Below are 57,671 nucleotides of genomic sequence, written 5' to 3' on the forward strand. Positions count from 1 at the left end.
TGATTAGTGATATACCATATAGCGACAAACCAAATACGCAACTCTGTGCGTGTTTTATCAAAAATAGTACCTGCTGTTACTGTGGTTTGGTGTTTACAAGAACGACACACCCAGCGTTTACGGCTTGAAAAAATAACGTTACTCACGGCATTGCATTTAGGACAGATGATACCATCAGGCCACTTTAGTTTTTCAAGATAGGCACGACAAGCTTCTTCAGAATGGAACCAATCAAGAAATTGGCTTAAAGTTGTCGGGTAATCGGTGCCTGCAACAGGCATGTTGTTGTGATGATCCATATTGGAATTTTGGCAGACATGGAGCTAAGGGGATACCCCATATATAAAAACAGCATCAGCGGTCATACTTTCAGGCACTCATTTGCAACACACTTACTACAAACAGGCCGTGATATTCGTACCACTCAAATCTATACGCATGTTATCGGTCAGCATTTTGCGGGCACTTTCAGCCCGCTCGATGAATTAGCCCAATAATGCTTTTGCCAACAGCTCAAAGCTACGCTTTCTTGATTCAAAATCATGTGTCACTGTAACTAAACCTATTTCATCTGTTTTCCAATATTCTGATATTTGTTCAAGCTGGTTGACGCACTCTTGTGGGGAGCCAAGGGTTACAGAATTAATTAAGCTTTCGTAGTAGCTCTGGTCTGATACGGGCAGCTGTTTTAGCTTATTTGTTGCCTCTTCTGGGCTTAGCCAAGGGTGACGCACACCGTGGCGAAAGGCCATGACTTTCCAATAAGCTTGGGGTGCTGCAAGGTAGAGTGCCTCTTCCCGTGTGGATGCACATAACGCCGAGATGGTAATCATGGTATGGGGTGTTCCGTCGTGCCCTGATTGTTGATAAGCGTTTTTATACTCATCCATGATCGCGACGGTTTGGTCATCCGGGCTAATAAACAACCCTAGCGACATACTAAAACCCATCTGCCCGGCAAAGGCGGCACTGCCACCACTGGTGCCTAGCATCCAAAGCTCTGGACACGGCTCATCGCTTGGCATCACTTTTAGATCATTAAACGCATGGTTTGTAGGAAAGCCATCTCGTAAAAAGCTGCTCAATAGTTGGGTTTGTTCTGCGTAACGATCACCGTGTGTTGGCTTATAAGGGTACGCCAGTGCTTGGCTGGCTATGCCATCTCCGCCGGGGGCTCGGCCAATGCCTAGATCAATTCTCCCTGGGAAGAGTGTTTCTAGCATTCTAAACTGCTCGGCTACCTTGTAAGGATTGTGGTTCGCTAGCATAACGCCGCCGCTGCCCACCCGTATGTTTTTGGTGATGCTGGCAATATGGCTGATTAATACTTCAGGGCATGGCCCGGCAAAGCTGTTGCTGTTGTGGTGCTCTGCTAGCCAATATCGGTGATAGCCCGCCTGGTCGCATGCTTGCGCTAACTGGGCTGACAGATGCGGGGCGAGCTCTGGCTCACCTGTGCCAAGCTGTACGGGAGATTGATCTACAACGGTGAGTTTAAAAGTCATCTATTTATGCCCGATTCTTTGAAAGTAATGAGTAAAAGCAATTACTCTAATCTGAGTTCTTCCACATGCTGTTGCAGCTCAGGGAAAAATGCTAAAAACCCTTTTTCTATCTCGTTTTGGTGCCCGGTTAACTCTTCGATAGATCCATAAAAAGCATGATCAAAGCGTATTCTGCCTGCAATCCGGTCCAGCGCAAAACCAATCCCTTGCAATGTTTGATATGAGTCAAACCATCGCTGCGATACAACCCGCTGGGTAACACGCTGCATCGCTTCTGGCATAAGCACCTGCCCTTGCGTGAGTGATTGATAATACACGGCGCTGCTATCTTCAAAGCTATTATGACTAAACGTTTGCCAGTGTTTAATGAGGTAGTGATCAAATACCACATCCAACATAATGCCTGCAAAGCGCTTTCGCTCTGCGCTCATCAGCCCTTTAAGTTGCTTAACAATGGCATGGTTATCGGTATAGCGATCCACTGCACGGTGATTTAGCAAGCCGTTTTTCACAGGTTCAGGCAGCTCGGCAACCACTACACCTTTGGCAAAATCCCCCAAGAGGTTTCCAACGCGGGACTCCACCGTAGGCTGAGCCAGATATAGATGGGCTAGGTAGTTCATCCTGTTTTCATCGTTTAAAATGTTTCAATTTTTTCATCCAGTTCAGAAAGCGCTAACTGCTGAAGCACTCTTAAGCCCTCTTCTAGCGAAACAAGATCTTTTGCTGCACTAATACAAATTCTTACGGCTTGCGGCGCTGGGTAGTTACCAACAGCAAAACTTTCTGCAGCAGTTATCAGGACTTTTTTCTCTTCGGCGGCTTTTACAAAAGCGCTGGCTCGCCAATGCTCAGGCAATACTAGCCAAACAAAAAAACTATCGGGTCTGGCCGAAAAATTTAGTGTCTCAAATATATCGTTTACCAAACCAAAGCGCTTCTGTAACGCTTCGCGCTGCTTCGTTAGTAGTTTAGTAGCCGCACCTTGCTGAATCCAACGACACGCTATCTCGACCATTAGCGGTGGAGCCATCCAGCAACTAGCACGCAAAGCCGAAGCCGCTCTATCGCGATAAGCCAGTGGTGATACAAGAAACCCTACCCGTAAGCCACCCGCGAGCCCTTTTGAGCAACTGCTGATATAAAAAACGCGCTCAGGCGCCATAGATGCTAAGGACTCTGGCCGGTTTTGTACTAACGATGCAGAGACATCATCTTCGATAATTAACAACTGGCACTCATCGGCCACAGCAATCAGTTGCTGCCTTCGCTGCAACGTCATTTGCACATTGGTCGGGTTATGCTGGGTGGGCGTGCAATAGATTAAGCGCGGATTATATTGGCGGCACAGGTCAGCAATGGAATCTAATACAATACCCTGCTCATCCATCGGTATTGGAATCACTTTCAGGCTAAGCTGCCTCGCAATTGATTTTAACCCAGGATATGCCAGCCCTTCTGCAAGAATAGTATCACCTGGGCGGCACGCCGCTATTAAAGCCAGCTGTATCGCATGTTGCCCACCGTTACACAAGGTGATGCTATCAGGGTGTGGAGCAAAGTCTGCGTAGCTTATCCACTTAGCAATAACGTGGCGGTGGTGCTCAAACCCGCCATCTGGGTGGTATTCCAGCATATGTGCGAGTGTCTCAGGGTCATGTTGTAGCTGCCCGAGTGTTTCTGCCAGTAATTCCTGCTGGCCTAATCTTACCGGCAAGCTCACCGTCAGATCGATAAAGCCCTCACGTGGGTCAGGGATCAAAAACTCATCCCGTACTTTGGCACCCTTCTCATTTACATAGGTTCCACTGCCAACACGAGCCGAGACTAGACCACGGCGTTCAGCCTCAGCATATCCACGCGTTACTGTGCCTAATGTCACACCTAACGCATCGGCTAGCTGTCGTTGGGGCGGCAATTTTTGCTGCGCAATCAGCTCACCAGCATCAATGCCTAAAGCAATGGCTGTTGCTAAGGCTTTATAACGCGGCCCTGCATATTCAGTTAAATCTGGAATCCACATTGTCATGGTAACAATAAACCGATTGACTCAAAAATTATGAAATATATGATGTAAAAACAATACAAAAGGAACAATTCACAACATTAAATAATAATTGTACCCATACAATTTAATATTTCAAGGACTTCTCATGACTACAGCACTGTTCAACATCGATAGCTACCAAACTCAAGCAAGTGCTGTCGTCACTGCGGTCACAGAAAACCACCTTGAGCTTGATCAGTGCAACCGCCTGCTGGAACAGGCTCTGTACGTATGGTGAAGATTGATGGCGTAGACCTTCAGCCTTGTGGTGGTACTCATGTCGCTAACATCAAAGAGATAGGCACAGCCAAAATCAGCAAGATCGAAAACAAAGGCAAACGCAACCGGCGTATACACCTGCTACTGGAACCACTGTCATGATCATCGAACTATTATTAGCCAACATACTTTCATTAATCACCTTCGCCTTTACGACCTCTGTCACGCCAGGCCCCAATAACTTGATGCTGACAGCCTCCGGGGCAAATTTCGGTTTTAAGCGGACTATTCCACATATGCTGGGAATTGGCAGTGGCTTGTTTTTTCTTAATATGTCGGTAGCCCTGGGGTTTGGTGTTATTTTTGCCAAATATCCTGATTTACACAGCTGGTTGCGCTGGGTCGGCGCTTGTTACCTGTTTTATCTGGCATGGAAAATAGGCTCGGCTAACGGGCCAGGGAAAAGTAGTTCATCTAGCAATGTTCCTTTTAGCTTTGTGCAGGCCGCAGCTTTTCAGTTTGTAAATCCTAAAGCATGGATCATGTCTATTAGTGCCATGACCACATTTACACTGCCGGGAGATGCGTATCTTCAATCGGCCTTTTATGTTGCTCTCATCTTTGGGATTGTTAACCTACCCACTATTAGTCTCTGGGCTAGCTTTGGCATGGCAATTGGACGCTACCTATCTACGACTGTGGCTTACCGGAGGTTTAACATATCAATGGGCGTTCTCACAGCCAGCTCTGTCGTTTTACTCTTTATCTAAGCATTTTTGTACGCAGCTTATACAAGCCTCTTATGTAAGCCGCTGTTTATTCATCTCTTTTAATAGCCCTATTTAAAGAGCATTTTTAGAAGAATATCAGCAGTACCCAGATAATAAGTGCGTTATAATCTCACGCATAATTCATCGGGCCTGTATTCTTATATAGGCTTACTTGAGAGCCTGTAATGCAAGACCTTCAAGCGACCAGTATTAAATACCATCACAACACCCTCTATGTGCTTGATCAGCACCAGCTCCCCCATGTTGAAAACTGGCTTCCTTGCGAGTCCGTAGACGCAATGGTCGCCATGATTCAAAAACTACAAATTCGTGGAGCACCGCTCATCGGTATTGGTGCAAGCTTACTACTAGGGCATTTAGCCGCTAACGGAGCAGCCACAACAACACTACAACGTAGTGCAGAAATTTTACGTGCGGCGCGCCCGACTGCCGTTAACTTGATGAACAATCTGGACAGCATGCTAGCGGTTTTGCAAACATCAGGGCCTAGCGCATTACCAACAGAAGCTGAACGGTTATTTCATGAAGATGTCGCCTTGTGTAATAGCCTAGCTAACCTGGGGGCAGAACTCATTCCTGCCAATGCCAATATTTTAACCCACTGCAATACCGGAAGTTTGGCAACCGCTGGCGTAGGCACGGCTATAGGCGTGATCAATGCAGCCCACCAGCAGGGTAAGAATATCCATGTGTATGTAGATGAAACCCGCCCGCTACTACAAGGCGGCCGCCTCACCGCTTGGGAAATGAAGCAGCTTGGCGTAGCTCATACATTGATCTGCGATAATATGGCGGCACTACTGATGCGCGACAAAAAAGTAGACTGTATTTTAGTCGGTGCCGATAGAATCGCTGTGAATGGCGATTTTGCTAATAAAGTAGGCACCTACTCCTTAGCGGTAAATGCATATCACCATAATGTGCCTTTTTATGTGGTTGCACCCAACACTACAGTCGATGTTGAATGCATAAGCGGCGAGCAGATTCCTATTGAGGAACGCGACGCGGCAGAAGTACGCGGGGTTAGTGGTAGTTTTGGTGATGTTTGCTGGAGCCCAAATCAAACGCCCGTTTACAATCCAGCGTTTGATGTCACACCTGCAGCCCTTATTACCGGCTGGATTCTAGATACAGGTGTGTTTAATCAAGAGCAGATTAAGAAAGGCGTGTTAAAAACACTTTAATTGTTGCCTGCATCTTTAAACATTTGAGTTAAACTCATATCATGCATGGCTTTTTAAACAAGCAGAACGAGAGTAATCAGTTTGGCAGTCACAGATTTTATTCCCGGCCAGCGCTGGATCAGTAATACCGAAGCAGAACTTGGCCTAGGCATGGTTACATCTAACGCAGATCGTCGCGTCACCATTGTTTACCCTGCTGCTGAAGACGAGCGCACATACGCCACCGATAATGCCCCTGTTAGCCGGGTCGAATACCCTGTTGGCGATACGGTAAGTAACAGTGCAGGCATACAGATCGAAATTACCGAGCGTATCGAGAAAAACGGCTGCTTCATCTATATCGGCAACGATGCAGAAGGTGAAGAACATATCGTGCCGGAAATTGATCTCGACAGCCACGTGCAGTTTAATCGTCCTCAGGATCGCCTTTTTGCTGGCCAAGTAGACAAACTAAGCCGTTATAAGCTGCGCCTAAACACTCTCGAGCATCAGCACGCGCAACAAAAATCAGAGACTTATGGTTTATCTGGCGGCCGTGTTCAGCTATTACCGCACCAGTTTTATATTGCTCACGAAGTAGCCAACCGTTACGCCCCACGTGTTTTACTTGCCGATGAAGTGGGCTTGGGTAAAACCATTGAAGCGGGTTTGATTTTACATCAACAGCTTATCAGCGGCCGTGCTAAACGCGTATTGATTACTGTTCCTGACAGCCTTGTTTATCAGTGGCTGATCGAAATGATGCGTCGCTTCAATCTGCACTTCAGCATTATGGATGATCTGCGCTGTACTGCACTGGAGATGTCTGGATCAGAAAACCCTTTTGACTCTGCTCAGTTAATTTTATGTGGCCAGTCATTTATCAACAACAACGCCACGCGTGTTGAGCAAATTCTCGCGTGTGAATGGGACATGCTAATTGTTGATGAAGCACATCATTTAGTGTGGAGCGAGGACGCACCTAGCCCGCTATACACCACGATAGAAATGCTGGCGAATGTCATCCCTAGCTTGTTACTGCTAACAGCCACGCCAGAACAACTCGGTTTAGAAAGCCACTTTGCGCGTTTACGTTTGCTTGACCCAGACCGTTACAGCTCTTTGGAGCAGTTCCGTGAAGAGCAAGTTCATTACACTGAAGTAAACGCACTGGTACAAAAGCTGCTCGCCGACAATGGTATTGCACAACTAATCTCAGACGCGCAATTTCAAGCGGAGTTAAACAGCTTCTTGGGCGAAGAAACAGCGGCAAAACTCATTACTGATGTTCAAGAAGAAAACGCTGAAGAAGCCATTCAACAGTGTATTAATCATCTGCTGGATCGCCATGGTACAGGCCGCGTATTGTTCCGTAACACGCGTGATGCCGTGCATGGTTTCCCACAAAGAATTCTGATTCCGCATCCACTGCCTACGCCTGATGAACTGTCATCAGAAATGGTCGACTTCTCTTTGGATCAGATTCTTAAACCAGAATCTGTGCTCGGCGATGACTGGCTGGAATTTGACCCTCGTGTTGAATGGCTAGATGGCTGGCTTAAAGCTCACCGTCACGAAAAAACACTGCTGATTTGTGCCAAAGCTGAAACAGCACAAGCGCTAGAAGAACACCTACGCTTACGCAAAGGTGTTCGCTCTGCCATGTTCCACGAGAAGATGACACTCATCAACCGTGACCGTGCCGCCGCTTACTTTGCCGACACTGAAGAATACGCTCAGGTATTAATCTGCTCTGAGATTGGTAGTGAAGGCCGTAACTTTCAGTTTGCACAGCATCTGATTATGTTTGACCTGCCACTAAACCCTGACCTTCTAGAACAGCGTATTGGTCGTTTAGACCGTATTGGTCAGAAAAACGATGTGCAGATCCATATCCCTTATTACGAAGACAGCGCACAGGCTATTTTGCTACGCTGGTTTGACGAAGGCATAAACGCTTTCCGCCATACCTGCCCTGCTGGACAAGCACTGTTTACACAGTTCGAAGACACCCTAGTAGGCTTATTGCTTGATGGGGCTGACGAAGAAACTTTTGAAACGCTTATTGCAGAATCGCAGCAAGCATCACAGAAGATTCTTCTTGAAATGCAGCAAGGCCGTGACCGCTTATTAGAAATGAGTTCATGCCGTCCTGAACAAGCAGCCCAGCTCATTGAATCTGTTGAAGATACCGAAAATCGCCACCAGCTAGTCGAGTACATGGAACACGTCTTTGACCAGTTTGGTGTTGACCAGCAAACTAATGGTTTACACTCTGTGATCCTGCAACCTACTGACCAGATGATCTACCATCGCGTACCAGGGCTACCTGACGAAGGCTGTACAGCAACCTTCTCGCGTGAAGAAGCTCTGAGCCGTGAAGATATGCAGTTCCTCAACTGGGAACACCCTATGGTGACCGGCGCTATGGAAATGATTACTGGCAGCGAGTTTGGTAATACAGCCATCTGTACAGTCAAGCTTCCACCACTGGCTCCTGGCACACTATTAGTTGAAGCGGTGTTTGTTCTCTACTGTGCAGCACCTCGCCACCTCAACTTACAGCGTTACCAGCCGCAAGCGACGGTTCGCGTCGTGTTAGATAACAACGGCAATAATCTCAGCGCTATTATTACACCTAATCACTTAAACAAATTAGGTGAACGCGTTAAGCGCCATGCAGCTCAGAACCTGATTCGTCATGGTCGAGAGCAGATCAGTGGTGTCTTGAGTAAAGCTGAAAATGTAGCCCAAGAACAGCAGGAAAAGTTGATAGGAAGCGCTGTCAGCAAAGCAACAGCAATCCTCAATGAAGAAGTTGAACGGTTAGAGGCGCTAAGCAAGGTAAACCCTTCTATCCGAGCGGAAGAGATCACACAGTTACGTGCTGATCGCGCCAGCATCCTAGAGTTACTCGGTGCTGCTAAGCTGAAGATGGATGCGGTACGTGTGGCTGTCGTCAGCGACTAGACACCTTTGCATCAATAAAAATCCGCTAGGAGAGCACAATGAGTCTAAAGGACTGGGGTCTTGCATTACTCGTTGTGTTGGCCTGGGGGGTTAACTTTGTTGTTATCAAGTGGGGGCTGGATGAACTCCCCCCCCTACTGTTAGGCGCTTTGCGGTTTATGCTGGTTGCCTTTCCCGCTATTCTCTTTATTAAAGCCCCAAAACTACCGCTTAAATGGTTATTCGCCTACGGTATAACCATCAGCTTTGGCCAATTCGCATTGCTCTTTAGCGCCATGCACCTAGGCATGCCCGCAGGTTTAGCCTCGCTGGTGCTACAGGCACAAATGCTATTCACCATGATATTCGCCTTTATGTTTCTAGGTGAACACTGGAAACTACCGCAAGTACTCTCTTTGGTTATTGCAGCGACTGGTTTAACCCTACTGGCAACCCAAACACCCGCCAACCAGATGACCTTTATTGGTTTTGCTTTAACGATTGCAGCAGCCGCCAGTTGGGGCATGGGAAACATTATTAATCGAAAGATCGGCCAATTAGGTAATGTTAACTTGATGGGCCTAGTGGTGTGGAGCGCGTTAATTCCTCCCATTCCTTTTTTACTGCTTTCTTACGGCTTTGAAGGACCAGAACTCATACTCTCTAGCCTAGAGAACATCGGTTTTAAATCTATTGCTAGTGTCTTTTATTTAGCGGCTGTTGCTACCATTTTTGGCTACAGTAGCTGGGCACACCTACTTAAGCAGTATCCAGCATCTCAAGTTGCTCCACTGACATTACTCGTACCTGTCATTGGCCTTGTAACGGCCTGGCTGGTATTAGATGAAACGCTGAGCCTTATTCAGGTATTCGGAATTGCTCTGATCATGGGCGGCTTACTGGTTAATGTTTTTGGCCATAAACTGTTGCCGAAAAAATAAGCCGAGCAATATAGCTCGGCTTATTTAATAGTCATTTATCAATCGAGCTTATTTTAATAGCCGCTTATCAGCCGGCTACTCTTTCAACTTAACCACTAGCTGGTTGTCATCGATCCTGACAAAAGCTACGCCATCAGCAAAGCTTTTCCAAAAGCCTTCTCCACCGCCATATTGCTCGACTAAATCAATATTTTTCAAACTACCCATCCAGGCGTTGGGCAAAGGCACTCCCCATAGACTCACCCCACGCAGCTTGACACTCGGGCGATCATTATTAAATGCAATCTCGACACCCGCATTGATCCTAACGGTTTCTCCACCCAAAATTGGAAAGTCCGGATCCACAGGAATAAGCAACTTAGCACTGGCTAAATTATCTGAAAGGTCGATCGCAAAACGCCTCGCCAAGTCAGGGTTTTTAGCAATTAAACTATTCAGCTCTTTCTCTGAGAATTTAACTTCGCGACTCGCACCGGTCTCAGAATATGCCTCAGGCTGAAGTGGTTTATTAGGGTCCGATACAGCCGACCCATCCTCTACCTGAATACCAAAAAAGCTTAGTTTTTTATCAAGCTGCTGCTGCTCACCCGAAGAAAGGCTCACCGGGTTAAATGAAGAGGGAAAATATACCCACTTAACAAAGAGACCGCCCAGAATAATCGCTAAAAACACAGCTAAAAAAACTGTTAAAAAAAGCGGAAATCTACGTTTGGGTACTGCAGCAGGTTGGGTATCACTTTCCATAAAGATGCCTGTATTTTTCATTGTTACAATCAAAATACAATAAAGCCTCCACGGTGAACACAGCCTGTATCAACTCATCTTGATGAACTTACTTAGCACCGAGTGTCCACTGCTCTACCCATTCTGTTTCTTCAGGTTCAAGATAAGCTTGCTCAAGTAACTCCTGCGCCCACGGCTCTTTTATAGCCAAATGATTAAGGACAACAATAGCCGAAACCTTGGCAGCAGTTACTTCACTCCACATGGTTGTCCCTAAACAGCGCCAATGGTTGGGATCTATACGCTTAGGTCGCTCTACCTGTTCTTTGCAGGTTTCACACACCATTAAACAATGCTCGTACGAAGGATCACTAGCAACAGGAGGCACTTCAAAAATGCTCAGCGGTTCTCCACTGGCATCACACAGTTCACAATGCGCTCCACAACGGCGTACCAAATCTTTACCAAACATCGTCAGGTTATGGTGGCGTTCCTGGTGTTTATCACGTCCTTTTGACATGGTATTAGTTACTCATCAAATAGCGGGAAACGCGAGGCGATATCATCACCTGTAAAATCTGCGACCCAGCCATCGGGGTTATTAAAAAAACGAATCGCAGTAAAATGCGGTTCCGGGCCCATGTCGAACCAGTGCTTAGTCTGATTAGGCACCGACAGTAAATCATCTTTACAGCAATGAATCATATAGACTTTATCTTCTATATGAAGATAAAACATACCTTCGCCAGCAACAAAAAAGCGCACTTCATCTTCTGAGTGAATATGCTCATTCAAAAACTTCTTACGAAACTCATCTTTTTGCGGGTTATCCGGCGTAATGGCTGCAATATCGACGGTTTTATAACCTTCCTCTTTTACCAGCTCTGCGATTTCCTGATCATAAGCCTGCAGGACTTCTTCATGAGACATTTCAGGTGTAATTGGGCAATTAATCATCCAACGCTCAAAACGAATACCGACAGCAGCCATCGTACTTTTAATAACATCGCCATCATCACTGTGCAGTATTTGCTGACGGGTATCATTATCTTGATATACGGTTATAGCACTCATTACTCACTCCTAGCCTACAGCTGTCTACTCTCAATTAAACACTTATACTCTCAAAAGAACTCACTACATTATGCGTGGCGTTTTCTGGTAGCTCTTCACGCGCCAGCAAGCAGGTTTTCATGCCCGCCGATTGTGCCGCATCCAACTCTTCAACGATATCCGACAAAAAGAGGATATTCTCAGGTCGCTGTTGCAACGCATTAGCGATTGAAACATACGCCGCCGTCTCTCTTTTATGGCCGGTGCTTGTATCAAAATAGTGGCTAAAAAGAGAAGTTAAATCGCCAAAATCACTATAACCAAACAATAATTGCTGAGCTTTCACCGATCCCGACGAAAATACACTTAATTCAACACCTTGCTCGCTCCAACGCTTCAAATATTCATAAGCGTCTTCGTATAAATGCCCGGTAAAATCACCACTCTTATAACCCTGCACCCAAATCAAACCTTGCAGTGTCTTTAAGGCTGTGACCTTTTTATCCTGATCGATCCAATTAATAAACGCTTGAATCAATGTTGTTTGATCTGCATCAGGAGCATCTAATACAAGCCTGGCTTCAGCCATAATGCTTTGTACTGCAGCATCATCCCAATGGCCTTTTACAAACTCTGGCAAAGCCTGTCGTGCATAGGGAAAAAGCACGTTATGAACAAATCGAATATCCGTGGTGGTGCCTTCTATATCTGTCAAAATCACTTTAATGGTCATATCGTTTCTCGATTTATATCTCTACTTCTAGCGCTTTATAAACACAAATAGCACTCAATGAAATGCGCTATTTTTTTAACAACATCATGTCGCGCTCACAGGCAAACAAAAACTCTAACCCTTCAAGGTGCCTTTTAGCCTCAACCATATCTTTGCCCCATGCATAGAGACCGTGCCCTCTCACCAAAAAACCCCACTGTAAAGGCGACCTGGCCCAAGTATTTTTCAGTTGCTGTGCAAGTGCTTGCATATCCTGAGTATTATCAAAAATATGAATAGCTAGAGCCGCATCATGCGTACTATTTCCTGATAAGGACTTTTGCATCTCATAACCATTTAAAGCTAGGGTATTTGATGTTTCTAGACGAGACAGTACTGTAGAAGCAATCGAGTGCGTATGTAGCACCGCACCGATATTGGTATCCAAAGCATAAAGTGCTGTATGTAACAACGTTTCAGCTGACGGCTTTAATACAGAGTTAATCGCCTGCCCATGCAAATCGACTTGGAGCAGATCGTAAGGAGTAAGCTCACCCTTGTGACGCCCCGATGCTGTCACCCACGCAGATGTGGCATCAATGCGAGCCGAAAAGTTACCACCCGTAGCAGGGCACCAACCTTGTGCATCAATCCAGCGGCCCGCTTCAACAATAGAGTGTGTCAGTACGTCAGACATCAGTAGTAGCCATTAATCATTCTATAAAAAGCGTTAGTTTACGAGAAGATGCTGAATTATCGAAGGAAAACCGAAGGATATTTTTCAAGAGCAGGCATAGGAAAGGGGCGGTCGGTCAGACAGCCCCTCAGAACCGAAATAATTTCGGTTATAAAAGCCCGAAGGCAAAACGATACGCATGAAACTTCTTATATAGGCGCTTATCAAATACTGACGTTTCTTAATCAAAGGTTTTACTTAATAAAGTAAATGAACGACTCAAGTGAAGCGACTATCTAAGCGAAACAGTGTTTTCTCCTCTTCAGCGTTTACGATCAACTGAATTCAGTATAACTAAATTTTCATAAAGTCATAGATCTGATTTTTCCAGTAATACCCTATAATCCGTGAATGAATTTCATCTTGAAAATTCACCCCATGGCACCCTTCTTGTGCTCTCTTTACTCGTATAAAGATGACGGCAAAACAAGCCCAATAAAAAATCTTCATAAGTTAAGCACACTATTTGGAGAGCATACTGGCATGCCCAAAGCAGGTCCGACAATCAGAGATAACAGACAGCTACTAACATGACACTAGGTTACTTTGTTGGTGAGTATCTACTTGCTCTCGGGCAGTGCTTCGAATTCTTTTCTTTTTCCCTCAAACCACGCCGTCATTGCATCAGGCTTTTGCATTAACTGCATCATCTCATCCATCGCTTTAAGATGAGCTGCATCTTTTTTCTGGAACATTTCTGTACCGTGTTGCTTACTCAACTCCGCAATCTCTTCAAATGAATTAGCATGAAACTCTTTATCACAAGCGCCACCTAACTGCTTACAACTCATAATTTTCATAGCTACCACCTTATTTTATTGATGCTATTACTGATAACACTTCATAACACTGCCAGCAAGAAAATGATCATATTCAGCTTTTTAATGAGCAATCACATATCACTATGCCCACCAAGCTCATACCAAAGCCGGTTCAGCTGCCGGTTAGTCCGCAACGCAATATTGATTGCGCACTCAAATGCTTCTGAATCGACACCCTTAAAAGCAGGTAGTGTAGCGACAGCCAGATGCGGTATTGTAAACTCTGCCACCAGCGATGCAGCATCCAACCAAGGACTCCCCATACCAGCATACTCCCAATCGATAACCACCAGCTGCCCTTCATTATTCAGCAGGTTCCCCTTATGCAGATCATGATGAACAAGGCACGACTCAAGATCGGCGGTTGTATTTAGCTCTAGCATTAGTGCAGTTACAGAGTTCAGCAACACCTGTGCTTGCGAGGAATTATTTAGATCATCAATTTTTTGCTGATATGCATCCCATAATGCCTGGTAATCATATGGCGGTATGTTTCTTATCTGCTGCCAATCAGATACACAGGCCAATATCTGAGCGTGCAGGTCAGCTATGGGCGCATCATCTAATGCCGTGTAGCGCTTCATCAATAGCCATCCCGGCTGGGTTTCATCTGGTATTTTTTGCTGCAAAATTTTCGGCGCCCATGCTTTAGTGCCAAGAAGGCTTAGCACTTTTTCTTCTCGATGCCGGCAAACACCCAGTACCGGCTTTGTTGTATCGAGGCGTAAAACAACAACTTGCTCTTGGTAAACCCCAGTATAGAGCTGGTTGGTTGTACCCGCGTGCAACAAAGGCTGCCATTGCACATCTTCAGACAATTGAATGTTTATATTTTCAAGCAACTGGCTCTGTTTCAAAAGTCACCTTGGTCATTAGCGAGAGGTTATAGATATGCTATATTAGCGCCTGTTATCGGGGCGTTGGCCTAACAGTAGTACTTAGGCCTGACTGAGAGTGTACCCGTCGAACCTGATCCAGTTAATACTGGCGTAGGGAATAAAGGAAAAAATGAAAAGACTATTCTCGTTACTCGCAGCCTGCGGGCTGGCAACATCGGCACATGCTGCAGATCTTACCGTGTATACCTATGACTCTTTTGTTTCTGAGTGGGGACCTGGTCCTCAACTGGAAGCGGCATTTGAAGAGTCTTGTCAGTGTGATCTAGCATTTATTGCAGTCGATGATGGCGTTAGTATTTTAAACCGTCTGCGAATCGAGAAAGACAAAACCAAGGCAGATGTTCTACTTGGTTTGGATGATTCACTCACAGAAGTCACTCGCCGTGAATCGCTTGTACAACCACATGGCATAGCGCTGAATGGATTAAAACCCGAGCTGCAATGGCAGGATCAGGACTTTATTCCCTACGATTATGGCTTTTTCTCTTTTGTTTATAATACAAACAAAGTCGAGCAGCCGGCTACTTCATTAAAAGCATTAATCGATTCAGACGCATCAGTGATTTATCAAGATCCACGCACCAGCACTCCAGGGCAAGGGCTAATGCTGTGGGTCAAAGCTGTTTATGGTGATGACTCTGCCAACGCTTGGAAGCAACTCGCATCACATACGGTGACCGTCACCAAAGGCTGGTGGGAAGCCTACAGCATGTTTCTTGAAGGTGATGCGGACTATGTTCTAAGTTACAACACTTCTCCCGCCTATCATGTAGTTACTGAAGAAAAAACACACTACAAGGCAGCCGCTTTTTCCGAAGGGCATGTTGCACAAATAGAAGTGGCCGCCATTTCAAAGTATGCAAAAAATCCTGAGCTCGCCAAGCAGTTCCTTAGCTTTCTTATTTCACCTCAAGCGCAATCCATAATTCCAACGGCTAACTGGATGCTTCCGGTTGTCGATAATGTTGAATTGCCTGAGATTTTTGATGAACTAATTCAACCAAAACGTATCGGATTTACGCCAAAGCAGATAGCAAAACAGCGTAAATCATGGATTCGTGAATGGCGCTCTACTGCTAACTGATGCGTTTATATTGGTTGGCTTATGCGGCTATTTTCGCACTTACTGTTCTGTCTTTTTATGGACTGATCAATTTTGGTGACGAAGGGCTTGATACCTCGCTTCTGCAGGATAGCTATTTTTATGCAATCTTGGGCTTTACATTAAAGCAGGCGTTACTCAGTGCTTTGTTCTCTGTAGGGATAGCTATACCGATTGCACGCGCTCTGTATTTTTTGCCAGCGCTGCGTTTTAAAAAACTGTTCCTAACGTTTTGTTTGCTCTGTTTTGTCACTCCCACACTCATTGTTATTACCGGCCTAGTTGCGCTACTAGGTCGCTCAGGGCTTCTTACTCCATCACTGAATACCGCATTAAGTAGCTTTTCCGAAAGTACCTGGAACCTGTACGGATTATCGGGCATTTTGATTGCTCATATTTTTATGAACATGCCACTTGCCGTTAGAATTATCTATCTACAACTACAAACAATCCCCGATAACAGCTGGAAACTCGCCAGCCAACTAAAGCTAAGTAAACGCCAGTGTTTTCGCATTGTTGAATGGCCGGTTCTAAAAAGCAGCAGTGTTTTATTACTCTGCTTTATCTTTGTACTTTGCTTTAACAGTTTTGCTGTTGTTCTCGCACTGGGTGGCGGCCCTCAATCGACAACCTTAGAAGTTGCCATTTATCAGGCGCTTAAATACGACTTTAATATCCCTGAAGCACTGACGTTAGCCTGGACACAACTCATAGTAGCCGGCGGGCTTTATTGGCTCATTACTCGATCCGGCGGTGTCTCGTGGCAAAGTATAGAATCTAGCCAATATAACTGGCGCCCCAACCAAAGCTCTAGTGCACGCTTTTGGTTTTCCTCACTTTATGGATCTGCATGGCTTGTACTACTTTTGCCTTACCTGTCGTTGCTACCCGGTTTATTCGACAGCGATCTATCCAGCAAAGATCTTAAAGCCATAGGCCGCTCAGCACTTATCAGTATTAGCTTAGCCGCTATCGCAGCATGCTTAGCAATGGCACTGGCTTTCGCCCTGCTTCGCCCTATCCGCCAAGCCGCGTTAAAGGCTCAAAGCAAACGCGTTTGGCTATATGAAAGCCTAGCAACACACGCCTTAGTTGCCCCCGCTATGGTGCTTTCGGTAGGTCTATTTGTTTACCTACTACCGCGCATTGACCTCGACCGCTGGGGCATTATCTTTGTTGTACTGTTAAACACCGCTCTGGTTATCCCTTTTGCTGTTCAAAAGCTCAAACCTAGATTGCTGCAGTTTGATCAACAATATGATCGCTTAGCACGCTCACTCAAGCTAACACAGCAAACGCGGTGGAAAATTGAATGGCCATTTATCAAAGAGATCTACCTAGCAACGATGGGTTTAGTTCTAGTTCTTGCAATGGGAGATGTGGCTATTTTCTCTATTTTTGGCAGCACTGATTGGACCACCCTACCCTGGCTAATTTACGGTTACGCAAGCAGCTATCGAATCGCCGAAGCCAGTGCCGCATCATTTTTGTTACTGACACTTTGCGCTCTTTTTCTATTTTTTCTGGAAAAGCTTTCTTCGCGAAGCACTGTTAGCAAACAGCCTATAGAACCTAGCCAAGCGTATAAAGGCGAAACTCATGCTTAATATACAAAACCTTCTCCTTGAATTAGACGGCTGGCCGTTGCGTTATAATATGCAGATTAAGGCAGGCGAAATAGTCGCTATACAAGGTGTAAGCGGCGTTGGAAAAACCACCTTACTCAACTTAATTGGCGGGTATCAAACACCTAATAGCGGCAGTATTGAATGGAACCAGGAAGCACTAAACCGCTTATCCGTTGAAGAGCGCCCAGTCAGCATTCTATTTCAAGACCATAACCTCTTTGAGCATATCAGCGTTATGGAGAACCTCTGTCTTGGCTTTAAAGAGCAAGCTCCTTTAGCTACGATAAAAAATGCCACAAACTATTTAGAAGTTTCACAGCACCTTGATAAAAAACCTGCGACTCTTTCCGGCGGACAACGCCAGCGTATCGCACTAATCCGAACTTTATTACGTCCTGAGCCCATTGTATTACTAGATGAGCCCTTCGCAGAACTCGACCCTATAACGCGCAAGAAAGCAGCCCTATGGTGTAAAGAACAAGCCAAATCTACTGGAAAAACGGTATTACTGGTTACACATCAAGACGAAGACGTAGAGCGGATGGCAGATAGGCGCATTGTGCTTTCTTAGTATTCAAAAAACGTTTAGCACGTACTACAAATAAAAAAGCACCTAAAAGCACAACGTTCTAGGTGCCTAATAACCGCAAAACTTTATATAGAGCTTTGCACTTTCCAGTGTACCGTTTTACCCGCAAAGAACGGCACAATCGGTTTACCGTCAGGTAGGATTATTTCTGAAGGAATAATCCAGTCTTCACGCACTAGCGTTAATGTACCGCTGTTACGCTGCAGTCCATAAAAATCCGCACCAAAGTGGCTAGCAAAACCTTCTAACTTATCTAATGCATCTAGCTCTTCAAATACATGAGCATATAACTCAATTGCACTCCACGCGCTGTAGCAACCGGCACAGCCACATGCGTTTTCTTTCGCTTCCTTTGCATGTGGCGCAGAATCTGTTCCTAAAAAGAATTTAGGCGAGCCTGTTTTTACAACATCACGTAATGCTTGCTGATGCGTATTACGCTTTAGTACTGGCAAACAGAAATTATGCGGTCGCACCCCGCCAACTAATAAATCATTACGATTTAACAGCAAATGCTGCGGAGTAATCGTGGCGGCAACATTATCTGATGCACCTAAAACAAACTGAGCTGCATCAGAAGTCGTTATGTGCTCAAAAACTACTTTTAAGTTTGGAAAGCGCTCAACAATATGCACCATTTTCTGATCAATAAATTCTTTTTCACGATCAAAAATATCAATATGGTGATCCGTTACTTCACCATGCACTAGTAGTAACATTCCTTGCTCTTGCATTACTTCAAACACAGGATACAGCGCTTCCAGCTGACTAACCGCGGCAGATGAGTTCGTCGTAGCCCCTGCAGGATACATTTTAGCCGCTACAGCACCGGCAGCTTTCGCAGCAATAATGTCCTCACCTGATGTTTGGTTAGTAAGGAAAAGAGTCATTAACGGCTCAAATTTACTTCCCTCAGGACGTGCCGCCAAAATGCGCTGCTGGTAGCCTACTAGCGCCTCAGCATTAATAACTGGCGGAACCAAGTTAGGCATAACAATTGCCCGATGAAAACAACGAGCGGTTGCTGCTACTGTTTCAGGCAACATATCTCCATCACGAAGATGTAGGTGCCAGTCGTCCGGAGTTTGTATCGTTAACGTTGTCATACCTTACCTGCTCATTGATTCGACTTAATATTAAATTATACCGCACATTACATACATGATGGAGGCATCTATACATAAGACTTTGAGGCAACCCAAGCCAATTAAACGTGTTAGATAGATGAAATTCAGGTAGTATTCAGTTTTATAATGCGGAAGCGGATATCCGCTAGCTACACAAGGAATTTACGTGAGAAACATCCTTATCATCAGCCAGAATGTAGTCGGCAATCAGACGATTCAGGATATCCTATGCGACTACAGTGTCACTATTCACGAGCACTTTAACCCTACAGATTTAACTACTGATACTGCGATGGTAATTGTAGACTCATCTGTACTTGAAAGCAGTCTCGAGCTGATTAAACAATGTAATAGCAGTCACTTAAAAATACCTACTTTTTTTCTCTCAACAGATACTATTGATAATATTAGATTAACTGTTCAAGATGCCGGATTTTCAGATTTCGTACAGGCGCCTCTGCAACCATCGACAACTCTCTCCAAGTTAAAAACACACATTAACTTAGCGGAAATGGTTCGCTCCTTCGACACAAAAGTTACTGTGCCCGATACTCACGAGAACGATCTACTCGCTGCACAAGATGCTGCTATTTTATGTCTTGCCGCTGTCGCTAGAGTACGCGATCACTCAACAGGTAATCATATTCTTCGTACACAGCACTATGTAAAAGCTTTAGCCGAACATTTACGCTACCACCCTGATTATGCACACGAACTTGATAATGATGAGACGATAGAGGTTTTTTATAAAACAGCCTCGCTGCACGACATAGGAAAAGTAGGGGTTCCGGATGCTATTTTGCAAAAACCGGGAAAACTTGACCCTGATGAATATGAAGTCATGAAGAGACACCCTATTCATGGTTTTAATGCTATCCGTACAGCAGAGCATTTACTTACCAGAGAACTAAAAGGCAAAGCGGCCAGCTTTATTAAAATTGCTCAGCAAGTAACACTAAGCCATCATGAAAAATGGGATGGAAGCGGCTACCCTCAAGGCTTAAAAAACAACGAAATCCCTATTGTCGCTCGCTTAATGGCAGTTGCCGATGTTTACGATGCTATTATTTCTAAACGCCCCTATAAAAAGGCGCTTGAACACTGCACAGCAAGCTCCATTATTCAAAAGGGCCGCGGCAGCTTCTTCGATCCCAATGTTGTAGATGCCTTTTTGGATTTAGAAGATACTTTTGACAAAATATCTTACATCCTAGAAGACTATTTTCCTTCCAAGTCCGACTTCTCTTTGCATTCCTGCGATGAACTGATGTTCTAAGTATTAAAAAAGCCCGCTATTAGCGGGCTTTTTATCAATACATAAACACTTATACTTCTTGGCTACGCAAGTAATCGTCATATGTGCCGCGAAAATCAACAATACCTGTTGGCGTTAATTCCAGAATACGCGTCGCCAATGAAGAAACAAACTCACGGTCATGGCTCACAAAAATCAAGGTGCCTGGGTAGTTTTCAAGCGCCAAGTTTAATGACTCAATTGATTCCATATCCAAATGGTTCGTTGGCTCATCCATTAACATGACATTTGGACGTGTCAACATCAGCTTACCGAAAAGCATACGCCCCTGCTCACCACCGGAGATAACCTTTACAGACTTGTTAATCTCTTTTTGTGAAAACAACAAGCGGCCTAATGTACCACGGATAACTTGCTCATCATCACCTTCCTGACTCCAATCGCCCATCCAATCAATCAAAGATTTCTCTTCTTTAAAATCTGATGAATGATCCTGAGCGTAGTAACCAAGCTGCGAATTTTCTGACCACTTAATCTCACCTGCGGTTGGCTCCAAATCACCAACAAGACATCTCAACAAGGAGGTTTTACCAATACCGTTTGGCCCAATAATAGCAATACGCTCACCGACCTCAATCATCAAATCAAGGTTTTTAAACAGCTCACTATCAAAGCTTTTAGATAGTCCTTCTACTTCTACAGCTAAACGGTGTAATTTTTTATCCTGCTCAAAACGAATAAATGGGTTTTGGCGACTTGAAGGCTTAACTTCTTCAAGTTGGATTTTATCAATCTGCTTGGCACGGGAAGTTGCCTGCTTCGATTTAGATGCGTTAGCAGAGAAACGACTAACAAATGATTTAAGGTCCGAGATTTGTGCTTTTTTCTTGGCATTATCAGACAACAAACGTTCACGCGCTTGAGTTGCTGCCGTCATATATTCATCGTAAGAGCCAGGGTATAAACGCAGTGTTCCATAATCCAAATCCGCCATGTGAGTACATACACTGTTCAAAAAGTGACGGTCATGGGAAATAATAATCATGGTGCAGTTACGTTCATTCAACACCTCTTCCAACCAGCGAATAGTGTTAATATCCAAGTTGTTGGTTGGCTCATCGAGCAACATAATATCCGGCTCAGAAAACAACACTTGAGCCAACAATACTCGCAACTTCCAACCCGGAGCAACCTCACTCATTAAACCATAATGCTGCTCAATAGGAATATCTACACCTAGCAACAACTCACCCGCACGCGATTCTGCTGTATAACCATCCATCTCAGCAAATTCAGATTCCAACTCACCTGCGCGCATACCATCTTCTTCGCTCATATCAGGGTTTGCATAAATCGCATCACGCTCTGATTTAACCTTCCATAGCTCTTGGTGCCCCATGATGACAGTGTCAATAACGCTGTATTCTTCATAAGCGAACTGGTCTTGAGAAAGTTTACCGATACGCTCACCCGGCTCTTTAGAAACAGTTCCTGATGACGGCTCTAAGTCGTTACCCAGAATTTTCATAAAGGTGGATTTACCGCAACCATTGGCACCAATTAAACCGTAGCGGTTACCTTCGCCAAACTTTACAGAAATGTCTTCAAAAAGAGGCTTAGCGCCAAATTGTATGGTGATGTTAGCGGTTGTAAGCAATGTTCTATTCCGAGTTCAAAAAAGATAAAAAGACCGGCCTCGACGTATTCACGAAGGGCTCGAAACGCAGATGAAAAGTTGAATCTATTATGCCATAAATAGCGCTCTGGCAAAAACCATTCCAGGCTTTCTAAAGTACCTAAAGCGTAGAACGATTAGACACTCAAAATTTAGATATTAAAAAAGGGCGAAATCGTTAGATTTCACCCTTTTTGTAATTCCTTCAAGAGGAATTAAGGAGTGATTTACTCAGTAATAGAGTAAATCAACGCAGCTCTATTTATAGAGGTACGATGTTTTCAGCTTGAGGACCTTTCTGACCCTGAGTAACTGTGAACTCAACTTTCTGGCCTTCAGCCAAAGTTTTGAAACCAGAGCTGTTGATAGCGCTGAAGTGAGCGAAAACGTCTGGACCAGATTCTTGCTCGATAAAGCCAAAACCTTTAGATTCGTTGAACCATTTTACTGTACCAGTAGTAGTAGACATATTAGTATCCTATTAAATCAAGAGTAATTAAAACCTTAAAAATTAAGGCGGGTTTTGCTGGAAGTGTTGCTATTACTTATGAAAACAGGACGTAAATTTAAAAATCTAACATCGAATTGGCATGCATAAATATAGGACGTACTTTCAAGCTGCAATCATTATATACCCCTCTACGGCGCTGTCAACTTATATCCAACAAGTATTTTATCTATGCCCAATATGCACTCATACCCGAGCACTACAGTCAGATATTTCCTTTAAAAAGAAACAATTGGATATATTTCCATCCAATCATTTCTGATGAGCATAAAGACTCTTTATTAACCAAAATGGCTCAGCCAGCGTTGCGCCAAATCTTTGCGCAAATTCGTAGGTAACTGCACAATTTTATTTTCTACTGGGTTTGTACATAGATAATTAATGGCCGCCACCACCTCCCCTTGCACTAAATAAATATAAGGCCCTACCTCTGCATTGTGAATAAAGTTAATTGCATCCCCTCTATTAGCTAAATGAAAATACTGACCCAGCCGCTCATAACGTGAAACATGATCAGTGATCCGGCTTACTGAAAAATTACTGCTGGCTTGCACCAAATCCAACTCATCATCTGAGGAGGTAACTGAGAAGATAAAAGCACCATTTTTTACTCGATTAAAGTCATGATTATTGAGCGACTGGTTTCCCGTTGCACAAAAAATAACATCGCTTGTTTGCAGCGCTTCTTCTTTGTTTATCAGGTCAAACCCACGAGAGCGTGCCTCAATTGCACGAATCGGGTCTATCTCAACCACCTTTGTATTAATATTTTTAGCATGTAGTGCCTTAGCTATTGAGCGCCCAATTTTCCCGTAACCAAATACCACCGCAGTTCCACCGTTCATAATGTGATGACACTCCCGCATCAGCGCCTCAGCAGAATATACAATGGATTGGCCCGTTAAGTAATCTTCTGGGCCTTTTAGAGGGCTTCTCGCTAATGAAACAACAGGAACTGGAAGCTCAGGTAACGCTGCATAGCGTTGATGGCCATTTTCTGTCACTTCAACTACACCCTTAAGGCGGGATTTAAGGCGCGGAATTAACTCCGGCAAAGAGGTGGCAAAATACCCTCCGATATCAACCAACACTAACTCATCACTTGGTACAAAGTCATTGAGGATAGCAGCCATCACTTCCACAGACGCTATTTGCGGACGGCTTTTAATAACAACCTGAAAGCGTTTTTCGACCTGCTCTAATGTTGCTCGGCAAATACTCTTTGGCTTAGGAAGTATCATTGCCAAAGTTCCCATACCCTGCAAACAATCCAAGTATATTTGAGGGTTATCTAGCAAATGAGTTACAACAACCAAATGCAATTCTGGTTTATTTTCTGGTTGTATATCTTCAAAAAAATGTGCGCCCTTGATAAACAGCGGATTCATAGCTGTACTCCTTTTAAGCACGTTAAGAATGAGTTCCGTTGTTTGTGTAGAAGATTGGCGGCAGAAGTACAAATGTTTGTTTTCGCAGACACTAGTAACTAGCTCGTAATGTGATTCACACAATCAACCATGTGCTAATCACATTTCAACAGATCGTTTAGCTAATAGGTTCTTCTCATGACTTTTTCAGAATAAGTTTCTACAGAGCATTATTTTTACTTCAGCGCGGTCATATAATCTTTAAAAAACTCAATAAAAGCAGCAACTTGCAAGGGTAAATATTGCCGACTAGGGTAAACCATTTGTAAACCTACTTCATCTTGATCAGTCACTTGAAAGCCTTTAACACTACTATCTAATAAGGTGACTAACGTGCCACGCTCGATATCGTTTTTTATATCCCACCAAGACTTTAAAGCAATACCTGCACCAGCAAGAGCCCACTCACGGATAACACCACCATCATTACTCATCTGCGCCGTGTGAACCTTTACCAAGTAATTCCCTTCTGGTTGAGTAAAGCGCCATTCGTTCAATGGTTCACCTAAACGCTCCATCACTAAACAACGATGTTGCAGCAGCTCTTCAGGGGTTTGCGGGGTACCGTTACGACGCAAATACTCAGGCGCAGCGCACAGCACTCGATGGTTTTCAATTAACTGTCGCACAACCAGGTTGCTGTCAGGTAAATTACCAAAGCGAACACCCAAGTCGAAGCCTTGGTTTACTAAATTAACAATACCGTCTGCTAAATATAAATAAGGTTGTACGTCCTTATGCTCTTCAACAAATTTTGCCAGAGCCGGGGCCACATATTGGCGACCAAAGTCCGATGGCGCAGTCACTCTTAACACTCCACAGAAGCTCGTTCTCCCTTGTTGTAGGCGTATCTCGAGAGTTTCCATTTCAGCAAGCACACGCAGGCTCGCTTCATAGAAATGCTGCCCTGCTGAGGTAAGCGTAATACTGCGTGTGGTACGGTGAAGCAACCGGGTTCCATAGCGACCTTCCAAGGCTTTAATGCGTGCCGTCATGCTCGCAGCTGATATCCCTAACTGCCTTCCTGCAACCGCTAACCCGCCTTCTTTGACAACCCTAACAAAGAGCGCCATATCATCAGTTTTATTCATATTATTCATTTTTTCTAAATAATGTTTTAACAAATTAACCAATTATCAAAATAAAAACCAACACTTATAGTCCGCCTAGACCTTAATAAACAGCAAATAGGAGGCCTGTCATGAAACATGACCATATATTGCTACGCGTTCAAGACCTTCACAAAATGGTTCAGTTTTTCACTGAAATACTGAAACTTAAAGAAGGTGCTCGCCCTGCATTTTCATTCCCAGGGGCCTGGCTATATAGCGATAATCAGCCATTAATTCACCTAGCCCTTAACGATGAAGGGCTTGATAGCTCGACACATAGAGCACAAGAGCAATACCTCGGAAAGCGCAGCGCTACATCACAGCAAGGAATCGTCGACCATATTGCTTTTCAAGGAGACGACTATACCTCCTTAATTTCACGTCTAAAAAATAGCGCTACCGCTTACTTTGAGCGTAGCGTTCCCGTTTCTGGGGAGCATCAGATTTTCGTTACGGGACCAGAAGGCTTACTTCTTGAGATTCTTTTCAACCAAGACAAATCAGCAATTAAAACACCTTTGACTAATACTTCTCATTAACACCTAGCACTTTATTTGGAGATAACATGAAAACCAGCGCTTTATTTACACCACACCAAATAGGCTCTATTAGTATTACTAATCGGGTATTAATGGCCCCGATGACACGCTCACGAACAGCTCAGCCCGGTGATATTCCAACTGACCTAATGGCTGATTACTACGCTCAACGTGCCGGTGCAGGTTTAATTATTAGTGAAGCCACGCAAATATCGGCACAAGGAAAGGGGTACTCATTTACCCCAGGGATTTATACAAAACAGCAGATATCAGGCTGGCAAAAAGTCACTCGTAAGGTCCATGCAGCTCAGGGGAAAATTTTCTCACAGCTTTGGCATGTTGGAAGGATGTCACATGCAGTGTTTCATGAGGACGACCTACCAGTTGCCCCTTCTGCTATTGCTCCTGATGCACAGGTTTGGATTGTTGGAGAAGACGGTGAAGGCAGAATGCTTGATTGTCCAACACCTAGGGAGCTTGAATATGCAGAAATCAAATCGATTGTTAAGAATTATCAGCAGGCGGCAAAAAATGCGATGCTAGCGGGGTTTGATGGTGTCGAAATCCATGGTGCTAACGGCTACTTAATTGATCAATTTTTACGACGCAGCTCTAATCATCGAGATGATAAATTTGGCGGTAGCATTGATAATCGCATGCGTTTTGCCATTGATGTAGTTGAAACCGTTTGCACTGCAATCGGCGCTGATAAAGTCGGCATTCGCTTAGCACCTTTTATTACTCAGCGCGGGATGCAAGATGATGAGATTACGGATACCATCCTTGCCGTTGCAAAAAAGCTCAATAAACTCGGTGTTGCCTACATTCATTTATCTGAAGCCGATTGGGAGGAAGCACCTGTCGTTCCCGAGAAGTTTCGCCACGATTTACGAGCAGCTTTTAGTGGAACTATCATAGTAGCGGGAAACTATACGGCTGAATCTGGCGCTAACCTAATAGAACAAGGGTTAGCAGACGCTGTGGCTTTTGGACGTAAGTTTATTGCCAATCCAGATTTGCCAGCACGTTTTGCTAATAATTGGCCATTAGATGATATATCGGATAACGACACATTATTTGGTGGCAATGAGAAGGGTTATACCGACTATACGAATTATATGGCGGCCAATGTATAACACCCTAAAAGCAGACGCAGCAACTTGATAGATATCAAAGGGGAAAAGGGAGCTTTCCTCTACTATCAAACATCGATTAAGGAGCCCCTCATGACCTCGCTAACCCTGCCTAATTTGGCACCATCTCGGTTGCTAAAATCATTACCAACCCCTAGCTTCGCCAAGGTTATTCAATTTACAGAACCCAAAGTCCCCTTTTCCATCAGAAAAAAAGTGGCGGAGCAATTATTAAACTATCTATTCAAAGAGCAGCTTCAAGATAACGAGTTCTATTTTCTAGAAGGGCAGGAACTAGGCTTAGAGGTACGCGACCTAAACATTCAGATTGCTTTTACATGCCAGAACGAGAAGCTCATCGTGCTACCAGCTCACCAACCTGATGCATGGGTTAGAGGAGATGCCGCAGATTTAATTCAGATGGCCTCTCAAGAAGCTGATCCTGATACTTTGTTTTTCCAACGCAGATTAGTGATCGAGGGCAACACCGAGCTAGGCTTAGCCATTAAAAACTTAATGGACAGCGTTGACTGGAGTGAGATGCCAGCGTTGTTCCAACGTAGTATTCAATTAGCACAACGCTCAATAAAGTAACCTGCACAGAATAAGCTGGATGTAATATTTCAGCTTATTCCTGTGAGTTTAATCGTGCTAGCAAGCAGACTCATCTATCCACTTCATGCCTGGCTCCCCATACCAGTAACCATTACATTGCGACTGATTCAACAGAGAAATGCTCGTTGATGAAGGTTCGTGTAAATGCTTTGCAAAGCGCTGTACGACCTCAGCCATGCCTTCCCGTTGCGGGCTTAGCCGTACTATATCAACGCCTATATCGCGCATCCGCTGCAATTCATTTTCAAGATTATAATGCTCGCCCGATAATGTCTGAATGCCATTAATGACAAACAATCCATCCTGCTCTTGCGATTTCATCACGATACCATCGGGATATTCAATACAGCAAAAATTGCAGTTATCTTTAGGAAGGTTCTTAAAGCGCGCGGTAAAGCAACGTGCGGCATAAGCCAGCGGCAAACAGCCATAAGCAAACACCTCTGTTTCCAGTTCGGGTAAGCTGCCATCATCACTCGCTTGCTGTAATAACTCTTCGAGCGTTTTTGCCCCTAACTCCACCGGCATGACCCAACGGCGCATTCCACTGCTATAGAGTTGTTTCAACACCGGTAAATTGTAAACATTAATAGAAGGGCCTGTAACGAAAGGAATACCCTGCTGGCTTAGCAGCTGCACGGCAGCCATATCATTAGCCTCGACCATTAAGTCGCCATTTGTACAAATGCGCCTTAGCATTTTTAACTCAGACTCGGCCTCCAATAAAGCCAATGTAGAGAGCACCACTGTTTTGCCACATTGTGATAACTCCTGCGCCAACCCCAGCCAATCAGAAAGTTTTAATTCACGCCGTTTAGAACATACTGTTTCACCTAAATAGATCGTATCTACTGGTTGATCTGCCATTTCAGCATAGAAATTAAAAACATCTTGTTTTGGCCAAAAATACAAATTAGGCCCCAGTGAAAGCGTCATTGTCTTATCTAATTTTCGGCTCTCTTGCTGGTGCTCTTGCTTAACAAACTGATTCATCATGCTGTCTCCTGTCACTGCCAGCTGCGGTGGTAAGCACCAATGGTCGTTGTTGAACCTTCAGAGAGCTCTAATAAGCCGTTATTCCACTCGGGGTTAATATCAAAGTAATCAGGGTTACGTGCGGCCGTATCTAGCGCTTCCCGCCAGATACGTACAACCTTGGCAACATAAGCGGGGCTTCTTTGGCGACCCTCAATTTTCAACGCCTTAATACCCATACGTGTTAACTCAGGAATTAAATTCAAGGTATTTAAACTTGTAGGCTCTTCCATCGCGTGATAAATCGCCCCTTCTACCTCAAAGCGGCCTTTGCATAACGTTGGATATCCGGCTTTTTCATCTTTTTTATATCGATCAATCAACACATCGTTTAAGCGAGATTCAAGGCCTGATGCAGTCTCCTGCCAACGCACAGCTTTTGCCGGTGAGCACGCACCGCAAGTATTAGGAGATTCATCAGTAATATACGAAGAAAGATAACAGCGCCCCTCTACCATGATACAAAGGCTACCAAAGGCAAAGACTTCTAATTCCACTGGGCTATGCTGCGCTAAATGCTCAACTTGAGCTAATGACAACACACGCGGTAATACGGCTCGCTTAATACCAAACTGCTGTTGATAATAAGCCAGTGCTTCATAGTTAGTCGCCGAGCCTTGCACAGAGAGATGCAAGTTAAGAGCCGAGTGCGTATCAGAGGCGTAGCCTAACACCCCCATATCAGCTGCTATTAAAGCGTCAACGCCCATATCAGCCGCCAGATCAACAGCGCCTTGCCAGGCTTTCCAACCAGAAGGCTGTGGATAGGTATTAACCGCACACAACACTTTAACACCATGGTTACGCGCATAGTCTATGCCTTTCTCAGCCTTTTTGCGGTCAAAATTAAGACCGGCAAAATGGCGAGCATTAGTCGCATCTTTAAAACCGAAATAGACAGCACTGGCGCCATTATCAACCGCCGCTTTTAAGGCAGGATAACTTCCCGCAGGACAAACCAACTCCACGATAGCATCTCCAACATGTTTCAGAGACGCTAGCCTAACAATGGCAATAGGAGATGTACTTGATAGTCATCAAGCTGAAAAGCAGAGGGGTTACTGGCAATAGAGCTTATTTATTTAAGCGTTTTGATGCTCAGAATCGATGTATTCGATGGATTGCATTTCAACTAAACGACTATGCGTACGCTTAAACTCAAAGCTAAGTGACCCACCGCTATAGAGGTATTCCAGCGGTACATCTGCAGACAGATACAGGTTTACTCGACGATCATAAAGCTCATCGACCAAGCTAATAAAGCGCCTGGCGGGATCATCTTGTCGGGCATAAGAGAGCTTTCGCTCACCGGTTTCAGTTGTTTCAAAGCTTCCGTCTTCAGTACCACGCGCTTTAATCCAGCCCCGACACTCTCCACCCAAAAGAGGAATATCACTTACCAGAATACTGCTAAAGCGACTCGCCAGCTCGATGTAATCCAATTGTGAACGAGGCCCATTACAGAGCGCATCAAAACTAAACCACACAACATGAGAACTTAACTTGACCACACCAATAGGCCTCTTACACACCAACAAGGCCTGTGTCGATTGAATACCTTCCTGATAACCCTCTTGAATAACCGATGATGTAGCTACTTGCTCTGCTAGCGGCTCTACTAATTGCTCAAACAAGGTTTTAAATTGAGCATCTGATGACAAAAAATAGGTCTGCTGATGCTGTAAATGGCGAAGCCGATGATCTTCATCTCCATTTAGGTGAATCTCTTGAGTATGCTTTAGCAATAATTGAATCGCAGGCTCAAACCGTTGTCGCTGCAAACCATTCCAGTACAAACGCTCGATAGGAATATTTGATGTAGCAACTAACGTTAATCCGTTTTCAAAAAGGGCTGTAAACAACCGCCCCAGGATCATTGCATCACCTATATCCGAAACAAAAAACTCATCAAAGCAAAGTACATTACATTCTTTTGCTAAGCGCTTGGCGATCAACGTTAAAGGATCGGCATGCCCAGATTCAGCATTTAGCTCTTTATGGATACGTGCCATAAATCGATGAAAGTGCAAACGTAATTTGCGCTCATCAGGCAAGCTTTCATAAAAAAGATCCATCAAAAAAGTCTTGCCACGGCCAACATCTCCCCAAAGATATAGCCCTTTAATAGGCTCTTTCGTAGAGTGCAGTTTTCCTTTCCACCCGGATGCTGGCTGCTGTAGCTGCCTATAAAGAAGGTCCAATTGCTCAACGGCTTGCTGTTGCGCTGGGTCAACCACATAACCTTGTTGTTCAAGCTGTTTATGATAGCGTTCGAGGGGTGCTAGCATCAGGGATGATGTCCGTTTATCAGGGACCGCTATGGTAATAGATTTCAAAAATAAAAGAAGCCTGCCAATATGACTGGCAGGCTGTAAGTACTAGGCTATTTAGGGACAACCTCATAGCCAAACAGTGCTTTGGTTTCGAGGAACTCTTCTAGTCCATATGCACCCCACTCACGACCAATACCCGACTGTTTATAACCGCCAAAGGGTGCTTTAGAATCAGCCACCGCGCCATTAATATGTACCATTCCTGTACGTAAACGAGCGGCAACAGAACGAGCCCTGTCTGCATCTGCAGACCAAACACTACCTGACAAGCCATACGGAGAATCATTGGCAATAGCAACTGCTTCAGCCTCATCTTTATAAGCAATAATACTCAGAACTGGCCCAAACACCTCTTCACGAGCAATGCTCATATCATTAGTTACATGAGAAAAAATGGTCGGTTTCACATAATAACCACGCTCTAAACCTTCAGGCTTTCCTGGGCCTCCGCATACTAACTGCGCGCCCTCTGATACTCCTTTGTTAATCAGCTCTTGAATTTTTCCCCATTGAATATCGCTGACAACAGGACCAATGGTTGTTGCACTATCGTTTGGGTCACCAGCAATGATTGACGCGCCGGTACGACGAGCAATCTCAATGGTTTCATCCAACTTATCCGTTGGAACTAACATACGTGTTAGGGCATTACAGGACTGCCCGCTATTACTCATAACACTTTTAACACCGCGGCTAACGGCTTTATCCAAGTCTGCATCATCTAAAATAATATTGGCTGACTTGCCTCCTAGCTCTAATGACACTCGTTTAACTGTTTCGGCAGCCGCTTTTGATACCAAGGTACCGGCGCGTGTTGAACCCGTAAAAGAGACCATATCGACATCAGCATGATGAGTGAGAGCTGTTCCCACACCGACGCCATCACCATCGACTAGGTTAAAGACGCCAGCAGGCACTCCTGCTTCGTGCATAATGTCTGCAAAAATATGCGCTGATAATGGTGCAACTTCGCTCGGCTTTAATACCATTGTGCATCCTGTTGCCAATGCCGGTGCAACTTTACAAGCGATCTGGTTAAGCGGCCAATTCCACGGCGTAATTAGTGCACACACACCTATAGGTTCTTTCACCACATTCGTCGTGCCGAGCATTTCACTAAATTGATAATCTTTAAGTACTTTTAAGGCAACAAAGAAGTGCCCTAGTCCAGCAGCCACTTGCGCTTTACGTGCTAATTGATCAGGAGCGCCCATCTCACTAGTAATCGCTTCAGCCAATGCGTCGCTATGCTTTTTATACACACTAATAATATTTTCTAATAGCGCGATGCGCTCTTCTCGGCTGGTTTGGCTGAAAGCAGGAAAGGCTTGGTGAGCCGCCGCTACTGCGACATCAACATCATCATGATTACCTAGCCGAATATTGGCAATTGGCTCTTCTGTTGCGGGGTTTATAACCGATAACGTTGCTTGGCCCTGCGGTTCAAGCCATTGACCATCAATGTAGAATTTCTGTAAATCACGCATACAAAAGCCTGCCCTTCTTAATACTCAACCATTAGGAAGTACAGGTTTACCATTACTCAGCAAGGGTTTCAATCATGATCATTAGTTATCGGGATACACAGGGTAAAACGGCTTCCTTTGCCTAGAGCACTAGCAACACGAATTTCTCCGTGGTGATCTTTAGCAATTCCGTAGGAGATCGACAAACCTAAGCCGGTTCCCTCGCCTACAGGCTTAGTGGTGTAGAAAGGATCAAACAACTTATCGAGTTGCTCAGCGGGTATACCTTTACCCGTATCCGTCACGCTTATTTCTAGCCACTCTCCTTTCTGTTGAGACTTAACTTTTATGATGCCTTGCTTTTCGATGGCATGGCTCGCATTGATCATTAAATTCAACAGCACTTGGTTAATTTGACCAGAGCAACAGTAGGTTAACGGTAAATTGTTAAGCTCTGTCCTAATTTCACAGTGATATTTCAACTCGCTATTCACAACTTTAAGCGTGGATTGAATACACTCGTTTAAATCACACATAGTAAACTGAGTCACGCTATCCACATGAGAAAAATCTTTTAAACCTTTAACAATATCCTTAACACGCTCCGTTCCCTCAATAGAATCCCGCAACAAGACATCCAAGTCCTCATTCATAAATTCAAGATCATATTGCTCAATGAGCTGATTAATTTTGAGCCGCTGTTCTTTTTGCTCATCTGCGTTTGTTAGCTCTATTAATACCGCGTACTCAGCCACTAAGTCACGGTAGTTTTGCCCATATGACTCTAATGTGTGGAGATTGCTCATAACAAAGCCTATAGGATTATTTATCTCATGAGCGACCCCGGCAGCCAACACACCTACGGATGCCATTTTCTCTGACTGTAGCAATTTCGCTTGAGCCTCTTGAATCTCTTGATTGGCCTGAGTTAACTGTGTGTTTTTATTCCTAATTTGCTGAGTGCGCAACTCAACTCTATCCTCTAATGATCGATTAAGCTCTTTAAGCTCGCTCTCGAATTGATCACGGCGGCTGCTTGCTTCGCGCAAGTTGAAGGCCATCGAATTAAAGGCTATTGCCACATCAGAAACTTCATCTTGGCCTTTGATCGGCAATTGAAAATCGAGATTGCCTTCAGATATTTTTTGAGCAGCAACACTGAGTACTTTCAGCTGATTAGTAAGGTATCCACCTAGCAGGAAAGAAAACAACGCAACAAGCCCCATCTCTACAACAGCAATAATGGCACTACGATTCTGCGCTTCAGCAATAGTCGTATTAATACTGCTGATATCAAGTCCTATCTCAACACGACCATAAATTACGCCTCCTTCACGAATCACAGCAAATGTATCGAAAACACCATCAGAAACCATCTCAACAGAGGTGTCTGCTAAGAATTCATAACTGAGGTGCTCTGCTTTCCCTCCTTCAGCAAATAATTGTTTATCAGGGCCTAAAACACGTGCATAAACCAGATCTGGATTAACTAACACGTCTTTGACAAACGCTTCAAGTGACGCCAGATCGTATGAAAGCACTCCATCCTTGGTGGTTGTCGCAAACAAGGTCGCTGTTGTTGCTGCGCGCTTTATAAGAGCGTCGTAATTGGTACTGCGAAGATAATCCAGAGTCATCGATACCAATAGTAATAGAAGCACTGCCTCAATTAAGGCAACACCCATAATAGTTTTAAGCCTAAGAGACAAGAGCAGCCCTCCCTATCACTGTTCTGTCAGTTACTTAAGAAGGTCATTCAATAATGTAATGTTCAGCGCTCTAACATCATCCCAATCAGCATTATCAGCTAATTCAATTCCCTTAAAATTAATTGTTTTTAATAATGCTCGACCTTCTGGATCATCATTCATGGTTAATAGTGCTTGTTTTAGTTTTTCAACAACATCAGAAGCAACACGAGGATGAACGGCAATAGCATGAGGCGTATAGGTTGGTGTGGTCCACAAAACACGTAACTGTTGTTTAACTTTCGGAGCGGCGTTATTAAAAGTACGCATAACACCTCCTCCTGCTGCAAAAAAGCCTCGCGCTACACCCAAATATACGGAGTCGTGCGAAGATACATATTTAGGTGTTATTTCCATCCCTTTTAACTGCATTTGAGCTCTAGGAACAACACTGGCGGCAAATGCAGCGGGAGATGGAAATGCCAACGTCTCACCGTCCAGCTCAGTCAATTCATTTAAGACGCTATCTTTACGCACAACCATAATGCCTTTAATACGTTTATTTTTTTGTCTAACTATCGCGTTATACCCAGGAACTTGGTGAAAAACCGTATAGTGATAAGGGTTCATATAGGCGATGTCATATTCCCCGGCAACTACGCGCTTTTCAAATGTAGGAATATCGTTAGCCGTACTGAAGCGAATATCCTCTCCTGTTTTAGCGCTTAAATAGGTAAAGATAGGCGTCCAGAGTCTGGCGAGCTTTTTGGCTGACTGCTGCGGGACAACCCCAAAGCTCATACTGTCTGCATTAACAACGGGGGTTGCCAAGAAAAACGAAAACGCTAACCAACAAGTACATATCAGTTTCATAACTTACATCCTTTTAATGTTTTGACTCATATTCATTAATCCATGCCAACACGTCATCTAATAACCCCCCAGTCTGTAGTAGCGATTGGTTTAGAGCGGGTTGAGTCTCTAGCGCACTAACACCCTGTTTTTGCGCCTGCCTAACAATTTTTGCTACGTGTAATCGACAAGAAAGTGATGTTACAACATCAGCATGTTCAGGCTTATTCTGATATAGAACAGCATTAGTAAACTCATTATCAAACTCCCAAAGCGCCAATAAGTAAGCACCAATGACACACTCGTCATCAAAGGGAATGTTACTGTTATTAGGTTTTTTTTGAATAACTGATAGACCTGCCATCAACATACCGACATTGTGTAACAGACCTAGTACAAAAGCGTTGTCCAACTCTATATTTGAACAGCCACACGCCTTTCCCAAGTCACGTGATATTTTAGCAACCTCCATTGACTCAACAAAAAGTTGCTCACATAAACGCTCATCAACCCTTTCGCTTTGCTTAAAAACACCAATACAAAGCACAATATTCTTAATAAGCTCAGTACCTAGCCTAACCACTACTGCATGAGCACTTGTGGCATGATTCAAAAAACCCATAAAAGAAGAATTTGCTAATTGCATTAACTTTGCCAAGATAGAGGGATCTTGACTTATAATTCTTGCGACTTCTTGCGTTTCTATTTCATCCTGTTTGAGATATTCAACCAGCTCTTGATAAACCTTTGGTAATACTGGAAAGTGCTCTATAGCACCAATCTGGTGACGGATAGCATGAGAAACAGGAAGTAAATGTAAGCATTGAATACGATGTAAGACGTTAATTATTGTTTCAAACTGAAAAGGCTTGGCAAGTAATATATGAGCAATATCAGCGACCTCAAATGCCACCTCGGGAGATGTGTCACCCGTTAGTAAGACCCTAACTGCTTCTGGTGATTTTTGCCCTACCGCATGCAAAAAAGTCGCCCCATCCATCTCGGGCATGCGTTTATCACTCACAACAACCCATGGATCAAACGTAGATACCATCAATAGTGCTGCTTCGGGTGAGTTACAACATTCAACCTGCCAGTCACGACAATGCAATCGCATACCTCGTTTCAATGCATTTAGGACATTGATTTCATCATCGACAAACAACACTCTTGGCTTATCCATTAATGTGCCGCTCCATTATTCATTTAGGAACATGGCTTAATTTAAATCAGAAAGCTCTACCTAATCTTTTAGCTTCCTTATTCAAAGAAAGTCTACATTTACACTTAAATCAACTTTTCATGGCCCAATTATTCGCCAGCCAACAGCTGTTGAATCATCGTTAGCAGTTGTGCGTTTTCAAAAGGTTTCTGTAAAACAGCATCAGCCCCGTATGCTAAAGCCTTGTTTAAACTGGTCTCATCTAATGCAGAAATAACAAGAATCCGCGTAGAAGCAACCTCTTGTGTCGCACGTACATAGGCCAATACATCAAACCCATCCTGGCCGGGCATACTGAGATCCAGCGTCATGACTGCCGGAGATTCTTTTAACAACATGCTACCCGCACGAAACCCGTCGGTTGCGATTGATGTATCATAACCCGCATGCCTTAGTACTCGTTGAATAGCGGTCGCGACAGGTAGCTCATCATCAACGATCAGTATTCTCTTATTGGCTTCTTTACTTTTAAAGCCTGAAGGAACGGGCATATCATATTCTTTTAGGAAGCTAATAAAATCTTCCTCTCTCACCCTATTATTCCCCCTACCCGGCAACTTAAAGCCTTTCAGTGCCCCACGATCTATCCAGCGAATTACCGTTCGCAAGTTAACATCGCATAATTTTGCTATCTCACCCGTTGTTAACGTTTTCATCCAAAATTTCACTCCGCTATGTATATAACAATAGTAGCAAATAAAACTAATAAGACAAATGTGACATTTATGACAACTAGTGCTTTACTGTAAGCATCACACTAACTCAGAAAGTATGGACAAGGTGGATCAGTACAAACGACTGTTGACACTCCCAGACAATCAAAGGAGTAACGTGCCATGAACAAAATAATGCTAATTGACGATGAACAACCCATCCTCAATGCCCTCGAACGACTGATAACACGTGCAGGCTGGCAAGTGAGTACATTCACCGATCCATTACTAGCTCTGCATTGTGCCCGCTCCACTACTTTTTCATTAGTCATTTCAGACTACCGAATGGCTACGATGAATGGTGCTGAATTTCTCAATAAGCTTAATAAAATTCAGCCTGACATATATAAGGTTATGCTCAGCGGGCAAGCCGGTGAAGAAGGCATTATTAGCGCCATAAACCAAGCAGGCATTCAGCACTTTTTAAACAAACCTTGGGATAGCCAACAGCTTTTATCCTTACTAGAAAAAGGTGTAAGCGAATTCGAACACCGCCAACAGGAGCAGGTTAAGCTCAATAAGACAACGCTCTCTAAGCAGGAAGTTAACGCCTGGTATGAAGAAGCATTAGAAAAGGATTCACCCGGTATTACTAACGTTCGAAGAAACTCGATGGGTTGGATTGAGTTAGACGGAGTGTAGAAAATACTTTCTCGCACGAATGATAAAAGCCGCTAATCTATAGTGAGTAATAATCTTTACTGCTCAGGGAATGGACAACTTAAGGAGTGAAATATGAAAGGGGTTATTTTTAATGTTTTAGAGGAAATGGTAGAAGAGCACTGTGGAATGGCAGTATGGAATGAAATACTGAATGAAGATTTATCTGGTGACGGGATTTATACCGCAGGCGAAAGCTATCCTGACGAACAACTCTTCAGTTTAGTGGAGGCTGTTTGTGCTCGCACTAAACTACCTATGGAAAAAGTTGTTGGTGACTTTGTCGAGTTTCTTTTCGCACAATTGGCAGCTAGGCATCCAGTTTTTCTAGAAAACCCAACTGACTTAAAAAGCTTTCTTAAAAGTATAGATTCGGTCATACACGTTGAGGTAAGAAAACTTTATGACAACCCAAACCTACCAGAGTTTGAATATGACGAACCTGACCCCGATATATTAGTAATGCACTATCGATCACCTCGTAAGCTTTGCGTATTAGCAGAAGGGTTAATTAGAGGTGCGGCTGCACATTACAAAACAAGCGTCGAGATAAGCCACCCTATTTGTATGCATAAAGGTGCTGACCGCTGCGATTTACATGTAAGGTTCCTACCATGAGTGACGATGTAAACCCCTACCAGCAAGCGCATGCTCGTGAAAAAGCAGCCCGCCTAAAAGCCGAAATGTTACTCGAAGATAAGTCTCGTAAACTGTATCTTCAAAAGCAAAAGCTTGAGGAAAGTTATGCCAGATTGCGCCAGCAAGAATCAGCGATGCTTCAAAATGAAAAACTCGCTACGCTTGGCACACTGTCAGCCGGCATTGCACATGAAATTAACAATCCCCTTGCTTTCGTATTAAGTAATATGGAGAGCTTGAATAATTACACTTTATCTTTCCAAAAATTGTTACGGCTAAATCAAGTCTTACTACAAACAGATCAAGTGCCAGAAGACACACGTAATAGCCTTGCCAAATTAATTGATGAAGAAGATCTCAGCTTCGTTAGTGAAGATATATCTGAGCTACTCAAAGATACTGGGGATGGGCTTTGTAGAGTCCGCGATATTATTAACAATTTGCGTAGTTTTTCACGTACTCAGAATACAGACCAAGTAGAAACAGACCTATTAGCAGGGCTTAAGAGCACATTGAAGTTGCTAGATAGCGAACTTAAAGGCAATGTGGACCTACAACTCTCTTTGCACGAATTACCAAAAACAATCTGTAACCCTAACGAGCTAAATCAAGTATTTCTTAACCTAGTCATTAACGCTAAACAAGCCACGGAAAACGCTAAAGATGCGACGGTTATCATTAGTAGTCGTTGCAAAAACGATACTATTTTCATTCGCATTCAGGACAATGGCTGCGGTATGTCAGATGATGTAAAAAAGCAGATATTTGTACCTTTCTTTACAACAAAACCAGTCGGAAAGGGAACCGGCATGGGCATGGCCGTTGCTTACGGCATCATAGCAGACCATCAAGGGAAAATAGTTGTGCAAAGTAAAGAAGGAGTAGGAACCATCTTTGAAATTCAGTTACCCGTTGTTACAGAGACACTTACCTAATTATATTAGGAAGTAACTCTGCACGAGTTGAAAAGCACACTTGCCATGAATATATTTCAACCTCTCCAGATCAGGCATGTTGTGCTTTTTTAAGCTCTTTAAGGTTGTAATCTATTTTATAAATCAACATATCTCGATCTACAGGTTTGCGCATCACTTCATGTACGCCCAACTTCATTGCTTCTTGAGCGCTTTCTTTATCCCCCGCTTTAGCCAAAACCAGTATTCTCGCATTTTGCAGTTCAGGATCATTCTTTATAGTATTGATAACATACAGCGGACTCATATCCGGCAACCTAAGGTCAATCATAATGATATCGGGTTTCCATGTACGCATCAGTTGAATGGCATGCGTTGCACTAGCAGACACTTGAGCACTGTAGCCAGCAGCATTGAGTGTATCCCTGATGTTATCTCTAATAGACGAGTCATCTTCTATCAGTAATATATTGCTATCAGTAAAGGTGACTGGCTCTGGATTTTCTAGTTTCTTTTTCTTCAATTGAGCAATCGCAGCAACATCTTGTACGGCGTTATGTAGCTGCTGCTGTGTTTCTTTTTGATGGTCAGACACGCCTTTAATCAAGTTGTTTTCTGTATGTTTGTCGATTAAAGATCCAATTTCGTTTTTTTGACCCTGTGGTAAAGAGCCCTCTTCAAAGATGCTTTCTTTCATCTTCTCCATGGAGAAGGAAACAATTGATAATAGCTTCTCATAGCTAGCTTCATTGAGCCCGTCTAAGACGTCTTGGCAATTAACAACTTGATCAAAATAATTACACAGGTCATCTAAACTAAACGAGCTTATAGCAGTAGGATCACGGTTATCTCGTACACGACGAATAAACCTTAAGCGCAGTAAAATATGGTAAGGGTCATATAATGGGCGGATTATAAAGTAGTCATCAAACACGTCTTTATTACATATAGAAAAAGCTTCTTTGAGCTCTTCACGACTACATAAAACAATCTTGCGATATAAAATGTTCGCAACGCATTGCTTGGAGCTGAGTAAGTGCAAATAACAGACTTCATTAGCTTGTAAAGTTTTAAGCCCCATTAAAAGCACATCAATTTTTTTATCGACAATAATCTTTAGAGCCTCTTCCTCACTTTTAGCAATGTGAAATTGTGGAAAATGACGTTTTATCAGATTGCATACGGTTCTGATCTCCTCAACGTCATCAGTGACCAGCAATACTGAAAACCGGCCTGAGCTTCCCATAGCGACTCCTGATATTCCCTATCGTGATTAAAGTACACTCACGCTATTAACAATGATATATCCTAACCTTAGCCTAAAACTATAAAATCGCACATTTGTGTTTCAAAACAACGACACTAAAGTCTATACGTGACTTTTTAATTAAGCATTATTACAAAGCTAACAAGCGGCATTGTTATCACCGTATCCCATTATTAAGTTAATAACCTGAACTTAAATCAAGTTTAGCGAACCCCTATACATATATTGAGCGATGAGATGCCTTAGGACTGCGTGCGTTGTTGGTACGCTTTGCGATATCGACTAGGAGATAAACCGAGACGCTGCTTAAACAACCTAAGCAATGAACTTTGACTACTATAACCAACACGCTCTACGACCTGTTCAATACTTAAACTAGTTGTCTCTAAAAGTAACTTTGTGTATTCAAGCCGAAGGTGCTGAAAGTAGTCAGATATACTCATATCATTGGCCTTTTTAAAGCGCCGTGACAATGTTCTTACGCTGACTGAATGCAGTCCCGCTAAACGCTCTACATCTAGTGGTAACGCAATCTCTTGTTGTAACCGGCTCTCCACTGCTAATACCAAGCTATCTTGATGGTCCGACTGGTTTTGCATAAAGAAGTATGGCGATGCGAAATTCTGACCTGCATCGATCAACATAGTGCGCGCACAACTCTGAGCGAGCTGTCGCCCCACTTGTTGCTCAACAATTTGTAACATCACACCTAAATTTGCTGTCATTGAGCCCGTAGTGAAAGTATTGGCATTTTTTACCAACAACTGATCCCCTCGCAACTTAACCGAAGGATATCGTTTGCTAAACAACTCAGTTAACCACCATGCCGTTGTGGCTTCATTTCCAGCAAGCACACCCGTTTGAGCCAATACAAAAACACCGCTGCAGTTAGCGGTAATTGTGACGCCCTTTTCTGCCTGTTGTTTTAACCAAGCACATTCTTTATCAAGCGCTTTAAGCTTGTGGAGCAAGGTATCCACATCATAATGATGAATGCCGGGGATGATAATTAAATCTGCATCACTCACTTCATCAAGAGTTGCGTCTGACATAACGCGCATTCCGTTGGAACACGTAATAAACTCCCCCGAAACCGACACCAAACGACACTGATAGAGATCTGACTCACCGCACTGCTGCTTCCATAGTGTATTGATGACATTGAACACATCAAATGGAGAGGTAACCCCAGAGGCTTGGCAGCCATCAAAGCCTAATCCGATTATTTTGTACATATTGGCCGACCCTGCACGTTTTATGACTACTTTATGACTGATTTTTAATGATCTTACAGGATAGACTAATAAACTCATCCAATAGAATAAAGTCAGTGGAGACAAAACATGACAGATTTATCCATCAGCCGATACCCTGTACCGAGTTTGGATAGCTTACCTGATGATATTCGGGAACGTATTTTAGCGGTTCAAGAAAAAGCACGCTTTATTCCTAATGTATTCCTAACGCTAGCACATCGCCCAGCTGAATTTAGAGCATTTTTTGCTTATCACGATGCGATTATGGAAAGAGAAGGCAGTACGCTAAGCCCTGCTGAAAAAGAGATGATTATTGTCGCGACAAGCGCAGCTAATGGCTGCCAATACTGTGTTGTGGCGCATGGTGCTTTATTACGTGTATTTGCGAAAGAGCCTTTATTGGCTGACCAGATAGCGGTCAACTATTTGCATGCACCCATTAGTGAACGTCAAAAAGCTATGTTGGCATTTTCTCTCAAGCTGTCTCGTACCCCAGAACGTGTACAAGACTCAGACTATGAAGCACTGAAGACACAGGGATTTGACGATGAAGACATTCTAGATATCACCGGAATTACTGCATTTTTCGGTTTATCAAACAGAATGGCGATTGTTACAAACATGCAGGCAAATACTGAGTTTTACACAATGGCACGTGAACCTAGAGCATAACTGCTTGTTTGCGAATCCTGATGTAGTTCAGGATTCGCAAGCTTTTCTTATACTGTGCGCTCAAGTATTTTATCGCAGATATAACCACCGATAGGTATCGCCGATGTAGCCGCAGGCGAAGGCGCATTACACACATGCAGACTACGCGGACTTTCCGCAAATAAGAAGTCATGAACTAACGATCCATCTTTCATCACAGCCTGCGCACGAATACCTGCAGGATAAGGCTGGAGATCAGCCACTTCTAGTGTAGGGCAGTATTTTTGAACAAGCTTAAGGTAACCCGGCTTCCAAAGAGAGTTCTTCGTTTCAACAATACCTGTCTTGATATGGCTTTTCAGCACACGCCAAAAACCGACAAAAGTCACCATATCCCATATATCGCGCAGACTGATATTAATACGGCCATAACCTTCACGCTTCCAACCTTGAACGGCGTTAGGTCCAACAGTCACACTACCATCAATCATTCGCGTTAAGTGAACGCCTAAAAACGGTAGGTCTGGGTCAGGAATAGGATAGATAAGATGGTTAACGATCTTATTGTGCTTAGCCGGTAACTGGTAATATTCACCTCTGAAGGGAATAATTTGAAAATCGGTAGGGATACCCAACATTTTGGTAGTTCGGTCCGCCATTAAACCAGAGCAAGTGATCAGGAATTTACCCGTAAAGGTTACCTTCTCATCATTATGAATCGCTTCAACGCTAATTTCGTCGGCACTCTCGTCAAGCCCCACGACTTTATGATTCAAGCGCGCATCTCCACCCATCTCGATGAAACGCTCGGCCATCTTAGTTGTTACTTGCTGGTAATTCACTATCGCCGTGTCTTTTACTAATATGCCACCCACGCCTATTATATTGGGCTCACGCACTTTTAGCTGCTCGGCATCGAGTAGCTCAACCGCAATATCATTTTGCTGGCAACGCTCAAACAAAGCATTCATACGTTCTAGTTCTAATGCATTTGTAGCAACTAATAGCTTGCCACATTGATCATAAGGAACGTCATTTTGCTGGCAAAACTCCATCGTAGCGGCCACACCCGCTTTACAAAATTTTGCTTTAAGACTGCCCGGCGCATAATACACGCCCGCATGAATAACACCGCTGTTATGGCCCGTTTGATGCTTGGAATATACGGACTCTTTTTCCAGTAGTAACACTTTTTTATCTGGGAAACGTTGCTGCATTTGCCATGCGGTAGACATACCAACTATGCCGCCACCGATAATAATATAATCGTATGTCATCGCAATTATCCTGCTACTACTGAAGTTATTTTCTTTAAAAAAAGACGGGCTAACATACGCTAGCCCGCCAAAGTATACCAGTGCCTATGTCACACGGTACTTACGAAACTCGGTTCTTAAAGTACTGCCCTCCACATAGGGCAGTACTTTACAAGAGAGGGTGAACTCTCACTAAATTAACAGTTCTTAGCGCGTAAAATGACCACGTTGGCGAAGCAATTCACGGCTTAATTCAGGATGTGCTGTAAACTTATCACGCCCGTGCAACCAGCAATGGTTTTGAACAACTAGCATTGATCCAACCGGTAAAGGAACGGCAATGTAATTAGGATCAGCTTCGATAGACTCTCCCATTTGGTAAAGGTACAAGCCTTCAGACATATTCTGTGGTTCAACAAACTGATCGATAAACGACATATGAGGCTTGCCGTTTATATCTTCTTCAAAGAAGATTGGGTGAGTAATTTTAGACTCAACATTTTTAGACTTTGGCGCACCCCAAACAAGGTCTTTTTTAGCTAATGGGTGATTATAGAATTTACCTAAGTCATCCCAATCATCCAAATGAAGTAGCAAAGACTCTCCACCTTCCATATGTGCTTCACCTAGCTTTTGCATCAGTACAAAGTCGGTGCGTTCATTTACATAAGTGCCATCGGTATGCAACTCCATACGACGATGAGCTTGGCGTAAGTAACTATCAGAATTATCTTCATTAAGTACAGTGAAGCGAGCGTAATACTTACCATACATAGAGTCATGGTTTGGCATGCCGATTAGGTGAGAAATAGCAGTAGATAGCTTAACCTCAAACTCTGTACGAAGTTCACCGGCCTCAATGTTAGGTTCACCTTCATATTGCAGCAAAAAAGCAGCCGTATCGCGGTTCTGCATGATCGAATTCAGACAACGTCCTAGCGTATTTTCAGTCAATACATCTAATCGATCAGCCGTGGCATATCGAAGAAAAGGCTTATATTCCAACGCCTGTACAGGCCATTGCGCCATTGCATCTGCAAAGCCTTGGATAACGTCACCGCTTAACGTAACAACTTGCAGACGCTGGCTAGCGGCATGCGGCTTAACCGTAAAACCTACCGGTACCAATGGGGATTCAACTGCACGCAATAGAGCTGTCATCTGCTTTTCTCCAAACTTAATATTATTTTATGCTACAACCTACGACTTAACGTCGACGAATTACAATAATGTCGACATTTTACTCTTTCGTCAACATTTATTTATATCATCTCGCTTAACTATTTCGACCTCTTCACTTAAAATATGCTTGCCACTGTGTAAATTCAGTCACTTAGCTGTGATTGAATCATTACGAAGTTGGCAGGCAAAACAGACCAATCCTCAAGGAGACGCAACATATTATGCAAGAAGTAGCCAACAGCACCGCCGACAGCAAGGATAATTTTGCGTCTCAAGTCATGGGCCAACTGAAGCAAGATATTTTGACGGGCTATTTCAAACCAGGTGAAAAACTACGTATGGCGCGATTAAAAGAGCGTTATCAAGTAGGTATAAGCCCTCTGCGTGAAGCACTCTCTCAGCTTTTGATAGAGCAACTCGTTATTGTCGAAAACCAGCGTGGTTTTCGGGTGCACCCTATATCAAAAGAAGAGATGTTAGATATCTATGAAACTCGTGCTTACATCGAAGCACTCTGTATCAATCTAGCGATAGAACGAGGCGATGATGAGTGGGAAGCCGGCATTTTAGCAGCGGCCCATAAAATGCGAAAATTCAGTACGCTATTAGAAAAAGAACCTCACGAGTGGGAACGACGCCATCAAGCATTTCACTCTGCTATAGCTGAAGGCTGCCAATCCCCAACGTTGTTACACGTACGCCGATCACTCTACGAAAAAGCCTCTCGTTACCGTAACCTTTGGCTGAAGAAAAACATGCTGGACAGTCAGATTTTTGATGCTAACCAAAAAGAACATGATAGCTTGATAGATGCGTTACTTAATCATGATGCAGGTAAGGCAAGAGAACTTATTAGAGAGCACCTATTAAGCCCAAGCCGTACCCTACTGACAACGGAAGGCTTTGAATAACGTTTAAACGTTAATAAATACCAACATCAAGGCCTGCTGCCATGGTCATCCCTAGCTCTTCACACTGATCTAAAAAGGATATTTGCCAATCACCACGACACACAAGTGGTGCTTGAATCCAAGTCCAGCGTAACCCCGTACAAATAGTTTCAACAGCCCGACAAGTACCGGTACCATCATTCCCTGCCCGCACATATAGCGCACATGGCAAGCCCTGCTTCACTTCTAGGCAGGGGTAGTAACAACGATCGAAAAAGTCCTTGAGTGCGCCACTCATATAAGCCAAGTTTTCTGTAGTACCCAAAATAATAGCATCGCAAGCTAAAACATCTTCAGGTGTGGTTTCCAACGGTGGAACCCAACGAGCTTGTACCTGCTCGATATCTGGATGCTGTGCTCCTTTTAAAACGGCCTCAACCATTAAACGAGTATTTTCAGAAGGGGCATGCGCAACAATCAATAATGTTTTCATATTTTTTTAGCTTCGATAAAGAAGCTTCTTTGCTCAAATAACCGTATTCACCCTAGCATATACTGATTTCTGGGCTTATAACAAACTCGAAGAACAGACGAATAAAATGTTATTCAGCAGGCTGGAGCCAGAGGCATACCTCTCTGCTAAACCTCATTACTGCTCTCTAGCGTCAACTGAATGAAGTCTCTAATGCCTGGTAAAGCACTGCGATTTTTTTGCCAAACCACATGCTCTAACACATGCTCAGAAGCCTCAGTAACGGCGACTGTACATAGGCGATCATCTGGACGAATATCTTGCTCTAGCGCAAACCCGATACCCAACCCGTAAGCAACGGCTTCGCACATATCAAGGCGTCCATCGACCGTCACATTAGCGCTAACATTAACGTTAGAACGATAAAACAGATCATTTAGTAACTGCTGGGTACAGGCTTCTGGTTTATAAAAAATCAATGGCTCGCCCGCTAACTGCACCACACTAAGGCTCGTTTGCGTCGCTAAAGGATGGTTAGACTTCACAATAGCCATAAGGCGATGGGATGAATAAGCAAACCGAGAGAGCCCTGGTTCCAACTCGTCCGAAGGAAAAAGACCAATATCCACTTCGCGGTTAAGCACCATTTTTTTACAATGCAGTGTAGTAACCGAGGTTATTTTTAAAGTTACCTCGGGGAAGCGCTGATTAAACTGTGCGATTAATGGCATAAACACTAATGGCGATGCAGTCGCCACACGTAATGTCATTTTACCCGGTGTCGTTTCAGGATTAGCCAGTGCCTCTATCGCACCTTGTAAATCACTGTACTGACATGTGATTTGATAAAGGCGCTTCCCTAGCTCCGTCGGCCTCAAGCCACGGCTAAAACGCTCAAGCAAAGGAGCTTCAAAGCGCGATTCTAACTTGCGAATTTGCGCTGTAATCGCCGGTTGGCTAACGGACAACTGCTGTGCTGCCCGCGTAAAATTCCCACATTGAATTGCCGCATTGTAAGCACGCACTTCTGCTAATGAATAATCCATACAAGCGCCTTAACAGCGTAACTCTTCAGTGTGCGATTTTATTGAAGCCTTTGTTATGTGCCCCCTTATAGGCCCTCTTATTAAAGGCTCCTGCTGAACTGCAACTACCTCTGTAGATTCCAGCAAGCGCTCAACCTGCGGTTGCGGCGGCTCTAACAATGGAATAGAAGCGATTAGCTTTTGAGTATACGGCTGCTCAGGTTTAAGGAATATCTTCCGGACTGTACCTTGCTCAACCAAAGAGCCATCCTTCATGACACACACCCAATCACATAAGTTAGCGATTACGCTAAGATCATGCGAGATAAACAAAATGGTGAGACCTAGCTCGGCCCTTAGCTCTTTTAATAACGCGAGGATTTCGGCCTGAATTGAAACATCCAGTGCTGCCACTGACTCATCAGCCACAATAAATTTTGGTTTACACACCAGTGCCCGAGCAATGCTAATCCGTTGTCTTTGCCCGCCGGAAAAGGCATGCGGAAAACGCCGTAAGTGTTCGACTTCAATATGGCAGCGCTTAGCTATCTCTATTACACGCTGGTCGGTTTCTTCTCGGCTGGAGGTTAAGTTCATAGCCTCTAACGGTTCTGCGATAATATCCCGAATCGTCATTCTTGGATTTAGCGAGCTGTGAGGGTCTTGGAACACCATCTGTGCAGTTTTAGATAAACGTTTACGTTTGAGACGTTTGTTTGCTCCAAAATGTACTTTCTTTTTAGTACCGTGATACTTAACACTTCCCTCACTAATTGGCGCAGCTCCCAACAGCGCCTTACCCAAAGAGGTCTTACCCGAACCACTCTCGCCCACCAAACCAATAATTTGCCCTTCAGGCAGGTTCAACGAGATATTTTTTACCGCCGTGAACATCTCTTGTTTACGACTATTTCCTGCCACGGGGTAGCTGACTGAGAGATCGTTAATACTCAAGAGTGCCTGCGGCTTCTTCTTTGGTGCTTCAGGTAAGTTATCTAAATTCGGTAAAGCGGCTAGCAAGCGCTGGGTATAATGATGCACAGGCTTAAATAGCACTTGATCGGCATTGCCCGCCTCCACTACTTCGCCTTTACGCATTACCGTTACGTTATCGGCAATTTTAGAAATAACGCCCAAGTCATGTGTAATAAATAGCATTGCCATGCCCATCTGCTCACGCAACTCTAGCATTAGCTCCAACACTTGCGCCTGAATCGTCACATCCAAAGCAGTGGTTGGCTCATCTGCAATCAGTAGCTTAGGCTTTGTTGATAACGCCATAGCAATCATGGCGCGTTGCCGCATCCCCCCTGATAATTCAAACACGTACTGATCGAACCGTCGGGCAGGATCAACAATACCAACGCGATCAAACAAGGCTATGCCTTCTCGGCGAGCCTGTTCACGGCTGTAACCCAAGTGAATTTGCATGGTTTCTACGATCTGATCACCCAAGCGAATCGCCGGAGCAAAGCTGGCCATAGGTTCTTGGAATATCATTGAAACCATATCACCACGCACTTTGCGTAAATCACGGCCGCGCAGCTTTAGAATATCAATATCATTGTTGTCGTGGCGAAGTCGTAACTGGCTCTGCGGCTGAATAATGGCGTTACCCGGCAGTAGCTGCATAATACTTTTTGCGGTGATCGACTTACCCGAACCACTTTCGCCAACCAGCCCCATCACCTCACCCGGGCGAATACTAAGGCTAATATTTTCAACGGCATGCACTAAGCCTTCGTCGGTATTGAAGTCGATACTTAGATCACGAATTTCAAGCAGGTTAGTGTGCATGCTTTTATTAATCATCATTTATTTCTTCTCCGAATAAGGGTCTGCAGCATCACGCAGAGCGTCGCCAACAAAAACAAATGCCATAATTAACACCACAAAAATGAGTACTGGAAAAAACTGCCAGATCATATTTTGCTGGATATCTGGGTCTTGAGCTTTTTGCAGTAAAACCCCCAGACTATTAACCGGCTCAGTTAAGCCTAACCCCAAGAAGCTAAGGCTGGTTTCTGCCAAGATGACGTAAGGAAAGTTGATCAAGGTATCGACGATAATATAGCTCGTGAAACTCGGTATTAGATGGCGCCAGATGATCCGCCAGCTACTGGAGCCACAAAGTTGCGCCGCTAATACATAGTCCTGATTACGCTCAGTTAGAATATGTGTGCGCAAACGCCGCCCTAACGTAGCAAAATCTAACGCACCAATAACCACCGCAATCGCAAAGTAACGCTGCACAGCGGTAAGATCCATACTTGATAAGGCAACGGCACACGCTAGGTAAACAGGGATCGATGGGATAACGCGAACCGCTTCAGTGAAGCTCATTAGCACAGCATCAACTCGCCCGCCAAAATAACCACTGACACCACCTACCAATAGGGATGTAAACAGCTTAACGACCAAAGCAACCACGGCAATACTCACCGTTACCCACACTGCATGTAAGGTACGGCTAAAGACATCTTTGCCATCTTCGTCCGTGCCCATTAGGTGGATATCGCCCTGTTCCACACCAAACAAGTGCCGATCCCATCGAAGGTCTAAATCTAAACCCGCCATACTGAAATCAATCAGGCTGTATTCCCACCCTTTAACAAAGAACTGCACGTAACGTCGTTTATCTCTATCGACGTTATATTTGTTCTGCGAGGAGGAGCTCAGCGCACCGCTGGAGGTCAGTGCATCAAGGGCATCCAAACCGCCACTAGCCGCTAATGCTTTAAAATCAATTTTTGGTTTGTTTTTGCTATATGTGTAGGTAAATGGACGTAAAGAAATACCCTGCTCATCCCAAAAGAAAAAGGCTTGAGGCGCTCCTCTTCGATACTCCGCATCTGCTCCACGAATGGTAGGGTCTACCGGAGAGAAAAACGGTGCAAAGAAACCCATCATAACGATAGATACCAATATCCAACCCGCGACGACTCCACTGGCCTTGCGCGTAAAGCGTGCTTTGATCAGCGCTAACTGGCCAGCGGTATAGTAAGACTCATCTTGCGATGTTTTAGTTTTTTGCCCAAAGCGGGCCAATACACTGCTCATCATAATCTATCCAAGTACACTCTTACGGACTCGCGGATCGATCGCCGCCAGAACAATATCAGTAATAAAATTCATTGAGATAACAACCAGAGCCACCAAAAAGAGAATCGCTGCGGCCATCTCCTGATCATTCGTCATGGCCAGTGCTTCAATCAATAATGCGGCTGAGTCAGTAAGGCCGATAACCACCGCTACAATGGGTAGGTCATTAAACACTCGCTGAAAATCGAAACCGATACTATTAAACAACGGGCTAATTGAGTGACGCACCGGGTAACCCGCCCATAAGCTCATACCATGTACACCGCGAGCACGGGCAGCATCGACATAAAGCTTATTGGATTCATCGACGACTAAAGCGCGCACCGTTTGTAACTGTAGAGCGGTAGCGGCCCAGCCAATCACAAAAATAGGTAGCCAGATATGGCTCAAAAAATCAGTTAACTTAGCGTATTGAAAGCCACTCTCACCAAACCAAGGCTCATTACTCCATTGATCTGAGAACAACCCCGTAGGTACGGGTTCACCTGCGAATACGTAAAGCAAAATAATGCTCAACGCTAATAAGAAATTAGGTAATGCCAACCCCAGATAACTGATAACCCGTAACTTAAGATCCAGTAATTTGTTAAAGCTCAAACCAAGGGAGTTAATTAGGCGTTGTTTTTGGCTATGCTGCGGGTTTGAATCTAGCCACGGTTTATTGATCATATAGGCCGAGAGAATGCCAAAAGGAACTGCTATTAGATAAGCAAACACTAAACCGGCAATACAAAACCCAAAGCTCATCCAGAAGCGATCACCCAGCGCTATATTCACTGACTGGCGCTTAGCACAACTAAAACCAAGATCACCTCTTAATGTAAGATCGGTAATCCAACTACTCCAGCGAACCACTAAGGAGCGGTCCAACCCCATACGTGATCTTTCAGCAGCAATATCGGCTTGCGTGATAATTTCACCCTGAGTGTTTTTGTAAGCAATGTACTTTTCAGCACAATCACCGGGTAAAACTTCCATCAGTGAAAAAACAATACCGCTCACAATCAGTAGCGTCATTAACGCCAGCAGGTAACGGTTAAGCACATAATGAAAGTACTGGCTGCTACGACTACGAAAAAACAAAAACCCAGCCACACTGAGTAGAACCCACAACAACCAGGTGTTAGTAAAAAAATCGGCAATCACAACCGGACTCCATAAACAGAACTTGTTAACCCTATGCCACTGATAACCTTGGTCTTTAGGGCATACCCCTGGAATGGGGTTAGCAAACTCGGATAACTAAAATAGTCTCACTCACTAAAAGGGAGAGGCAACGCCCCTCCCTTTTCTAACCTTTGAAATAATTAGTTATTAGCCATATCTTCGTTACCTAAGAACCACTGAGTAGCAAGGTATGGGTACATACGATAGAACTCATATGAAGACGTTTTAGGTACGGCAAAGTTACCCAAAGAGCGGCTACGATAAACCGGAGAAACTGCTTTAACCGTACCGATAATGAACAGGTCATCAACCACACGCTGAGCAATCTCTGTACCTAGCTCGTTTGACTCCGGCGTACCTGCTTTGAGTGTTACAAAACGAGCAGCCAACTTCTGCATCTGTGCGACGGTTGCTGGCGGCGCTACACCTTCAGCACCATTAGTATCAAGGAACTGTGACCACAGCATGCCCGTACGCAAGTCGAAGAAACCACCGTAAGGAGGAACCAGCGTTTCGGTGTTACTGGCAATATTTGATAACGGACGCCCCATTACCCAGCTAAGCACACTTAGGTCGTTAGCTGTTTGCGAGTTACGGTATTCATCAGAAGTCACTTCTTTGATGGTGGTTTTCACACCAACATCTGTCCAGTTATTGGCAATGATTTCGACCAGTTCAGTCGGCGTGCCCTGAGTTGCATATTGAATGTTTAACTCAAGTTTTTTACCTGAAGGAAGATCACGTACACCGTCGTTGTCTTTATCAATAACACCGGCTTTATCCAACAGTTTAGCTGCCATTTTTGGATCAAACTGCGTCCAGCTTTTCTGTAATTCGTCAGTAACAAATGGCGTGGTATCCGCATCAAAACCGGTGTACTGCATGGGTTTACCCAAACCGAAGTAAGCCACTTCGTTAATCTGGTCACGGTTCATCGCTACCGACATAGCACGGCGGAAATTAATATTGTTAAATACCGCGCGCTTCTCTTCATCTTTATCGGTCAGGTTGAAAGCAAATGTTGTCTGAGCGATTGTCGGGCGTAGTGCAATCTCGTACTTGCCCTGCCCCTTGTTTTCTAGCAATACAGGGGTCTGCGGTAAGTTAACGGCCTGCGCTTTATAATCCACTTCGCCAGCAATGAGCTTAGCGGTTTGAATATCTTCATCACCGATGAAAACTTCTTTGATCTCGTTAATATAAGGCAGTTGGTTACCCGCCGTATCAACTTGGAAGAAGTATGGGTTAGCCACTAATCGGCGCCCTTCCAATGACTCTTCCACAACCAAATGAGACTCCAGAGATGGCATAATTGCCGTTAAACCGGCTTTAACTAAGCGCTCAGAAGCCGCTTTGTCTTTTAACAGAGGCGTTGGGATATCTTTCCAATCAGACTGGCCATAGTAGAAGTTAATAACGGCATAACCATTATCAAAACCTAATTCTTGGGCTTTTTTATCAGCGTCTTTATTCAACTCAGGGTGGAACTGGGCTAACAAATGCTTAGGCTGGAACGGTTGCGCGTAGTCTTGAGCAAAGTTATCCAAAAAGCCCGGTGCAGGTTTGTTCATAGTGAACTGCACGGTTGTTTCATCTAGTACATCAACTTTTATCGCTTTACCCGCAGATAAGAAACGATCTTTTGGCTTCTCGATAATATTGCTATCCATCAGCATGTTGTTGTACCAAAAAGCAATATCTTCGGCTGTGAAAGGGCTACCATCTGACCACTTATGGCCTTTACGCAGATTAACCTTAAGTACTGTAAAATCGTTGTTCCATTTCCAAGACTTAGCCACGTTTGGCACGACCGTTGCCAAATCATCACTAAAACGTACTAAATTCACATGGCGAACCGACAACAGATCAGAGGTACCCGACTCTGTCGCTTTAGAAATACCATCCAGCACACCACCATACAGGCCAATGCTCTGATACGGCGCAATCACCAATGGCTCTTCTGGTAAACGCTTAGCGAGCGAAAGTAGCTCTACATTACCCGCTATACGGCTGTTAAGTGCCTTTATAACTGGGTTCTCATTAAAGTTCATCTGGCAGCCATGTAGGCTTTCAAATTCTGCTTTTTCGAATATATGAGGGTAAGTTCCACCTGCATCAGCACCGACTACAGCCGGACACGCCGCTACTGCATTACCTGAGATAAGTGCTACTGCACTGGCGATCAGAAATTTAGACATGGGTTACTTCCTGAATGGTTGAGTGTTGAACGGATTGGTCATTAAATGAATCACTAGGTCGAAACGCCGACCAGTTAACGACTGGCCAATTGCGCTGTGTTGCTATCTGCAAGAGTTGTTTGTCTGGGTTGGTTGCAATCGGGTGTTCAACCAGCGCTAACAAGGGAAGATCATTAATAGAGTCACTGTAGAACTGAGCACCCTCTAAGGTTTCATCATGCTCGACTAACCAACTATTAAGCCGAGTCACCTTGCCCTTTCTAAAGGTTGGAACACCCTCAATCTTACCCGTGTAAAAGCCCTGTTCACTTGCTAAACGAATGGCTAAAACATCTGATACACCCAAAAAGCGCGCAACCGCATTAACAATAAACTCAGCGGTTGCCGAGACAATCAGTAAGCGATTGCCCAACGCTGCTTGGCTCTCTAGAACTTGATATGCTTCAGAATAAATACGCGGAGCAATACATTGCTCAACAAAGCGCGGCATCATCTCGTTGATGGTAGCAATACTTAAATGGCGCAGTGGCTCAATAAAAAAACTGATGTAATCATCTAACACGAGTGCTTCTGCGTTATACAAAGCCATCATCTGCTGATCACGTTCTACAAACTCACTATCCACCAAGCCTTCAGTTAACATAAACTCACAAAACAGCGAGCAGCTATCTCCTGCTACTAGCGTTTCATCTAGGTCAAAAATAGCTAACGCCATTATGCTGCTCCTTTATAAGAGAGCTGTTCACATAACAAACCATTCGCTACCGGCTTTTGGTGATTTTGTATTCCTAAAAGATCACACACCACACCGCAAATTTCAGTTTGCTTAGGAGAGCCCTCTGCCTGATGGGAGAAGCGCTCGCCGATAACAAACAAAGGAATATCACGTTCTTCGGGCAGGGTTCCGCCATGGCTTTTATCACTGTTCATACCATGATCAGCAGTAATCAAAATCTGATAACCCGCCGCTATCCACTCAGGTAGGTGATAAGACAGTGACATATCAGAATGGCGAGCAGTATTACGATAGTGCGCGCTATCAAAACCAGAGCGATGCCCCGCATCATCAATATTCATCGGGTGGACTAACAGAAAATCTGGATCGTATTTACGGCGTAGCCATTCAGCATCGAGGTACAGATGGCTATCGGGATAATGGTCTTGGTGATAGAAGCAGCCGTATTGAATCAGCTGCTCAGGCGCTTCGGTATAACGGTCCCTGGCCGCATCATAAGGAGCGCAGTTATAGAGCTCACTAAACCAATGATAAGCTGCGGCTGCTGTCGTTAAACTGTTCTCACGCGCTAAACTAAACACACTCGTTTGAGTAGAATTTCGCACGACATGGTTATGCACAATGCCGCTTTCAATAGGCAAAGTGCCCGTTAGGATAGTCTCGTACAACGGCCGGGACATCGACGGAAGCTCACATTGCAATTTATACAATGTTGCCTTGCCCTGCTCTTTTAACGCATGCAAAAAACCCATGCACTGTGCAGCCGTGCTGTACTCAAGCCCATCAAGAACGACCAGTATTACTTTATCAGACATATCTTTCCGCCAGATCAGTTACCGGTACTGTCATACCGGTAAATCATTATTCAAATCATTGGCGAAAAGCATAAACAGGGAATATGAACAAACTAAGACAACTAAAAGATATTTTTATGACAGCCCTTCATTAAGAATTTGATACATAACTATTAGTTATATTTTGTAACAATCAAGAAGCGGTAAACATACGAGGCTATAGCCCTTACTCATAACAAGTTAAATGCCGTCTCACTCATGTGAAACGGCACCTGATTTAGAGTGGAATAAACATTAAAAACAGGTTCAACTCAAAAAACATACCCATAAAGATATCCAGAGCTGATCGCCATAGTAATAATCACCGTTAAAAAAGCGGCAATCATCTGGTTCTTAAAGATGGACTTCAACAAGATTACTTCAGTAAGGCTCGCGCCTGCGCTGCCTATAATAAGAGCCATCACAGCACCTAAGCTCATCCCCTTAGCGGCTAAAGCAGCGCTTAATGGAATGACAGCTTCGGCCCGAATATATAAAGGAATACCAATGATTGCCGCAACAGGTACAGCAAAAGGGTTGTCATCACTGGCCATAACAGACACAAACTCAGTCGGCATAAAACCATATATCAGAGAACCTAAGGCAATACCTCCCATTAGATACGGTAAGACTTTCTTAAAATCAGCCCAGGTTACATGCCAAATAGATTTCCACTTATTAACGGATGCTTGCTCCCCACAAACACTGCCACACCCTGTTGCTTTAGGTTCAATATAAGCCTCAGCTTTAATAAAGCGCTCAAACCCAAGCTTTTCTAGACTATAACCGGCAATCACAGAAACGCCCATGGCCATTACAAAGTAGAACACGGTGACCTGCAGACCGAAGGTCACAGCAAATAAGCCAATGATGATGGGGTTTAATAAAGGGCTGGCGAACAAAAACACCATCATGGTGCCGAACCCGGCTTTAGCTCGTAATAACCCTTTCAAGAAAGGGATTGTTGAACATGAACAAAAAGGAGTGATAGCCCCTAATAAACCGGCAATAACGTACCCCTTACCATTCTTGCCGCTCAATATTGCCTGTATCTTGGCAGGAGGGATGTATTCTTGTAGTACACCGACCATGTAGCTTATTAATAAAAAAAGTATTGTCAGCTCGACTGCCAGAAAGGCAAACATACCTAGGCTTTCTTGCACCATTTCAAAGGTAATATTCATTGCTTTAGATCTCTATATTTCTAGAATAGTCGAAATATAAAAGATATGAACTTTACTATCAACATATTTCTAGTAATATGGAAATATATTTTATAAGAGACCACTATATGAATATTGACCAGGCAGCAAAAGCGCTAAAAGAATTAGGCCACCCCACTCGTCTGGCCGTTTATAGGCAGCTGATTAAATCTGGAAGAAAAGGTATTGCTGTTGGCGAAGTACAAGAAAAGCTGGAGATACCCGGATCAACACTTTCACACCACTTGAAAGGCTTGGAATCAGCGGGTTTAATCACCCAACGCAGAGAAGGCCGAACCCTGTTTTGTGTTGCTCAATATGAACAGCTAAATTCGGTTATCGGCTTTTTACAGGCAGAGTGCTGTGTGGATGAAGATATTTAAATTGCTGTAGTTTGTTATCTGTTTTTAAAACCACTGCTCGAACCTAATTATTCCATGCCAAAATCCGGTTGAGCCAATAAAAGCACCCGCTCCCCAGATAGCGAGATATTTATTGGTGGCAAACCACAATAAAGCGGCCGTTGGAACAGCAAAAAAAGCAGCCGCTAACTGGCCCATAAGGAAGCCTGTGAGCGGACCTGCAGAGCGGTCATTCCGTTGATACTTTCTCATTACTTTTCATCCTGATCTTCAGTCAATTTTCGCCTTGCCATCAAACAACACAGCTAGTCTATTCAACTCAATTATCTCGATGTTATTCTCTTGAGCATAATTGTATGCAGAGGCTGAGACTTCACCCAGCGTCAAATAAAGGTAACCTCTTGCCTCAATTGCTTCACCAGCTGCCACTAACCGTTTCAACGGTTCTATTCCCGTATTCGCCGCTTTAAATCGCTTACTGCACAACAACAGTTTTTGGTGACCACGGACGAATTCTAAATCAGCATCATTACCTTTAAACGTACTCGACTGATAACCACTTTTTATATAGTTAACCGCTATTTTTTCAGAGATGCTCACCGCCGACATTTTTCTCGCTTGTTCAGAGACTTCCAACACTCTTTTTTGTGAAGGTTGCTGCCATTGCTTAAACCCAGCGTAGCCACCTATTAAAAAAAACGGCATAGGAACGATGATGCTCAAAATCACATATTTAGCATCTGTCACGGCCAAAATGATCAATATAAAGAGCAGACCAATGAGTACGCTATACCACCAAGGGGATCGCAATAACACTGCGAACAACGACCCTTTAGCCATCTTAAACTTCATAAATTAATCACCTGTTAAAATACTGTTGCTCGTTTGATAAAGCAGAGAATATAGAGCTTAACTATACGAACGTATACTACTATTCTTTTTAACTAAACACGCAGGGTGTTCAGCTACACACATCCTTCGCATAAAAGCTCTGGCCTCAAAAATCTTAGAGCGAACCTCATCAATATCGATACCACCTAGAGTCACTTCTGCTGTGCGATAGCCTTCGAAATAGTTCATTGTCATTACGTAACTCTTAACGCCTAGCTTACGGAGCCTTGTTGCTGGTTCTTGTTAACTCTTATTAAGAGTTCTAATATTTTCTTCATCCCAAAACTGATTAAATAATTTAGGAAATTCTTGTTGTAGCTTAATTTCAGAAGGCCATTCATCATCAATATCTGGATCATCAAAATAGACATAATTTTGTTCTAGCTCTTC

61 protein-coding genes and 1 riboswitch (1 of these 62 running past the window's edge) are annotated in these 57,671 nt (G+C 43.9%); of the genes, 20 read left to right on the forward strand and 41 right to left on the reverse strand.

Annotation, left to right across the window (positions count from 1 at the left end; genetic code table 11):
- Positions 1 to 299: transposase (locus G511_RS22390; RefSeq protein WP_169565754.1), on the reverse strand; the 299-nt coding region annotated here is incomplete at its 3' end.
- Between G511_RS22390 and G511_RS22395 the strand changes: the two genes are divergently transcribed.
- Positions 288 to 497 carry a hypothetical protein gene (locus G511_RS22395; protein ID WP_342664792.1) on the forward strand — a complete coding sequence of 70 codons (210 nt, stop codon included), beginning with the start codon at positions 288 to 290 and terminating at the stop codon, positions 495 to 497. The genes G511_RS22390 and G511_RS22395 overlap by 12 nt on opposite strands.
- Here the strand turns inward: G511_RS22395 and G511_RS0109510 are convergent.
- Genes G511_RS0109510 through G511_RS0109520 form a run of 3 tightly spaced genes read right to left on the reverse strand, consistent with a single transcriptional unit; the run spans position 486 to position 3,534 of the window.
- Entirely contained in the window at positions 486 to 1,505 is a 1,020-nt protein-coding gene (locus G511_RS0109510; RefSeq protein ID WP_028469426.1) for an LLM class flavin-dependent oxidoreductase, read from the reverse strand. The genes G511_RS22395 and G511_RS0109510 overlap by 12 nt on opposite strands.
- A 41-nt stretch (positions 1,506 to 1,546) precedes the next feature.
- A complete protein-coding gene (locus G511_RS0109515) occupies positions 1,547 to 2,128 on the reverse strand; it encodes an acyl carrier protein phosphodiesterase (protein ID WP_028469427.1) in 582 nt (193 codons plus the stop codon).
- A gap of 14 nt (positions 2,129 to 2,142) precedes the next feature.
- Complete coding sequence (locus G511_RS0109520) at positions 2,143 to 3,534, reverse strand: aminotransferase-like domain-containing protein (RefSeq protein ID WP_028469428.1); 1,392 nt, start codon at positions 3,532 to 3,534, stop codon at positions 2,143 to 2,145.
- 124 nt (positions 3,535 to 3,658) lie between these two features.
- Here G511_RS0109520 and G511_RS24825 point away from each other — a divergent pair, with 124 nt between their 5' ends.
- The 6 genes from G511_RS24825 to G511_RS0109550 all read left to right on the forward strand — a co-directional run bounded on the left by G511_RS24825 (position 3,659) and on the right by G511_RS0109550 (position 9,615).
- Complete coding sequence (locus tag G511_RS24825) at positions 3,659 to 3,790, forward strand: hypothetical protein (RefSeq protein WP_281170415.1); 132 nt, start codon at positions 3,659 to 3,661, stop codon at positions 3,788 to 3,790.
- Complete coding sequence (locus tag G511_RS24220) at positions 3,784 to 3,933, forward strand: hypothetical protein (protein ID WP_084629063.1); 150 nt, start codon at positions 3,784 to 3,786, stop codon at positions 3,931 to 3,933. The genes G511_RS24825 and G511_RS24220 overlap by 7 nt, the downstream gene beginning before the upstream one ends.
- Positions 3,930 to 4,541 carry a LysE family translocator gene (locus tag G511_RS0109535; protein ID WP_028469429.1) on the forward strand — a complete coding sequence of 204 codons (612 nt, stop codon included), beginning with the start codon at positions 3,930 to 3,932 and terminating at the stop codon, positions 4,539 to 4,541. Before G511_RS24220 ends, G511_RS0109535 begins: the two co-directional genes overlap by 4 nt.
- Positions 4,542 to 4,726: 185 nt before the next feature.
- Positions 4,727 to 5,746, forward strand: a complete 1,020-nt coding sequence (gene mtnA, locus G511_RS0109540) for an S-methyl-5-thioribose-1-phosphate isomerase (RefSeq protein ID WP_028469430.1) — start codon at positions 4,727 to 4,729, stop codon at positions 5,744 to 5,746.
- 81 nt (positions 5,747 to 5,827) lie between these two features.
- Complete coding sequence (gene rapA / locus G511_RS0109545; RefSeq protein ID WP_028469431.1) at positions 5,828 to 8,695, forward strand: RNA polymerase-associated protein RapA; 2,868 nt, start codon at positions 5,828 to 5,830, stop codon at positions 8,693 to 8,695.
- Positions 8,696 to 8,733: 38 nt separating this feature from the next.
- The gene (locus tag G511_RS0109550; protein WP_028469432.1) at positions 8,734 to 9,615 is read left to right on the forward strand and encodes an EamA family transporter; all 882 of its coding nucleotides are present in this window, start codon (positions 8,734 to 8,736) and stop codon (positions 9,613 to 9,615) included.
- A 75-nt stretch (positions 9,616 to 9,690) separates the two neighbouring features.
- Here G511_RS0109550 and G511_RS0109555 read toward each other — a convergent pair whose 3' ends face one another.
- The 7 genes from G511_RS0109555 to G511_RS0109585 form a co-directional block, all read right to left on the reverse strand.
- Positions 9,691 to 10,359: a hypothetical protein gene (locus G511_RS0109555; RefSeq protein ID WP_028469433.1), complete on the reverse strand. Its 669-nt coding sequence runs from the start codon at positions 10,357 to 10,359 to the stop codon at positions 9,691 to 9,693.
- 88 nt (positions 10,360 to 10,447) lie between these two features.
- Entirely contained in the window at positions 10,448 to 10,858 is a 411-nt protein-coding gene (locus G511_RS0109560) for a PhnA protein (RefSeq protein ID WP_028469434.1), read from the reverse strand.
- Positions 10,859 to 10,866: 8 nt separating this feature from the next.
- Positions 10,867 to 11,412, reverse strand: a complete 546-nt coding sequence (locus tag G511_RS0109565) for a 1,2-dihydroxy-3-keto-5-methylthiopentene dioxygenase (RefSeq protein WP_028469435.1) — start codon at positions 11,410 to 11,412, stop codon at positions 10,867 to 10,869.
- A gap of 34 nt (positions 11,413 to 11,446) precedes the next feature.
- A complete protein-coding gene (gene mtnC / locus G511_RS0109570; protein WP_028469436.1) occupies positions 11,447 to 12,124 on the reverse strand; it encodes an acireductone synthase in 678 nt (225 codons plus the stop codon).
- A 67-nt stretch (positions 12,125 to 12,191) separates the two neighbouring features.
- A complete protein-coding gene (locus G511_RS0109575) occupies positions 12,192 to 12,800 on the reverse strand; it encodes a methylthioribulose 1-phosphate dehydratase (protein ID WP_028469437.1) in 609 nt (202 codons plus the stop codon).
- 599 nt (positions 12,801 to 13,399) lie between these two features.
- On the reverse strand, positions 13,400 to 13,639 hold the full coding sequence (locus tag G511_RS0109580) for a hypothetical protein (RefSeq protein ID WP_028469438.1): 240 nt from the start codon (positions 13,637 to 13,639) through the stop codon (positions 13,400 to 13,402).
- Positions 13,640 to 13,731: 92 nt separating this feature from the next.
- Complete coding sequence (locus G511_RS0109585) at positions 13,732 to 14,517, reverse strand: phosphotransferase (protein ID WP_028469439.1); 786 nt, start codon at positions 14,515 to 14,517, stop codon at positions 13,732 to 13,734.
- A gap of 46 nt (positions 14,518 to 14,563) precedes the next feature.
- Positions 14,564 to 14,673: riboswitch (TPP riboswitch) on the forward strand.
- Here G511_RS0109585 and thiB point away from each other — a divergent pair.
- The 3 genes from thiB (at position 14,669) to G511_RS0109600 (ending at position 17,860) form a co-directional block, all read left to right on the forward strand.
- The gene (gene thiB / locus G511_RS0109590) at positions 14,669 to 15,643 is read left to right on the forward strand and encodes a thiamine ABC transporter substrate binding subunit (protein WP_028469440.1); all 975 of its coding nucleotides are present in this window, start codon (positions 14,669 to 14,671) and stop codon (positions 15,641 to 15,643) included. (Overlaps the previous riboswitch by 5 nt.)
- Positions 15,643 to 17,268: an ABC transporter permease subunit gene (locus G511_RS22400; protein WP_051221818.1), complete on the forward strand. Its 1,626-nt coding sequence runs from the start codon at positions 15,643 to 15,645 to the stop codon at positions 17,266 to 17,268. Before thiB ends, G511_RS22400 begins: the two co-directional genes overlap by 1 nt.
- Positions 17,261 to 17,860 carry an ATP-binding cassette domain-containing protein gene (locus G511_RS0109600; RefSeq protein WP_028469441.1) on the forward strand — a complete coding sequence of 200 codons (600 nt, stop codon included), beginning with the start codon at positions 17,261 to 17,263 and terminating at the stop codon, positions 17,858 to 17,860. The genes G511_RS22400 and G511_RS0109600 overlap by 8 nt, the downstream gene beginning before the upstream one ends.
- Before the next feature lie 83 nt (positions 17,861 to 17,943).
- Here G511_RS0109600 and pyrC read toward each other — a convergent pair whose 3' ends face one another.
- On the reverse strand, positions 17,944 to 18,984 hold the full coding sequence (gene pyrC / locus G511_RS0109605) for a dihydroorotase (RefSeq protein WP_028469442.1): 1,041 nt from the start codon (positions 18,982 to 18,984) through the stop codon (positions 17,944 to 17,946).
- 187 nt (positions 18,985 to 19,171) lie between these two features.
- On the opposite strand from pyrC, the gene G511_RS22405 reads away from it, so the two are divergent.
- Complete coding sequence (locus G511_RS22405) at positions 19,172 to 20,281, forward strand: HD-GYP domain-containing protein (RefSeq protein WP_051221820.1); 1,110 nt, start codon at positions 19,172 to 19,174, stop codon at positions 20,279 to 20,281.
- A gap of 49 nt (positions 20,282 to 20,330) precedes the next feature.
- On the opposite strand, the gene G511_RS0109615 is transcribed toward G511_RS22405, so the two are convergent.
- The 4 genes from G511_RS0109615 to G511_RS0109630 all read right to left on the reverse strand — a co-directional run bounded on the left by G511_RS0109615 (position 20,331) and on the right by G511_RS0109630 (position 24,961).
- Positions 20,331 to 21,917: an ABC-F family ATPase gene (locus tag G511_RS0109615; protein ID WP_028469443.1), complete on the reverse strand. Its 1,587-nt coding sequence runs from the start codon at positions 21,915 to 21,917 to the stop codon at positions 20,331 to 20,333.
- Positions 21,918 to 22,197: 280 nt separating this feature from the next.
- Complete coding sequence (locus G511_RS0109620) at positions 22,198 to 22,404, reverse strand: cold-shock protein (protein ID WP_028469444.1); 207 nt, start codon at positions 22,402 to 22,404, stop codon at positions 22,198 to 22,200.
- A gap of 320 nt (positions 22,405 to 22,724) precedes the next feature.
- A complete protein-coding gene (locus G511_RS22410; RefSeq protein WP_051221822.1) occupies positions 22,725 to 23,831 on the reverse strand; it encodes an adenosylhomocysteinase in 1,107 nt (368 codons plus the stop codon).
- A gap of 215 nt (positions 23,832 to 24,046) precedes the next feature.
- Positions 24,047 to 24,961 (reverse strand): LysR family transcriptional regulator, encoded by a 915-nt coding sequence (locus G511_RS0109630; RefSeq protein WP_028469445.1) that lies wholly within the window; start codon positions 24,959 to 24,961, stop codon positions 24,047 to 24,049.
- A gap of 110 nt (positions 24,962 to 25,071) precedes the next feature.
- Here G511_RS0109630 and G511_RS0109635 point away from each other — a divergent pair, with 110 nt between their 5' ends.
- The 3 genes from G511_RS0109635 (at position 25,072) to ubiT (ending at position 27,248) form a co-directional block, all read left to right on the forward strand.
- Entirely contained in the window at positions 25,072 to 25,521 is a 450-nt protein-coding gene (locus tag G511_RS0109635) for a VOC family protein (protein WP_028469446.1), read from the forward strand.
- A 26-nt stretch (positions 25,522 to 25,547) separates the two neighbouring features.
- Positions 25,548 to 26,657, forward strand: a complete 1,110-nt coding sequence (locus tag G511_RS0109640) for an alkene reductase (protein ID WP_028469447.1) — start codon at positions 25,548 to 25,550, stop codon at positions 26,655 to 26,657.
- A 90-nt stretch (positions 26,658 to 26,747) separates the two neighbouring features.
- Positions 26,748 to 27,248 carry a ubiquinone anaerobic biosynthesis accessory factor UbiT gene (gene ubiT / locus G511_RS22415; RefSeq protein ID WP_051221823.1) on the forward strand — a complete coding sequence of 167 codons (501 nt, stop codon included), beginning with the start codon at positions 26,748 to 26,750 and terminating at the stop codon, positions 27,246 to 27,248.
- Between the two features lie 57 nt (positions 27,249 to 27,305).
- Here ubiT and G511_RS0109650 read toward each other — a convergent pair whose 3' ends face one another.
- From G511_RS0109650 to G511_RS0109685, 8 genes are all read right to left on the reverse strand, one after another.
- Positions 27,306 to 28,265 (reverse strand): U32 family peptidase, encoded by a 960-nt coding sequence (locus tag G511_RS0109650; protein ID WP_084629064.1) that lies wholly within the window; start codon positions 28,263 to 28,265, stop codon positions 27,306 to 27,308.
- Between the two features lie 11 nt (positions 28,266 to 28,276).
- On the reverse strand, positions 28,277 to 29,272 hold the full coding sequence (gene ubiU / locus G511_RS0109655) for a ubiquinone anaerobic biosynthesis protein UbiU (protein ID WP_028469449.1): 996 nt from the start codon (positions 29,270 to 29,272) through the stop codon (positions 28,277 to 28,279).
- Between the two features lie 114 nt (positions 29,273 to 29,386).
- A complete protein-coding gene (gene zapE / locus G511_RS0109660) occupies positions 29,387 to 30,592 on the reverse strand; it encodes a cell division protein ZapE (RefSeq protein ID WP_028469450.1) in 1,206 nt (401 codons plus the stop codon).
- A gap of 95 nt (positions 30,593 to 30,687) precedes the next feature.
- Positions 30,688 to 32,124, reverse strand: coding sequence for an aldehyde dehydrogenase family protein (locus tag G511_RS0109665; protein ID WP_028469451.1), 1,437 nt, complete (start codon positions 32,122 to 32,124; stop codon positions 30,688 to 30,690).
- A gap of 68 nt (positions 32,125 to 32,192) precedes the next feature.
- Complete coding sequence (locus G511_RS0109670) at positions 32,193 to 33,812, reverse strand: sensor histidine kinase (protein ID WP_028469452.1); 1,620 nt, start codon at positions 33,810 to 33,812, stop codon at positions 32,193 to 32,195.
- Positions 33,813 to 33,842: 30 nt separating this feature from the next.
- Complete coding sequence (locus G511_RS0109675) at positions 33,843 to 34,664, reverse strand: phosphate/phosphite/phosphonate ABC transporter substrate-binding protein (RefSeq protein ID WP_036551803.1); 822 nt, start codon at positions 34,662 to 34,664, stop codon at positions 33,843 to 33,845.
- 13 nt (positions 34,665 to 34,677) lie between these two features.
- Positions 34,678 to 35,826, reverse strand: coding sequence for an HDOD domain-containing protein (locus G511_RS0109680; protein ID WP_028469454.1), 1,149 nt, complete (start codon positions 35,824 to 35,826; stop codon positions 34,678 to 34,680).
- Between the two features lie 128 nt (positions 35,827 to 35,954).
- Entirely contained in the window at positions 35,955 to 36,521 is a 567-nt protein-coding gene (locus G511_RS0109685) for a response regulator (protein ID WP_028469455.1), read from the reverse strand.
- Positions 36,522 to 36,701: 180 nt separating this feature from the next.
- Here G511_RS0109685 and G511_RS0109690 point away from each other — a divergent pair, with 180 nt between their 5' ends.
- The 3 genes from G511_RS0109690 (at position 36,702) to G511_RS0109700 (ending at position 38,812) form a co-directional block, all read left to right on the forward strand.
- On the forward strand, positions 36,702 to 37,220 hold the full coding sequence (locus tag G511_RS0109690; protein ID WP_028469456.1) for a response regulator: 519 nt from the start codon (positions 36,702 to 36,704) through the stop codon (positions 37,218 to 37,220).
- A gap of 93 nt (positions 37,221 to 37,313) precedes the next feature.
- On the forward strand, positions 37,314 to 37,856 hold the full coding sequence (locus G511_RS0109695; RefSeq protein WP_028469457.1) for a heme NO-binding domain-containing protein: 543 nt from the start codon (positions 37,314 to 37,316) through the stop codon (positions 37,854 to 37,856).
- On the forward strand, positions 37,853 to 38,812 hold the full coding sequence (locus G511_RS0109700; protein ID WP_028469458.1) for a sensor histidine kinase: 960 nt from the start codon (positions 37,853 to 37,855) through the stop codon (positions 38,810 to 38,812). Before G511_RS0109695 ends, G511_RS0109700 begins: the two co-directional genes overlap by 4 nt.
- A gap of 70 nt (positions 38,813 to 38,882) precedes the next feature.
- Here the strand turns inward: G511_RS0109700 and G511_RS0109705 are convergent, their stop codons facing one another.
- Together G511_RS0109705 and G511_RS0109710 are read right to left on the reverse strand one after the other, a co-directional pair.
- Complete coding sequence (locus G511_RS0109705; RefSeq protein ID WP_028469459.1) at positions 38,883 to 40,037, reverse strand: response regulator; 1,155 nt, start codon at positions 40,035 to 40,037, stop codon at positions 38,883 to 38,885.
- A 263-nt stretch (positions 40,038 to 40,300) separates the two neighbouring features.
- On the reverse strand, positions 40,301 to 41,293 hold the full coding sequence (locus G511_RS0109710; protein WP_028469460.1) for a GlxA family transcriptional regulator: 993 nt from the start codon (positions 41,291 to 41,293) through the stop codon (positions 40,301 to 40,303).
- A gap of 108 nt (positions 41,294 to 41,401) precedes the next feature.
- Between G511_RS0109710 and G511_RS0109715 the strand changes: the two genes are divergently transcribed.
- Positions 41,402 to 41,986: a peroxidase-related enzyme gene (locus G511_RS0109715; protein WP_028469461.1), complete on the forward strand. Its 585-nt coding sequence runs from the start codon at positions 41,402 to 41,404 to the stop codon at positions 41,984 to 41,986.
- 47 nt (positions 41,987 to 42,033) lie between these two features.
- Here G511_RS0109715 and lhgO read toward each other — a convergent pair whose 3' ends face one another.
- Together lhgO and glaH are read right to left on the reverse strand one after the other, a co-directional pair.
- Positions 42,034 to 43,242 (reverse strand): L-2-hydroxyglutarate oxidase, encoded by a 1,209-nt coding sequence (gene lhgO, locus G511_RS0109720; protein WP_028469462.1) that lies wholly within the window; start codon positions 43,240 to 43,242, stop codon positions 42,034 to 42,036.
- 186 nt (positions 43,243 to 43,428) lie between these two features.
- Positions 43,429 to 44,382: a glutarate dioxygenase GlaH gene (gene glaH / locus G511_RS0109725; protein ID WP_051221825.1), complete on the reverse strand. Its 954-nt coding sequence runs from the start codon at positions 44,380 to 44,382 to the stop codon at positions 43,429 to 43,431.
- Between the two features lie 242 nt (positions 44,383 to 44,624).
- On the opposite strand from glaH, the gene csiR reads away from it, so the two are divergent.
- Complete coding sequence (csiR, locus tag G511_RS22420; protein ID WP_084629065.1) at positions 44,625 to 45,314, forward strand: DNA-binding transcriptional regulator CsiR; 690 nt, start codon at positions 44,625 to 44,627, stop codon at positions 45,312 to 45,314.
- Between the two features lie 10 nt (positions 45,315 to 45,324).
- Here the strand turns inward: csiR and G511_RS0109735 are convergent, their stop codons facing one another.
- From G511_RS0109735 to G511_RS0109775, 9 genes are all read right to left on the reverse strand, one after another.
- On the reverse strand, positions 45,325 to 45,786 hold the full coding sequence (locus tag G511_RS0109735) for a flavodoxin family protein (protein WP_028469464.1): 462 nt from the start codon (positions 45,784 to 45,786) through the stop codon (positions 45,325 to 45,327).
- Positions 45,787 to 45,932: 146 nt separating this feature from the next.
- Positions 45,933 to 46,811 carry a LysR family transcriptional regulator gene (locus G511_RS0109740; RefSeq protein ID WP_028469465.1) on the reverse strand — a complete coding sequence of 293 codons (879 nt, stop codon included), beginning with the start codon at positions 46,809 to 46,811 and terminating at the stop codon, positions 45,933 to 45,935.
- Positions 46,812 to 46,820: 9 nt separating this feature from the next.
- A complete protein-coding gene (locus tag G511_RS22425) occupies positions 46,821 to 48,605 on the reverse strand; it encodes a dipeptide ABC transporter ATP-binding protein (RefSeq protein WP_084629066.1) in 1,785 nt (594 codons plus the stop codon).
- Entirely contained in the window at positions 48,606 to 49,853 is a 1,248-nt protein-coding gene (locus tag G511_RS0109750; protein WP_036551804.1) for an ABC transporter permease, read from the reverse strand.
- 3 nt (positions 49,854 to 49,856) lie between these two features.
- Entirely contained in the window at positions 49,857 to 51,038 is a 1,182-nt protein-coding gene (locus G511_RS0109755) for an ABC transporter permease (RefSeq protein WP_028469467.1), read from the reverse strand.
- Between the two features lie 161 nt (positions 51,039 to 51,199).
- A complete protein-coding gene (locus G511_RS0109760; RefSeq protein WP_028469468.1) occupies positions 51,200 to 53,257 on the reverse strand; it encodes an ABC transporter substrate-binding protein in 2,058 nt (685 codons plus the stop codon).
- On the reverse strand, positions 53,250 to 53,972 hold the full coding sequence (locus tag G511_RS0109765; RefSeq protein ID WP_028469469.1) for an HAD family hydrolase: 723 nt from the start codon (positions 53,970 to 53,972) through the stop codon (positions 53,250 to 53,252). Before G511_RS0109765 ends, G511_RS0109760 begins: the two co-directional genes overlap by 8 nt.
- Positions 53,972 to 54,808, reverse strand: a complete 837-nt coding sequence (locus tag G511_RS0109770; RefSeq protein WP_028469470.1) for an alkaline phosphatase family protein — start codon at positions 54,806 to 54,808, stop codon at positions 53,972 to 53,974. Before G511_RS0109770 ends, G511_RS0109765 begins: the two co-directional genes overlap by 1 nt.
- Before the next feature lie 290 nt (positions 54,809 to 55,098).
- A complete protein-coding gene (locus G511_RS0109775) occupies positions 55,099 to 56,010 on the reverse strand; it encodes a permease (protein WP_028469471.1) in 912 nt (303 codons plus the stop codon).
- Between the two features lie 107 nt (positions 56,011 to 56,117).
- Between G511_RS0109775 and G511_RS0109780 the strand changes: the two genes are divergently transcribed.
- Positions 56,118 to 56,411 carry an ArsR/SmtB family transcription factor gene (locus G511_RS0109780; protein WP_028469472.1) on the forward strand — a complete coding sequence of 98 codons (294 nt, stop codon included), beginning with the start codon at positions 56,118 to 56,120 and terminating at the stop codon, positions 56,409 to 56,411.
- A 24-nt stretch (positions 56,412 to 56,435) separates the two neighbouring features.
- Here G511_RS0109780 and G511_RS22430 read toward each other — a convergent pair whose 3' ends face one another.
- The 4 genes in view from G511_RS22430 to G511_RS0109800 are tightly spaced (at most 57 nt apart) and all read right to left on the reverse strand, a layout consistent with a single transcriptional unit that may run on beyond the window.
- Entirely contained in the window at positions 56,436 to 56,642 is a 207-nt protein-coding gene (locus tag G511_RS22430) for a hypothetical protein (RefSeq protein ID WP_036551805.1), read from the reverse strand.
- Positions 56,643 to 56,660: 18 nt separating this feature from the next.
- Positions 56,661 to 57,242 carry a restriction endonuclease gene (locus G511_RS0109790; protein ID WP_028469473.1) on the reverse strand — a complete coding sequence of 194 codons (582 nt, stop codon included), beginning with the start codon at positions 57,240 to 57,242 and terminating at the stop codon, positions 56,661 to 56,663.
- Between the two features lie 57 nt (positions 57,243 to 57,299).
- The gene (locus tag G511_RS24355; RefSeq protein ID WP_156905191.1) at positions 57,300 to 57,476 is read right to left on the reverse strand and encodes a hypothetical protein; all 177 of its coding nucleotides are present in this window, start codon (positions 57,474 to 57,476) and stop codon (positions 57,300 to 57,302) included.
- A 48-nt stretch (positions 57,477 to 57,524) separates the two neighbouring features.
- Positions 57,525 to 57,671: the 3' end of a DUF4240 domain-containing protein gene (locus G511_RS0109800; protein ID WP_028469474.1), read on the reverse strand. It continues 390 nt past the right edge of the window; the window shows 147 of its 537 coding nt (coding positions 391–537); its start codon lies off the right edge, out of view — the gene reads right to left on this strand; its stop codon occupies positions 57,525 to 57,527.

Origin of the sequence: Neptunomonas japonica DSM 18939 (assembly GCF_000422765.1) — a bacterium.
Classification (GTDB): Bacteria; Pseudomonadota; Gammaproteobacteria; order Pseudomonadales; family Balneatricaceae; genus Neptunomonas; species Neptunomonas japonica.

Bases quoted from the DNA above. Each gene is read 5' to 3' on its own strand.
- G511_RS0109510 (WP_028469426.1), bottom strand. From the start codon at position 1,505: ATGACTTTTAAACTCACCGTTGTAGATCAATCTCCCGTACAGCTTGGC.
- G511_RS0109515 (WP_028469427.1), bottom strand. From the start codon at position 2,128: ATGAACTACCTAGCCCATCTATATCTGGCTCAGCCTACGGTGGAGTCC.
- G511_RS0109520 (WP_028469428.1), bottom strand. From the start codon at position 3,534: ATGACAATGTGGATTCCAGATTTAACTGAATATGCAGGGCCGCGTTAT.
- G511_RS24825 (WP_281170415.1), top strand. From the start codon at position 3,659: ATGACTACAGCACTGTTCAACATCGATAGCTACCAAACTCAAGCAAGT.
- G511_RS24220 (WP_084629063.1), top strand. From the start codon at position 3,784: ATGGTGAAGATTGATGGCGTAGACCTTCAGCCTTGTGGTGGTACTCAT.
- G511_RS0109535 (WP_028469429.1), top strand. From the start codon at position 3,930: ATGATCATCGAACTATTATTAGCCAACATACTTTCATTAATCACCTTC.
- mtnA (WP_028469430.1), top strand. From the start codon at position 4,727: ATGCAAGACCTTCAAGCGACCAGTATTAAATACCATCACAACACCCTC.
- G511_RS0109550 (WP_028469432.1), top strand. From the start codon at position 8,734: ATGAGTCTAAAGGACTGGGGTCTTGCATTACTCGTTGTGTTGGCCTGG.
- G511_RS0109555 (WP_028469433.1), bottom strand. From the start codon at position 10,359: ATGGAAAGTGATACCCAACCTGCTGCAGTACCCAAACGTAGATTTCCG.
- G511_RS0109560 (WP_028469434.1), bottom strand. From the start codon at position 10,858: ATGTCAAAAGGACGTGATAAACACCAGGAACGCCACCATAACCTGACG.
- G511_RS0109565 (WP_028469435.1), bottom strand. From the start codon at position 11,412: ATGAGTGCTATAACCGTATATCAAGATAATGATACCCGTCAGCAAATA.
- mtnC (WP_028469436.1), bottom strand. From the start codon at position 12,124: ATGACCATTAAAGTGATTTTGACAGATATAGAAGGCACCACCACGGAT.
- G511_RS0109575 (WP_028469437.1), bottom strand. From the start codon at position 12,800: ATGTCTGACGTACTGACACACTCTATTGTTGAAGCGGGCCGCTGGATT.
- G511_RS0109580 (WP_028469438.1), bottom strand. From the start codon at position 13,639: ATGAAAATTATGAGTTGTAAGCAGTTAGGTGGCGCTTGTGATAAAGAG.
- thiB (WP_028469440.1), top strand. From the start codon at position 14,669: ATGAAAAGACTATTCTCGTTACTCGCAGCCTGCGGGCTGGCAACATCG.
- G511_RS22400 (WP_051221818.1), top strand. From the start codon at position 15,643: ATGCGTTTATATTGGTTGGCTTATGCGGCTATTTTCGCACTTACTGTT.
- G511_RS0109600 (WP_028469441.1), top strand. From the start codon at position 17,261: ATGCTTAATATACAAAACCTTCTCCTTGAATTAGACGGCTGGCCGTTG.
- pyrC (WP_028469442.1), bottom strand. From the start codon at position 18,984: ATGACAACGTTAACGATACAAACTCCGGACGACTGGCACCTACATCTT.
- G511_RS0109620 (WP_028469444.1), bottom strand. From the start codon at position 22,404: ATGTCTACTACTACTGGTACAGTAAAATGGTTCAACGAATCTAAAGGT.
- G511_RS22410 (WP_051221822.1), bottom strand. From the start codon at position 23,831: ATGAATCCGCTGTTTATCAAGGGCGCACATTTTTTTGAAGATATACAA.
- G511_RS0109630 (WP_028469445.1), bottom strand. From the start codon at position 24,961: ATGAATAAAACTGATGATATGGCGCTCTTTGTTAGGGTTGTCAAAGAA.
- G511_RS0109635 (WP_028469446.1), top strand. From the start codon at position 25,072: ATGAAACATGACCATATATTGCTACGCGTTCAAGACCTTCACAAAATG.
- G511_RS0109640 (WP_028469447.1), top strand. From the start codon at position 25,548: ATGAAAACCAGCGCTTTATTTACACCACACCAAATAGGCTCTATTAGT.
- ubiT (WP_051221823.1), top strand. From the start codon at position 26,748: ATGACCTCGCTAACCCTGCCTAATTTGGCACCATCTCGGTTGCTAAAA.
- G511_RS0109650 (WP_084629064.1), bottom strand. From the start codon at position 28,265: ATGATGAATCAGTTTGTTAAGCAAGAGCACCAGCAAGAGAGCCGAAAA.
- zapE (WP_028469450.1), bottom strand. From the start codon at position 30,592: ATGCTAGCACCCCTCGAACGCTATCATAAACAGCTTGAACAACAAGGT.
- G511_RS0109665 (WP_028469451.1), bottom strand. From the start codon at position 32,124: ATGCGTGATTTACAGAAATTCTACATTGATGGTCAATGGCTTGAACCG.
- G511_RS0109675 (WP_036551803.1), bottom strand. From the start codon at position 34,664: ATGAAACTGATATGTACTTGTTGGTTAGCGTTTTCGTTTTTCTTGGCA.
- G511_RS0109680 (WP_028469454.1), bottom strand. From the start codon at position 35,826: ATGGATAAGCCAAGAGTGTTGTTTGTCGATGATGAAATCAATGTCCTA.
- G511_RS0109685 (WP_028469455.1), bottom strand. From the start codon at position 36,521: ATGAAAACGTTAACAACGGGTGAGATAGCAAAATTATGCGATGTTAAC.
- G511_RS0109690 (WP_028469456.1), top strand. From the start codon at position 36,702: ATGAACAAAATAATGCTAATTGACGATGAACAACCCATCCTCAATGCC.
- G511_RS0109695 (WP_028469457.1), top strand. From the start codon at position 37,314: ATGAAAGGGGTTATTTTTAATGTTTTAGAGGAAATGGTAGAAGAGCAC.
- G511_RS0109700 (WP_028469458.1), top strand. From the start codon at position 37,853: ATGAGTGACGATGTAAACCCCTACCAGCAAGCGCATGCTCGTGAAAAA.
- G511_RS0109705 (WP_028469459.1), bottom strand. From the start codon at position 40,037: ATGGGAAGCTCAGGCCGGTTTTCAGTATTGCTGGTCACTGATGACGTT.
- G511_RS0109710 (WP_028469460.1), bottom strand. From the start codon at position 41,293: ATGTACAAAATAATCGGATTAGGCTTTGATGGCTGCCAAGCCTCTGGG.
- G511_RS0109715 (WP_028469461.1), top strand. From the start codon at position 41,402: ATGACAGATTTATCCATCAGCCGATACCCTGTACCGAGTTTGGATAGC.
- lhgO (WP_028469462.1), bottom strand. From the start codon at position 43,242: ATGACATACGATTATATTATTATCGGTGGCGGCATAGTTGGTATGTCT.
- glaH (WP_051221825.1), bottom strand. From the start codon at position 44,382: ATGACAGCTCTATTGCGTGCAGTTGAATCCCCATTGGTACCGGTAGGT.
- csiR (WP_084629065.1), top strand. From the start codon at position 44,625: ATGCAAGAAGTAGCCAACAGCACCGCCGACAGCAAGGATAATTTTGCG.
- G511_RS0109735 (WP_028469464.1), bottom strand. From the start codon at position 45,786: ATGAAAACATTATTGATTGTTGCGCATGCCCCTTCTGAAAATACTCGT.
- G511_RS0109740 (WP_028469465.1), bottom strand. From the start codon at position 46,811: ATGGATTATTCATTAGCAGAAGTGCGTGCTTACAATGCGGCAATTCAA.
- G511_RS22425 (WP_084629066.1), bottom strand. From the start codon at position 48,605: ATGATGATTAATAAAAGCATGCACACTAACCTGCTTGAAATTCGTGAT.
- G511_RS0109750 (WP_036551804.1), bottom strand. From the start codon at position 49,853: ATGATGAGCAGTGTATTGGCCCGCTTTGGGCAAAAAACTAAAACATCG.
- G511_RS0109760 (WP_028469468.1), bottom strand. From the start codon at position 53,257: ATGTCTAAATTTCTGATCGCCAGTGCAGTAGCACTTATCTCAGGTAAT.
- G511_RS0109765 (WP_028469469.1), bottom strand. From the start codon at position 53,972: ATGGCGTTAGCTATTTTTGACCTAGATGAAACGCTAGTAGCAGGAGAT.
- G511_RS0109770 (WP_028469470.1), bottom strand. From the start codon at position 54,808: ATGTCTGATAAAGTAATACTGGTCGTTCTTGATGGGCTTGAGTACAGC.
- G511_RS0109775 (WP_028469471.1), bottom strand. From the start codon at position 56,010: ATGAATATTACCTTTGAAATGGTGCAAGAAAGCCTAGGTATGTTTGCC.
- G511_RS0109780 (WP_028469472.1), top strand. From the start codon at position 56,118: ATGAATATTGACCAGGCAGCAAAAGCGCTAAAAGAATTAGGCCACCCC.
- G511_RS22430 (WP_036551805.1), bottom strand. From the start codon at position 56,642: ATGAGAAAGTATCAACGGAATGACCGCTCTGCAGGTCCGCTCACAGGC.
- G511_RS0109790 (WP_028469473.1), bottom strand. From the start codon at position 57,242: ATGAAGTTTAAGATGGCTAAAGGGTCGTTGTTCGCAGTGTTATTGCGA.
- G511_RS24355 (WP_156905191.1), bottom strand. From the start codon at position 57,476: ATGACAATGAACTATTTCGAAGGCTATCGCACAGCAGAAGTGACTCTA.